The sequence below is a fragment of the Streptomyces sp. NPDC040432 genome, assembly GCF_055595445.1.
Genome location: NZ_JBVIVP010000011.1, coordinates 153,415 through 209,264, shown reverse-complemented (window position 1 = coordinate 209,264; position 55,850 = coordinate 153,415). Strand labels below are relative to the sequence as shown.

Below are 55,850 nucleotides of genomic sequence, written 5' to 3'. Positions count from 1 at the left end.
AGCTCCCCGGATCCCATATGCTTCTCACGTCCCCGACGCGCTGAGAAGTGCCCGGCGGGCCTTTAGCCCTCATCGTCTAGTGGCCCAGGACGCCGCCCTTTCAAGGCGGTAGCACGGGTTCGAATCCCGTTGGGGGTACGCATTAACTGTGTGCGAGACTTGTGCTCGCACATTGCAAGGACCTGTGGAGCAGTTGGTTAGCTCGCCACCCTGTCAAGGTGGAGGTCGCGGGTTCAAGTCCCGTCAGGTTCGCTGAGATCGGAAACGGTCTCGTGGCTGGGTAGCTCAGTTGGTACGAGCGATCGCCTGAAAAGCGATAGGTCGCCGGTTCGACCCCGGCCCCAGCCACAAGAAGAAGGCCCCGTCCTCGGACGGGGCCTTCTGTGCGTCACCCCTCCGGTTCCGGCCGCTCCGCGCGGACCGCGCGCCGCCACCGGGTCAGCCCGACGGCCGCCGCCACCGCCGCGACCAGCCCGAGCAGCACCCCGTCCGGCACGGCGTCGGCGACGGAACCCACCCACTGCTCCACCGCGAACGAGTCGTCCACGTCGAGCAGCCCCGGGAGCGCGCTCGCCCCGTCGTAGACGAGGAACAGCGTCCCCAGGGTCAGGAAGAACAGTCCGGACAGCAGCGACGTGGTGTGCAGTTCCAGACGCCCGACCCGGAAGGCCCGGCCGCGCAGCCAGCGCCGGCCGCCGAGGTCGAAGCGCTCCCAGAGCAGCGCCAACAGGAACAGCGGCACGGCCATGCCCAGCGCGTACACCGCGAGCAGCAGGCCCCCGTAGGCCGGGCTGCCGCTGACCGCCGCCACCGTGAGGACGCTGCCCAGGATCGGTCCGGCGCAGAAGCCGGCCAGCCCGTAGACCGCGCCGAGGGCGTACACCGACAGGGCTGTGGTCGGTCGGATCCGGCCGGACAGCTCGGCGAGGCGCCTCGGGGCGAAGCCGAGGCCGAGGATCTGGGCGAGGCCCAGCGCGATGATCAGCCAGCCTCCGGCGAGGACCAGCCCGTCGCGGTTCTCGTGGAAGAACCGCCCCGCGTACGAACCGGCCGCGCCCAGCGGTACGAGGGTGCTCGCGAGGCCCGCGTAGAAGATCCCGGTGCGCGCGAGGAGCCGGGAGCGGGAGTCGATCGAGTACGCGAAGAAGGCGGGCAGCAGCAGCGCGCTGCAGGGGCTGAGCAGGGCGAGGAGGCCGCCCAGCAGGGCGGCCAGGTATCCGATGCCGGTCACTTGCGCGCCGCCGCCTCGGTCTTCGCCCGCGCGATGGCGGCGGTGAAGGCGTCGAGGGGCTGCGCGCCGGCGATCGGTCGGCCGTTGAGCAGGAAGGACGGGGTGGAGGTGACGCCGATGCGGTAGCCCTCGTCCCGGTCCTTCTTCAGCGCGGCGCCGGCCTCCTCGCCGGCCATGTCCTTCTTGAACCTCTCCAGGTCCGGGACCCCCGCCTGCCGGGCCAGTTCGACGAGGCGTTCCCCGGCGAAGCCCGCTTCCTTGGCGCCGTCGGCGTACGCGGCCGCGTGGAAGGCGGCGAAGCGGTCCTGCTGTCCGGCGGCCCAGGCGGCCTTGGCGGCGGCCTCGGACTCGGCGCCGAAGATCGGGAAGTTGCGCCACTCGATGCGCAGGGTGCCGTCCTCGACGTACTTCCTCACCAATTCGGGTTCGGTGTCGCGGGCGAACTTGCCGCAGTAGCCGCAGCGGAAGTCGGAGTACTCGATGAGGACGACGGGGGCGTCGGCGCGACCGGTCGCGAGCTTGTCGGCGCCGTCGCGGCGGGCCAGGGCCAGGAGTTCCGGGGCGACGTCCGTACGGGGGCCGGCGTGGGAGGAGGCCGCGGGGGAGCCGGCGGAGGTGTCGCGGGGCCTGTCCTCGGGGGCGGTGGCCTGCCAGGACACCAGCCCGAGGGTGATCGCGGCCACGGCCACGCCGGCGGCGGCGAACAGGGGAGTGCGGGAGGGACGGGGGGAACGGGTGGGGGAAGGCATGGCGCTGCTCCTGGAGTGCGGGTGGCGGTGGGACCGGCGGCCCCTCCGATGGCCTGTCGTCGAACGACAGGGCCGAGGACCTGTCGTCAAACTCCCGTCTGCCTCGCGGTGTCCGGCACGCACTCCCGCCGCACCGGGCGAAAGCCCGAGTACGTCCAGTACGCGGGCTTCCGCCCGGCACACCGGGAGCACGCACCGGACACCGCGAGGCCGCCCTCCGGGCGGCGACGGGACTTTGACGACAGGGCCTAGACCCGCAGCACCGAGAGCTCCACCGGGCCGGGCGCCGGCCGGTCGGGCCCGCGTACGGGGCCCCGTACCGGCATCGTGCCGTGCGGCCTGCCCGCCTCGGGCGCGGGCCGGGCCGCCGGGAGCGGCGCGTGGTCCTGCCCGGTGCGCGGCGGGACCGCCGGGGTCCGGCCGCCGTCGGGGACGCCGGGGGCGCAGGAGGGGCCCCGGGGTCCTGCGCGGTCGGCGAAGGCCGCCGGGGTGGGGGCGCGGGTCGCGGCTCCGGGCGCGGCTCCGGCCGAGGTGACCGGGGGAACCTCGGCGACCTGAGCAACCGCAACCGGAACCGGACCCGAGCGCCCCGGGGTCGACGGGGCGGCACCGGACGTCACCGTGCCCAGCAACACCACGAGCACGGCCGCCAGCAGGCAGCACACACGGTGGCGGCGGGACAAGGTGGGCTGCCTCTCACTCGTACGGCTGGGGGACTCGTCCCGAAATGGTACGGGGAGGGCCACAAATGCGTTCGCCACCCGGAGGGCCCAGGTGAGATCCTCGATCAGGTATGTCTACTTCCTTCGCCGCCCTGCAGACGCTTCTCGGTGAGATCCCGCTCCGTGACGCGCACCGCCTCGGCCGCCGCCTCGATGGCGCCCGCCGCATCCGCAAGCCCGAGGCCCAGCAGGCCGTGCTCGACGAGATCGCCGCGGAGGCCGCGAAGGCCGCCGAGCGGCTCGCCGGCCGTGCCTCCCGGATGCCGGAGGTCACGTATCCCGAGAACCTGCCCGTCAGCCAGAAGAAGGACGAGATCGCCGAGGCGATACGCGACCACCAGGTCGTGATCGTCGCCGGCGAGACCGGATCCGGCAAGACCACGCAGATCCCCAAGATCTGCATGGAGCTGGGCCGGGGCGTCCGGGGCATGATCGGGCACACCCAGCCCCGGCGGATCGCCGCCCGCACCGTCGCGGAGCGGATCGCCGAGGAGCTGAAGTCCGAGATCGGTCAGACCGTCGGCTGGAAGGTCCGCTTCACCGACCAGGTGAACCCGGACGCCACCTTCGTGAAGCTGATGACGGACGGCATCCTGCTCGCCGAGATCCAGACCGACCGCGAGCTGCGCGCCTACGACACGATCATCATCGACGAGGCCCACGAGCGGTCCCTGAACATCGACTTCCTGCTGGGCTACCTGGCCCGGCTGCTGCCGAAGCGCCCCGACCTGAAGGTCGTCATCACCTCGGCGACCATCGACCCGGAACGTTTCTCGCGCCACTTCGGCGACGCCCCGATCATCGAGGTCAGCGGCCGGACGTATCCGGTGGAGGTGCGCTACCGCCCGCTCCTCGAAGAGGACTCCGAGGACAGCGACCGCGATCAGATCACCGCGATCTGCGAGGCCGTCGACGAGCTCCAGTCCGAGGGGCCGGGCGACGTCCTCGTCTTCCTCTCCGGCGAGCGGGAGATCCGCGACACCGCGGACGCCCTGGAGAAGCGCAAACTGCGCCTCACCGAGGTGCTCCCCCTCTACGCACGGCTCTCGCACGCGGAGCAGCACCGGGTCTTCCAGCAGCACACCGGACGCCGGATCGTCCTCGCGACGAACGTCGCCGAGACCTCGCTGACCGTCCCCGGCATCAAATACGTGATCGATCCGGGCACCGCCCGCATCTCCCGCTACAGCCACCGCACCAAGGTGCAGCGGCTGCCCATCGAGCGGATCTCCCAGGCGAGCGCCAACCAGCGCAAGGGCCGCTGCGGCCGCACGAGCGACGGCATCTGCATCCGGTTGTACTCGGAGGACGACTTCCTCTCCCGGCCGGAGTTCACGGACGCCGAGATCCTGCGCACCAACCTGGCCTCCGTGATCCTCCAGATGACCGCGGCCGGGCTGGGCGAGATCGAGAAGTTCCCCTTCATCGACCCGCCGGACCACCGCAACATCCGCGACGGCGTGCACCTGCTCCAGGAGCTGGGCGCCTTCGACCCGGCGGAGAAGGACCCGCGCAAGAAGCTGACGCCGATGGGGCGCCAGCTCTCGCAGCTGCCGGTGGACCCGCGGCTGGCCCGCATGGTGGTCGAGGCCGACAAGAACAACTGTGTCCGCGAGGTCATGGTCATCGCGGCGGCCCTGTCGATTCAGGACCCGCGCGAGCGCCCCTCGGACAAGCAGACCCAGGCCGATCAGAACCACGCCCGCTTCAAGGACGAGACCAGCGACTTCCTGTCGTACCTGAACATGTGGCGCTACGTCCGGGAGCAGCAGAAGGAGCGGGGCTCCTCCTCGTTCCGCCGGATGTGCAAGCAGGAGTACCTGAACTTCCTGCGGATCCGCGAGTGGCAGGACATCTACACGCAGCTGCGCACGGTCGCCAAGACGATGGGCATCCACGTCAACGAGGCGGACGCGCCGGAGCAGCACGTCCACATCTCGTTGCTGGCCGGCCTGCTCTCGCACATCGGTCTGAAGGACACCGACAAGAACGAGTACCTGGGCGCCCGGTCCGCGAAGTTCGCGGTCTTCCCCGGCTCCTCGCTGTTCAAGAAGCAGCCGAAGTTCCTCATGTCGGCCGAGCTGGTCGAGACCTCGCGGCTGTGGGCCCGGGTGAACGCGAAGGTGGAGCCCGAGTGGGTGGAGCCGCTCGCGCAGCACCTGATCAAGCGCACGTACAGCGAGCCGCACTGGGAGAAGGACCAGGCAGCCGTGATGGCGTACGAGAAGGTCACGCTGTACGGCGTGCCGATCGTCGCCCAGCGGAAGATCAATTACGGCCGGATCGACGCCGAGGTCTCGCGCGACCTGTTCATCCGCAACGCCCTGGTCGAGGGCGACTGGCGCACGCACCACAAGTTCTACGCCGACAACCGGAAGCTGCTGACCGAGGTCGAGGAGCTGGAGAACCGGGCCCGGCGCCGCGACATCGTGGTGGACGACGAGACCCTCTTCGACTTCTACGACCGGCGCATCCCGGACCACGTGGTGTCCGGGGCGCACTTCGACTCCTGGTGGAAGCACAAGAAGCGCGAGGAGCCCGAACTCCTCGACTTCGAGCGCGAGATGCTGCTGACCGAGAAGGCGGCCGGGGTCACCAAGGCCGACTACCCGGACAGCTGGCGGCAGGGGCCGCTGAAGTTCCGGGTGACCTACCAGTTCGAGCCGGGCGCGGACGCGGACGGCGTGACCGTCCACGTCCCGCTCCAGGTGCTGAACCAGGTGACCGACGAGGGCTTCGACTGGCAGATCCCGGGGCTGCGCGAGGAGGTCGTCACCGAGCTGATCCGCTCGCTGCCGAAGCCGATCCGCCGGCACTACGTACCCGCGCCGAACTTCGCGACGCGTTTCCTGGACACGGTCGTTCCGCTCCAGGAGCCGCTGCCGGTGACGCTGGCGCGCGAGCTGCACCGGATGGTCGGGGTGCCGGTCTCCGCGGACGACTTCGACCTGTCCCGGATCCCGGACCACCTGAAGATCACCTTCCGGATCGTTGACGAGCGACGCAAGAACCTCGCCGAGGACAAGGACCTGGAGGCCCTGCGGCTCCGCCTGAAGCCCAAGGCCCGCCAGGCCCTGTCCAAGGCCGCGGCCGCCACCGCCGAGCGGGCGGGCGGGGAGTCCCTGGAGCGTTCCGGGCTGACCGACTGGACGATCGGCTCCCTGACGAAGGTCTTCGAGACCCGCCGGGCCGGCCAGCCGGTGAAGGCGTACCCGGCGCTGGTGGACGACGGGACGACGGTGTCCGTACGGCTCTTCGACACCGAGGCCGAGCAACGGCGGGCGATGTGGCTCGGCACGCGGCGGCTGATCCTGCTGAACATCCCGGTGAACCCGGCGAAGTTCGCCTCGGACAAGCTCAGCAACCAGCAGAAGCTGGCCCTGTCCCGGAACCCGCACGGCTCCATCCAGGCTCTGTTCGACGACTGCGCGACGGCGGCAGCCGACAAGCTGATCGCGGACCACGGCGGACCGGCCTGGGACGAGGCGGGCTTCCGGAAGCTCTACGACGCCGTACGGGCCGACCTGGTGGACACGACCGTACGGACGGTGGGCCAGGTGCAGCAGGTGCTGGCCGCCTGGCAGGCCTGCGAACGACGCCTGAAGGCGACCAACAGCCTGGCCCTGATGGCCAACGTCGCCGACGTGAAGGCCCAACTGGCCGCGCTCGTGCCGGCCGGCTTCGTGACCCTCACCGGCCTGCGCCGGCTGCCGGACCTGATGCGCTACCTGGTGGCGGCGGACCGGCGGCTCCAGCAAATGCCCACGGGCGCCCAGCGGGACACCACCCGCATGGAGAAGGTCCACGAGATGCGGGACGAGTACCTGTGGCTCCTGGAACAGCTCCCGAAGGGCCGACCGGTGCCCGAGGAGGTCACGGAGATCCGCTGGATGCTGGAGGAACTCCGGGTGTCCTACTTCGCGCACGCGCTCGGGACGGCGTACCCGATCTCGGACAAGAGGATCGTGAAGGCGGTCGACGCACTCGCTCCTTGAGCGGGTTAGACCACACCCCCTGAGCTGCTGTACAGTGGCGTTCGCAGCCGAGAAAAGCGGCCGCGAACGAGGACCTGTGGAGCAGTTGGTTAGCTCGCCACCCTGTCAAGGTGGAGGTCGCGGGTTCAAGTCCCGTCAGGTTCGCAGAAACGTCAGGGCCCGTATCCCCCAGGGGATACGGGCCCTGACGCGTTGTGGTGCCCGCGCGATCGGCGCCCTTGGCCCTCGTCGCCCGTGCGGGCGGCCCCGGAGCGGCCGGTCCGACGCGGCTCGCGCGACCCGTACCTGCCCCACGGCTCCACCCCATGATCATCCGGAGCCCGTCGGGGCCGCTGGAGGCCTCCAGGAGGCGCCGTCACCGGCCCCCGGCCCCCGGACCCCCGACCGCCCCCACGAAGCCCTCAGCGGGCCGCCGGCGCGTCCGGACCCGCGCACCACCCACGCGGGGCAAAATCCCCCGCGCGGACGAGGCGCTCTGCGGCGGACATCCCCTTACGGGCGCAATGCCGGATGTACAAGAGTGATCAACTGTGACGGGAGTCACCATACGAGTTTTTGAGACTCGCACGTTTATCGCACACCTACGCCGGCTCGATTTAATATGTGCAATGGCACCTACCGTGCGGACCCCCGCGCGCTCCGACGGCTCCACCCTCCCGCGGGCATAAAAAAGATCGCGCTGGACCCGGCGGAGTCCAGCGCGATCGAACGGCAATGAGGCTGTTGGGGCAGCCTCAACCGTCTGAAGCGTTGTGGGTTTCATCGGATTGGGGGACCCGATATCGACCCGTTAATGCGGTCGTGCTGCGCGACCTCAGGCCTCGCTGCGCTGCTGCGGAATTCCCGCGAGCAGTGCGCGAACCTCGGCCTCGCGGTAACGGCGGTGTCCACCCAGGGTGCGGATGGACGTGAGCTTGCCAGCCTTGGCCCAGCGGGTGACCGTCTTCGGGTCCACGCGGAACATCGTGGCAACCTCAGCCGGGGTCAGCAGCGGCTCGGCATCAGGGGTGCGAGCGGTCATGAGCGGCCTCCTCGGGAGAACCGAACCATCTCGGTTCTTTCCTCTAAATTCTGCACCTTGGCCCGCGTTGCCCGAAATGGACATACGCAGGCCGAGTCGGTTATAGGACGAACGGCTTGTCCTCGGCACTACAACTACACCATCCGTCCAGCCTCGACGGCCAAACCGATGGAATTGCCCTCCGAGGTGTTCATCAGCGGCGGAAGCCGATGGACCGCCCCATAACGGACAGTCACCCCACTGTGACGATCAGTCACAGAGCGATCAGGAGTCGTCAGACCCCCCATAGAGTGCAATACCGAGCATTCCGCCCTTAGTTGGACGGAAGGAACCCTCCCCGGACTCCTTGTCCTATTTTGGCACGAGGGTAGGGGAAGGGCGCAAGGGTGTAGATAGTGCGGTCCGTCACCCTTGGGCCAATGGCCCGTATCGGGACGTAGGTCCTGGAACTAAGGCCCTAATGTGACGATCAAGCCCCTGATCTGCACCTTATGGCCGATCGGCCGATACGACCGATACGGGTGATACGCCCGCGGCCCGACGAGGGGCCCCGCCGCACCGTGGCGAAGGACACCTTGCCAGGTCCGCTAGTTCGCGAACAGTCTCTCCCGGACCGCCCGCCAACGCTGCGCCAGTTCGCCGTACACCTCCGACGCCCCCTCCCGGTCCCCCGACCGCAGCGACTCCATCCCCGCCGCGAGGTCGCGGGCCGACCGGTCGCCCGCGAGGGCGTCAGCCGGCAGCGCGTGCAGCAGACCCCCGTAATCCAGTTCGACCATCGACCGCGGATGGAACTCCTCCAACCAGCTCCCGACCTCCACCAACCCCTCGGCGAGCGGCGCGTACCCCTCCGCCTGCCGCAGGGTCCGCAGCCCCCTGGCCAGCCGGCGCCGCGCCTGCACCATCGGCGTCCGGTACCGCAGCCGCTCGCCCGGCACGTACTCCCGCTCCTCGTCCCCGACCAGCACGAACCAGCGCAGCGGAACCTGCCACACCCCGGTACGGATCCACGGCCGCGCGTCCGGGTTCCGCTCCCGCCACTCCTCGTACTCCTGCTCCGCCCGCCGGCGCGTCGACGCCGGCAGGGCCGCGTCCAGCACCGGCAACGGGAACGACTCGGTCAGCTCCTGGAGCGCCAGCCAGCCGCGCAGCCGGGTCCGCCACGGGCAGACCAGGACCACCCCGTCCCGCTCCGCCGTGAACGCGTCCGCGCTCTCGTGCGCCGGCACCCCCACCACCGGGACGCGGACCAAGTCCGCCAGCGAGCGGCGCAGTTCGTCCTGCGCCGTCGCGACCACCCCGCGCCGGACGTAGTCCGCCCAGTGCGCCCGTTCCGGTTCCGCGAAGGCCGCCAATGGCTCGTAGACGCGCAGGTAGGAGGCGTACGGGACGGTCGGGACCGGGCGCGCGGACGGCGGCCGCAATTCGGGGGATTCGCTCACGCTGTCGTACCTCCCCGTTTTCGGGGCTCCCTCACCTCCGGGACGTCCGCGGCCCGGAACCCGGCTCCCGAACCGCTCCGCGCGCCACCCGGAACCACCCTCTCCGGCCGGTTTCCACCGGGCCCGCGGGGCCCGTGTGACACGGGAGTGTTCCGATCCCCGGACAGGCCCTTCCCGGGCGGCCCACAGGTCTTACGCTGCTCCCAGCGCGCCCTCCCCCACCCGCAGGGCGGGCGTCTTTCCGCCGCATCTCTTCCATGGGAGTCACCACCGTGACCGAAATGACCGACGGCGTCCTGCACACCCTGTTCCGCACGGAACAGGGCGGCCACGAGCAAGTCGTGCTGTGCCAGGACCGAGCCTCAGGCCTCAAGGCCGTCATCGCGATCCACTCCACCGCCCTGGGCCCCGCCCTCGGCGGCACGCGCTTCCACGCGTACGCCTCCGACGAGGAGGCCGTCCTCGACGCGCTGAACCTCGCGCGCGGCATGTCGTACAAGAACGCCCTCGCCGGCCTCGACCTCGGCGGCGGCAAGGCCGTGATCATCGGCGACCCGGCCGTCCTCAAGACCGAGGAACTGCTGCTGGCCTACGGCCGGTTCGTGGAGTCGCTCGGCGGCCGTTACGTCACCGCCTGCGACGTCGGCACGTACGTCGCCGACATGGACGTCGTCGCCCGCGAGACCCGCTGGGCCACCGGCCGCTCCCCCGAGAACGGCGGCGCCGGCGACTCCTCGGTCCTCACCGCCTTCGGCGTCTTCCAGGGCATGCGCGCCAGCGCCCAGCACCTGTGGGGCGACCCGACGCTGCGCGGTCGCAAGGTCGGCGTCGCCGGTGTCGGCAAGGTCGGCCGCCACCTGGTCGAGCACCTGCTGGAGGACGGCGCCGAGGTCGTGATCACCGACGTCCGCGCGGAGTCGGTCCAGGAGATCCTCGACAAGCACCCCGGCGGCAAGGTCACCTCGGTGGCCGACACGGACGCCCTGATCCGCACCCCGGGTCTGGACATCTACGCCCCGTGCGCCCTCGGCGGCGCGCTGAACGACGAGACCGTCCCGGTGCTCACGGCCGGCGTCGTGTGCGGAGCGGCGAACAACCAGCTCGCCCACCCGGGCGTCGAGAAGGACCTCGCCGACCGCGGGATCCTCTACGCGCCGGACTACGTGGTCAACGCCGGCGGCGTCATCCAGGTCGCCGACGAGCTGCACGGCTTCGACTTCGACCGCTGCAAGGTCAAGGCCTCGAAGATCTTCGACACCACGCTGGCCATATTCGCACGTGCGAAGGCTGACGGGATCCCGCCGGCCGCCGCGGCCGACCGGATCGCCGAGCAGCGGATGTCCGAGGCGCTCGCGGCCCGCGCCGCCGCCCGGGCGGGCGGTGCCCGCACCGCGTAGCCCCGGAAAGGGGGCCCGTCGGGGTGCGGCGAGACGGAACTCACTGCGCTTCGGCGGGTCGCTCGCCAGGAAAGGGTTAAAATCGCAGCTGACCAGCGAGTACGGGGTGTCGCGCTGGTTCTGCACCGGGGCGCGTCATGCGGGCGGCGTACCGTATGGCCGCGGAAGCAGGTACCGTTAAACCCCTACGGACGGTCTCTCCACGGAGAGCCCGCTCCGAACCATGAACGCGTGTCAGACTCTGGGGCCGTCGAGCCCCGTCACCGAGGGGGTCGAGCCATGGGGCGCGGCCGGGCCAAGGCCAAGCAGACAAAGGTCGCCCGCCAGCTGAAGTACAACAGCGGCGGGACTGACCTCTCGCGTCTGGCCAATGAGCTGGGCGCATCGCCGACGGAGCCGCTGCCTATCAGCGCGCCGGTCGAAGTCGATGACGATCAGGACGAGGACGACGACGACCCGTACGCCAAGTACGCGGCTCTGTACAACGGCGATGACGACGAGGACGAGGACGAAGAGTCCGGTCCGTCGGCGCACCGTCGTGGGGCTTGACGCGCAGGACCTCCTGCTCAACGGCGTCCAAGTCGGCTGACATACATCGAAACCCGGTCCGGGGCCTGGCCCCGGACCGGGTTTCAGTGCTGCTCAGACCGCGTAGTCACCGGTGAGGGTCGCGCCCTCGGTGTGGTCGCCGCGGTCCAGGATCTCGCCCGCGACCCAGGCGTCGACGCCCCGGTCGGCGAGGGCGGTCAGGGCCACGTCCACCGACTCCTGCGGAACGACGGCCATCATGCCGACGCCCATGTTCAGGGTCTTCTCCAGTTCCAGCCGCTCGACCTGTCCGGCCTTGCCGACCAGGTCGAAGATCGCGCCCGGGGACCAGGTCGTACGGTCGACCGTGGCGTGCAGGTGGTCCGGGATGACCCGGGCCAGGTTCGCCGCGAGTCCGCCGCCGGTGATGTGCGAGTAGGCGTGGACCTCGGCCGTACGGGTGAGGGCCATGCAGTCCAGCGAGTAGATCTTGGTCGGCTCCAGCAGTTCCTCGCCGAGGGTCCGGCCGAGTTCCTCGACGTGCTGGTCCAGGGACATCCCGGCCCGGTCGAGGAGGACGTGCCGGACCAGCGAGTACCCGTTCGAGTGAAGGCCGGACGATGCCATCGCGATGACGGCGTCCCCCGTACGGATGCGGTCCGCGCCCAGGAGCCGGTCGTACTCGACGACGCCGGTGCCCGCGCCCGCCACGTCGAAGTCGTCGGGGCCGAGCAGGCCCGGGTGTTCGGCGGTCTCCCCGCCCACCAGGGCGCAGCCGGCGAGGACGCAGCCCTCGGCGATGCCCTTCACGATGGCCGCGACACGCTCGGGGTGGACCTTGCCGACGCAGATGTAGTCCGTCATGAAGAGCGGCTCGGCGCCGCACACGACGATGTCGTCCATGACCATCGCGACCAGGTCGTGGCCGATCGTGTCGTACACGCCCAGCCGGCGGGCGATGTCCACCTTGGTGCCCACCCCGTCGGTGGCGGAGGCCAGGAGGGGCCGCTCGTAGCGCTTGAGGGCGGAGGCGTCGAAGAGGCCGGCGAAGCCGCCGAGGCCGCCGAGGACCTCGGGGCGCTGCGTCTTCTTCACCCACTCCTTCATCAGCTCGACTGCGCGGTCGCCCGCTTCGATGTCCACGCCTGCGGCTGCGTAGCTGGCACCGGTGGTCTTCTCTGTCATGACAGGAGAGAGCTTTCGTGTCGTTACTGCGGGTGGTGCAGGGCCCTGGGAGAAGCTTGAAAGACAGGGCCCCGCGCAGGTTGAGCGGGGCGCGCGGGGGATCCGGCTACGGGCGGCGCAGCGCGTCGGCGGCGTCCGTGCCGCCGGCGAGCTCGGTCTCCAGGAGCTGCTTGCCCAGGAGCTGCGGGTCGGGCAGCTCCATCGGGTACTCGCCGTCGAAGCAGGCCCGGCAGAGGTTGGGCTTCTGGATGGTCGTCGCCTCGATCATCGTGTCGAGCGCGATGTACGAGAGCGAGTCCGCGCCCATCGACGTGGCGATCTCGTCGACCGTCATGCCGTTGGCGATCAGCTCGGCCCGGGTGGCGAAGTCGATGCCGAAGAAGCACGGCCACTTCACCGGCGGCGAGGAGATCCGGATGTGGACCTCGGCCGCGCCGGCCTCGCGGAGCATCTTCACGAGGGCGCGCTGGGTGTTGCCGCGGACGATCGAGTCGTCGACGACCACCAGGCGCTTGCCCCGGATGACTTCCTTGAGGGGGTTGAGCTTCAGACGGATGCCGAGCTGGCGGATCGTCTGCGAGGGCTGGATGAAGGTCCGGCCGACGTAGGCGTTCTTGACGAGGCCGACTCCGAACGGGATCCCGCTGGCCTCGGCGTAGCCGACGGCGGCGGGCGTGCCCGATTCCGGTGTGGCTATCACCAGGTCGGCCTCGACGGGGGCCTCCTTGGCGAGGCGCCGGCCCATCTCGACGCGCGAGAGGTAGACGTTCCGGCCCGCGATGTCGGTGTCCGGGCGCGCCAGGTAGACGTACTCGAAGACACAGCCCTTGGGCTTCGCTTCCGCGAAGCGCGAGGTGCGCAGGCCGTTCTCGTCGATCGCGATGAGCTCGCCCGGCTCGACCTCGCGGACGAAGCTGGCGCCGCAGATGTCGAGGGCGGCGGTCTCGCTCGCGACCACCCAGCCGCGCTCCAGGCGGCCGAGGACCAGCGGGCGGATGCCCTGCGGGTCACGGGCGGTGTAGAGGGTTCCCTCGTCCATGAAGACGAGGGAGAAGGCGCCCTTGACCTGGGGGAGGACCTTGGTGGCCGACTCCTCGATGGTCAGCGGCCGGCCGTCCTCGTCGGTCTGCCCCGCGAGCAGGGCGGTGACGAGGTCGGTGTCGTTGGTGGCCGCCACCTGGGTGGCGCGGCCGTCCTGACGGGGAAGGTCGGCGACCATCTCGGCAAGCTCGGCGGTGTTCACCAGGTTGCCGTTGTGACCCAGGGCGATGGAGCCGTGGGCGGTCGCGCGGAAGGTCGGCTGGGCGTTCTCCCAGACGGAGGCTCCGGTGGTCGAGTAGCGGGCGTGACCGACCGCGATATGACCTTGGAGCGAGCCGAGAGAGGTTTCGTCGAAGACTTGGGAAACGAGGCCCATGTCCTTGAAGACGAGGATCTGGGAACCGTTGCTCACAGCGATTCCCGCGGACTCTTGTCCGCGGTGCTGCAGTGCATACAGTCCGAAGTAGGTGAGCTTGGCGACCTCTTCACCCGGAGCCCAGACACCGAAGACGCCGCAAGCGTCCTGGGGGCCCTTCTCACCGGGGAGCAGGTCGTGGTTGAGTCGTCCATCACCACGAGGCACGGCTCCGAGTGTAGGCGAGATCGACCACCGGTCCGAATTGAGGACCTCCCGGAAAAGTCACAGTGCGGACAGTCGGGTAACCCCTGCGGAGGGTGACCGCGAAACGGGCCTCGGCGGGGGCCGCGGGGGCCGTCTCGGCATCCGGAATGCCCTGGTTGACAGGTGCCTGTGGGTTCGTACAAAGTTCCGACCCATGCAGCCTTTCGGTGACCGCTCCGTCACCCTCGTCGAGCGCCGGCACGTGGACCTGGTCCGTGTCGCGAGCGCCATCTGTCCCCGCTGCGCGTAGGCACCCCCGCGCGCCGCGTGGCGCGCGTTCCTTCCTTCCGGCTCTTTCCGTCGCACCGAACGGTGTTGTGACGTTCCGCGCCGGCCCCTCCCGCTCTTCCCCTCGCTCCGATCGAGCCCGCCCCGTCGTGCCGTGCGCCGTCCCGCGCCGCCCCGGGTGGGTCGGTCAGCCCTGCCTTGGAGTACTTGTGAGTTCCTACGAATCGAAGCTGTCCCGACGTGCCTTCGGAGGCGCGGTCGGGGTGACCGCCGCCGTCGCCGCGGTGGGGCTGGGCGCCGGCTCGGCGGCGGCCGCCGGGGCCCAGCACGCCGGGCCCGAGGAGCAGGAGTTCCGGGCCGCCCGGGGGCGGCATTCGAAGCGTCCGAACGTCCTGTTCATCCTGGGTGACGACCTCGGCTGGTCGGACCTGTCCTCGTACGGTTCGCCGCACATCAGGACCCCGAACCTGGACCGCCTCGCCCGCCAGGGCGTCCGTTTCACGGACGCCTACTCGGGCTCCGCGACCTGCTCGCCGACCCGCTTCAGCCTGTACACCGGGCGCTACCCGGCCCGTACGAAGGGCGGTCTGGCGGAGCCGATCGCCGACAAGTCGGTGGGCCTGGAGCCGACGCACCCGACGCTGGCCTCGCTGCTGAAGGACGCGGGCTACGCCACCGCGCTGATCGGCAAGTGGCACGCGGGTTACCTGCCGGACCACAGCCCGACCCGGTCCGGCTGGGACGAGTTCTTCGGGAACTTCGGCGGGGCCCTGGAGTACTACTCGAAGCTGGGCCTGGGCGGCGAGTACGACCTGTACGAGGGCGACGCCGAGTACAAGGACCTGCGGTACTACACGAAGGTCCTCACCGAGCGGGCGAGCGAGTACGTCTCCCGCGACCACCACGGCAAGCCGTGGCTGCTGAACCTCAACTTCACCACCCCGCACTGGCCGTGGATCGCCGAGGGGGACACGAAGGAGAGCGCCGAGATCGTCCGGCGGATCAAGGCGGGCGACGGCCGGGCGCTGTGGCACCAGGACGGCGGCTCGGTCGAGAAGTACAAGCAGCTGGTGGAGGACCTGGACCGGTCGATCGGTGAGGTGCTCAAGGCGCTGAGGCGTTCGGGGCAGGAGGACAACACGGTGGTCGTGTTCTCCAGTGACAACGGTGGGGAGCGGTTCTCCTACAACTGGCCGCTGTCGGGCAACAAGGCCTCGCTCCAGGAGGGCGGGATCCGGGTGCCGAACATCCTGCGCTGGCCGGCCCGGGTGGACGGCGGCCAGGTCAGCCATGTCCCGGTGTTCAGCCCGGACTGGACGGCGACGCTGCTGGAGCTGGCCGGAACGCGTCCGCACCGCGCGTACCCGTTGGACGGGGTGAGCCTGGCCGGGTACCTGCTGCGCGGCGAGAAGCCGGCCGAGCGGGACATCTTCTGGCGGGTGCGCGGGGAGCGGGCGCTGCGGCGCGGCGACTGGAAGTACTACCGGGGCAAGTCGGGCCGGGACCAGCTGTTCAACCTGGCCGGGGACATCAGGGAGCAGGCCGACAAGGCGGCCGTGGACCCGGCTCGGCTGGCCGAGCTGCGGGCCGCCTGGGAGCGGACGGACGCGGGCCTGCTGCCCTACCCGGCCTGAGCCGTCGGGCGGGGCGACCGGCCGTCACTCGACGGCCGTGACCGCCTTGGCGCCGAGGCCCTTGCCGTCCGGGGCGGTCAGCGTCAGGGACGTGCCCTGGACCTTCCACGAGAGCGGGCCGCTGCCGAACAGCGCGGTCAGGGCCCGCTCGACCTCTCCGGTCGGTCCCTCGCAGGCCATCCGGGTCGCGGTGAGCGGCCCGAAGGTGAGCGCGGGGCCGGCGACGGTGGTGGGCGCGCTGAACCGGTTGCAGCCGAGGTTGCCGCTCGCGGCGCCGTCGGCGGCGAGGGTGAACCGGGCCCGGCCCGCCGCCTCGGGGGCGAGGGAGGACACGCTCTCCCCGTCGATCAGGGAGTCGACGGTCCAGTGGGTCGCGACGAGCGGGGCGTCGGGGACCGGTGGCTTGGAGCTCATGGCGATGGTGCTCCCGTCGGTGGTCCTCAGGGTCAGCCGTTCGGGGCCGCGGTCGAGGGTGAGGCGGCCCGTGAGCAGTTTCGCGAAGGCCGTCTCGAACTCCATGTTCTCGCAGGCCATCGTGGTGCTGACGCCGGGCGTCAGGACCAGGGTGGTGGCGCCCTCGCGGGCGACCCGGGCGGTGAAGCCGTTGCAGCCGTAGTTGCCGGTGGCCTCGTCGGGGCCGAGGTCGACGCGGGCGGCGGCGGGGGCGTGGAGGGTCCGGCCGCCGGTGGTCAGGGACTCGACGGCCCAGGAGCCCGTGGGATCGGGGAGCGGGTCGGACCCGCTCCGCGTGGACTGGCCGCAGGCGGCGAGGCCGAGGAGGGCCAGACCGGTCGTGAGGTGCCTGAGGGTACGCATGCTGCTGTGACGGGCCGGGTGGCCGGACGGTTCCCCCGGCTCCTCCGTCAGCGCATCAGCGGCAGCAGGGCCGACAGGTCGGCGCGTTCCCCGCTCGCGGTGACCCGGGCGGAGTCCAGGGCCTCGGCCCAGCCGGTGCGTCCCGTGGCGAGCCGGATCCAGGTGAGCGGGTCGGTCTCGACCACGTTGGGCGGGGTGCCGCGGGTGTGGCGGGGGCCCTCGACGCACTGGACCACGGCGAACGGCGGGATCCGTACCTCCACCGACCCGCCGGGCGCCTTGACCGCGAGGGCGTCGGCGAGCAGCCGGGTGCAGGCGGCCAGCGCCTGCCGGTCGAGGGGCACGTCCAGCCCGGTGGCCCGGTTCAGGTCGTCGGTGTGCACGACCAGTTCGACGGTCCGGGTGACGAGGAAGTCGGCGAGGGTCATGTCGCCGATCCACAGGTCGAGCACCCTGCTGCCCGCGTTGCGTTCGAGCTCCGCGGCCAGCCGGGCGGCGGCCCGCTCGTACAGCTCGGGCAGCGGGGCGCCGTCCAGGGTCTCGCGGGCGGCCTCGGAGATCTTCCCGGCGAGCGAGGCGGTGGCGAAGGGCCATTCGACGGCCGGGAGTTCGGCGACGGCGGCGGGCGGGCGGGCCAGGCCGGCCGCGAGCGAGTCGGCGATCCACGCGACGTGGGCGGCGAGGTCCGCCACGGTCCAGGCGCCGAGCGCGGTGGGGCGTGCGAGCTGCTCCGGTGTGAGGCCCCGTACGGCCTCGGCGACGTGCCCGAACTGCGTGGTGACGGCCGTACGGATCCTCGCGGGGTCGTACGTGCGCGGCTTCTTCTTCCCAGGCGGCATGGGCCGACCCTACTCGGGGGCCCGGTCCCCGGGCCGGGAGGCGACCGCCGGACGTCAGTCGCCGCCGCAGCCCCCGCCGCAGCTGCTGCCGCAACTGCTCCCGCAGCCGCCGGAGGAGCCGCAGCTCCCCGAGGACGAGGACGCCGAGGACGAGCGCTCCTCCCGGCGGCGTTCGGCCAGGTCCTCCCGCCGCTGGGCCCAGGAGGTGCCGGCCGGGGTCCACGGGCGCAGGGCGGGGCGGCGGAACGGCATGAGGGGGGCGGCGGTGAACCTGGTGACGATGTGGCCGTCGTGGGTGTTGACCGCGAACTCCAGGACCACTTCGGCGCCTTCGCGGGGCACGCCGTACATGAGCGCCTCGTACGGTTCGGCGAACGGGTCGATGTCGTGGTGGTCGGCGCGCAGCCGCTCCTGGGGCCCGCCCACGAGGATCCGGCCGGGGCGGGAGGAGTAGCTGTCGTCGAAGCGGTTGCGGAAGGCGACCAGCGGCGGGGCGGCGGGGGTCCGGGCGTCCGCGAGGATCCAGGCGCTGTCCATGGAGCGGCGGACGCCGACGCGCAGTACGGGCTGCCCGCCGTAGTGGAGCCGACGGGCGGCGCCGCCGGCCGTGATGCCGCGGCCGAGCAACGGGGTGCCGGGGACGAGCAGCAGCAGGGCGAGGACCTGCTGGCCGGTGGCGTCGTACGGGTGGCCCGCGGGCGCGTTCAGGTCCTGGGCGAGGCCCGTCAGGAGCAGGGCCGCGGCGAGCGCGCAGAGCGGGGCGCCGGTCAGGAGCAGCGTACGGCCGCGGACGCGGTGCGTGTGGGGAAGGGCGTCCGGGAGGGGGATGCGGGCCTCCCCGGCCGCTTCCAGGATCAGGGCCCGCTGGATCCTGCGGGAGCGAAGGCGCAGGACGGCGCCGGTGAGCGCCAGGAGCGCGATGCCGATGATCAGTCCGGCCCCGACCCGGCCGGCTGTGTCGTCCGCGGCGAGTTCACCGAGGACGAGGCACGCGTCCAGGGCGACCAGGGGCGCGGCGACGGCGGTCGCGACCGGCAGGAACCGGTACCAGGCGGGGAGCGCCAGCAGCAGGACGGCCGCCGGGTAGCCGCCCCATTCGGTGCCGACGGAGGTGTCCTCGGGAGTGTTCCAGGCGAGCAGGACGACCGCGCACAGCACGAGGGGCAGGAGGATCCAGCCTCCCGCGACGGGACCGAGGACGGCGGGGACGCGGGCCGCGCGCCAGCGTTCGGCGTCGGCGGCCTTCCATTCGGGGGCGCCGCCCGCGGGTATCGCCGCGGGCGGCAGGTACTTGACGATGTCACTCACGGCGTCAGTATGCGGAAGCCGCCCGTGGGCGGTGGTGCCCGTCGTGCCACGGAATCGCTACGGCCGGATCGCGCGTCCGGTTCCGGCGTCGAAGGTCTCGCCGCCGGCCGGGACGCCGACGCCGCGCCAGGTGAAGGGCAGGCCCCGGGCGGTGTCCGGGTCGGGGCCGTCCATCAGCTGGAAGTGCAGGTGCGGTTCCGTGGAGTTGCCGGAGTTGCCGCACTCCGCGAGGAAGTCGCCGGCGGTGACGCGGTCCCCCGCGCGGACGGCGGGGGTGCCCCGGCGCAGGTGGGCGTAGACGGCGTACCGGCCCTCCCCTAGGTCGAGGACCACGTGGTTGCCGAAGACGCAGCCGGCGCCGGCCAGGTCGCGGACGCCCCCGGCGATCAGCATCTGGTGGAGCGCGGCGGGCCAGGAGTTGCGGCTCGCGTGGTCGCGCCAGCGGTCGCTCACCCGCACGACGGTCGCGTCGGCCACGGCGAACAACGGGGCGCCGAAGGCCGGGAAGTCGGCGGCGGGCCGGACCAGCGGCCAGAACGCGGCGAACGCGGGCCGCGCACGGCCCGAACCGGGCTCCGGTTCGGCGACGACGTCGATCGCGCAGGCCTGGCCCATGCGGTGCGTGCCGTGGCTGGGGACCTTGTCGGCCGGGCTGTTGAGGGCGCTCCACCGGCCGCGCACCGGCGGGTCGAGCTCGATCGGCGGCTCGGCGGTGCGGGGGTTGCGGGCCGCCAGCACTCCGGTCGCGAGCTGGAGGACCACTCCGCCCGCCACGCAGGCCAGGAACCAGGCCGTTCCGAAGGGCAGTCCGACCGTGAGGTCCAGCGCGATCATGGCGAACGCGAGGACCAGTAGCAGTCGGTAGAGCACGTACAACACCTTGGCCATCATGGGTGTGGTCACCTCAACCGATCGCGGCGGACAGCAGGACGAGGAGCGGGACCACCCGGCCGGCGGGGACCTCGTGGCGGCCCCGGCCGGTGGGGTGCAGCCAGCCGGCCGCGGTCAGCTGGCGCAGGTGGTGGTAGACCTGCCCGCTGGTGCCGACCCCGTCGAGGGCGGTCAGTTCGGCCGCCGTGCGCCGCCCGGCGAGGATCTCGCGGAGCAGGCGCAACCGGACCGGGTTGCCGAGGGCGGCGAGGGAGTCGGCGGTGCGTCCGGCGTCGGCCCCGGGGTCGAGGACCTCCTCGGTGACGGCGGCCTGCTGCCATTCGTAGCGTTCCCCGGTGGGCAGGGTGACGGCTCCCGTGAAGAGCACCCCGCCCGCCGCGGCGGCGTCCCCGGCCTCGGCGAGGCGGGTCTTCCAGCCCTCCAGCGCCCAGAAGTCCCCGCCGGTGGGGGCGGGTTCGGGGCGGGCGTCACCCCGCGCCTCCAGAGTGGCCAGCCGGCGTTCCAGTGCGGCGACGCGGTCTTCGAGCTCCATGCTCCGAAATTACGTGATTACGTAACTCCATACAAGAGGGTGGCGTCGACGGCCGCCGAACACGCGCGAGCCCCCGCCCGGAAAGCGTCCGGACGGGGGCTCGTACGTGGAGCGGGCGGGCGGGATCAGGCGAGCAGCGCCGGGATCGTCGCCTCGTGGGCCTCGCGAAGCTCGGCCAGGGGGAGCGTGAACTCGCCCTGCACCTCGATCGCGTCGCCGTCGACCACGCCGATGCGGGCGGCCGGCAGGCCCCGCGCGCCGCACATGTCGGTGAACCGGAGCTCCTCGCTGCGCGGGACCGCCACGATGGCACGGCCCGCGGACTCGGAGAACAGGAAGGTGAACGCGTCCAGGTCTTCGGGGACCACGATCCGCGCACCGTTGCCGCCGCGCAGGCAGGACTCGGTGAGCGCCTGGATGACGCCGCCGTCGGACAGGTCGTGAGCGGCGTCGACCATGCCGTCGCGCGAGGCGGAGATCAGGATCTCGCCGAGCAGCTTCTCGCGACCCAGGTCCACCTTGGGCGGCAGGCCGCCGAGGTGGTCGTGGACGACCTGCGACCAGGCCGAGCCGCCGAACTCCTCGGCGGTGTCACCGAGCAGGTACAGCAGCTGACCGGCCTCCGCGAACGCCATCGGCGTCCGGCGGTTGACGTCGTCGATCACACCGAGGACCGCCACGACCGGGGTCGGGTGGATCGCGGTCTCACCCGTCTGGTTGTAGAGGGAGACGTTGCCGCCGGTCACCGGGGTGCCCAACTCCAGGCAACCGTCCGCGAGACCGCGGGTGGCCTCGGCGAACTGCCACATGACGTCCGGGTCCTCGGGCGAACCGAAGTTCAGGCAGTCGGAGATCGCGAGGGGCTTCGCGCCGGTCGCGGCGACGTTGCGGTACGCCTCGGCCAGCGCCAACTGCGCACCCGTGTAGGGGTCGAGCTTGGCGAAGCGGCCGTTGCCGTCGGTGGCCATGGCCACGCCGAGGTTGGTCTCCTCGTCGATGCGGACCATGCCCGCGTCCTCGGGCTGCGAGAGCACCGTGTTGCCCTGCACGAACCGGTCGTACTGGTCGGTGATCCAGGACTTCGAGGCCTGGTTCGGGGACGACACCAGCGCCAGGACCTGCGCGCGGAGCTCCTCGGAGGTCTGCGGACGGGGCAGCTTGCCCGCGTCGTCGGCCTGGAGGGCGTCCTGCCAGGAGGGGCGCGCGTACGGGCGGTGGTACGTCGGGCCCTCGTGGGCGACGGTGCCCGGGGGCACGTCCACGATGAGCTCGCCGTGCCAGTAGATCTCCAGCTGCTCGCCCTCGGTCACCTCACCGATGACGGTGGCGATGACGTCCCACTTCTCGCAGATCTCCATGAAGCGGTCGACGTGCTGCGGCTCGACGATCGCGCACATGCGCTCCTGCGACTCGCTCATGAGGATTTCCTCGGGCGAGAGCGTCGCGTCGCGCAGCGGGACGGTGTCCAGCTCGACCCGCATGCCGCCGGAACCGGCGGAGGCGAGCTCGGACGTGGCGCAGGATAGCCCGGCGCCGCCGAGGTCCTGGATGCCCGCGACCAGCTTCTCCTTGAAGATCTCCAGGGTGCACTCGATGAGGAGCTTCTCCTGGAAGGGGTCGCCGACCTGGACGGCGGGGCGCTTGGTCGGCTTGGTGTCGTCGAAGGTCTCGGACGCGAGGACCGAGACGCCGCCGATGCCGTCGCCGCCCGTGCGGGCGCCGTAGAGGATGACCTTGTTGCCCGGGCCGGAGGCCTTGGCGAGGTGGATGTCCTCGTGCTTCATCACGCCGATGCAGCCGGCGTTGACCAGCGGGTTGCCCTGGTAGCAGGCGTCGAAGACGACCTCGCCGCCGATGTTCGGCAGGCCCAGGCAGTTGCCGTAGCCGCCGATGCCGGCGACGACGCCCGGCAGGACGCGCTTGGTGTCGGGGTGGTCGGCCGCGCCGAAGCGCAGCGGGTCCACGACCGCGACCGGGCGGGCGCCCATCGCGAGGATGTCGCGGACGATGCCGCCGATGCCGGTGGCCGCGCCCTGGTAGGGCTCGATGTACGAGGGGTGGTTGTGCGACTCGACCTTGAAGGTGACCGCGTAGCCCTGGCCGACGTCGACGACGCCCGCGTTCTCGCCGATGCCGACGAGCATGGCGTCGTTCTGCGGGACCTTCTCGCCGAACTGCTTCAGGTGGACCTTGCTGCTCTTGTACGAGCAGTGCTCGGACCACATGACGGAGTACATGGCGAGCTCGGCGCCCGTGGGGCGGCGGCCGAGGATCTCGCGGATGCGCGCGTACTCGTCCTCCTTGAGGCCGAGCTCCTTCCAGGGCTGCGCGGCGTCCGGGGTGCCGGTGGCGTTCTTGACGGTATCGAGGCTCATGCGCTGACCAGCTTCTTCAGGACCGACGTGAAGAACGGGAGGCCGTCGGTGCGGCCCGTCCCGATCAGCGGCTCCACCGCGTGCTCGGGGTGCGGCATGAGGCCGACGACGTTGCCCGCGGCGTTGGTGATGCCCGCGATGTCGCGCAGCGAGCCGTTCGGGTTCACGTCGACGTACCGGAAGGCCACGCGACCTTCGGCCTCCAGTTCGTCGAGCGTGCGCTCGTCGGCGGTGTAGCGGCCGTCCATGTTCTTGAGCGGGACGGAGATCTCCTGGCCGGCGGTGTAGTCGCCGGTCCACGCGGTCCCCGTGTTCTCCACCCGCAGCTTCTGGTCGCGGCAGATGAAGTGGAGGTGGTTGTTGCGGAGCATCGCCCCCGGCAGCAGGTGGGCCTCGGTGAGGACCTGGAAGCCGTTGCAGATGCCGAGGACGGGCATGCCGCCCCTGGCCTGCTCGATGATGGTCTCCATGACCGGCGAGAAGCGGGAGATGGCCCCGGCGCGCAGGTAGTCCCCGTAGGAGAAGCCGCCCGCGAGGACGACCGCGTCGACCTGGTGCAGGTCCTTGTCGCGGTGCCAGAGCGAGACCGGCTCGGCCCCCGCGAGGCGGACGGCGCGCAGCGAGTCACGGTCGTCGAGCGTTCCGGGGAACGTGACGACTCCGATGCGAGTGGTCACCGTCAGGCCTCGACCTTCACGGTCTCGACGCGGACGGTGAAGTCTTCGATGACGGTGTTGGCGAGGAAGGTTTCGGCCATCTTGTGGATGCGGTCGAGGGCGGCCCGGTCGACCGGTCCCTCCACCTCCAGTTCGAAGCGCTTCCCCTGGCGGACGTCGGCGATCCCGTCGAAGCCCAGACGCGGCAGTGCACGCTGCACCGCCTGGCCCTGGGGGTCGAGGATCTCCGGCTTGAGCATGACGTCGACTACGACGCGTGCCACTGGCACTCCCGTGTGGTGGTTGGTGCGAAGGCGGTTCCATCAGCGTACCCGGCCAAAATTTCTACGCGGGTAGATATCGGATGCCCCCGATGATCACGCCGTTTCGGCTTCACCAACGCTTCGCAAAATCCACCGGAAAACCACGCCCCCGGCATTGCGGCGGGACACGCGGGGAGAATTAACTGGGCTTCGCTATTCAATGAGAATCACGGTACAAAGGAATCAGCCGGGATTCCGGCGGTTTGATGCATTCCACCGAAACATCCACACACGCGACATCGCCGCACGTCAGCGGGGAATGACCGCGCACGAAGGGACCGATATCCGTGGCGCAGCGCGTAGTAGTCACGCTCTCCGACGACCTCGACGGCGGGGAAGCGGCGGAAACGGTCGTGTTCGCTCTGGACGGTAAGTCGTACGAGATCGACCTCAATGCGGCCAACGCAAAGAAACTGCGGAAGGGCCTGGCCCCCTTCGTGGCCGCCGGCCGCCGCCAGTCGCGTTCCGGGAAGGTGTTCCGTCACACGGCCGTCGCCCCGGATCCGGCGGTCGTCCGGGCCTGGGCCCGCGCGAACCAGCACGACGTGCCGCCCCGCGGACGCATCCCCAAGCGCGTCTACGAGGCGTACAACGCAGCCCACTGAGGGCTGATTTGCCAAGCACCCCCATCGATCGGCTAGTGTGTGGATCACGCCGAGGGGCCAGCCGAAAGGCCGGAACCCGAAGTCGTGCGGGTGTAGTTCAGTAGCAGAACACCCCCCTTCCAGGGGGGAGGCGCAGTGTGCGATCCCTGTCACCCGCTCTGCACGCTTTACCGACCACGGTTGTGGATCAGGTAGAGTGATGCTCGCAGCCCACGGCATTCATGTCGTGCAAGCATGCGGACGTAGCTCAGTTGGTAGAGCACCACCTTGCCAAGGTGGATGTCGCGCGTTCGAGTCGCGTCGTCCGCTCAGCGAACGAAGGCCCCGATCATCGATCGGGGCCTTCGTCGTGTGCGCGCCGCGTTCTCCCCCGGCCTCGTCCCGTGCCGGTGCCCCGTGGTGCGGATCACTCCCGATGACAAATGTCATCGGGAGCCGTGACAGCCCGCACTGACCGGCCCGGCCGACCGCCGCGAGGCTGGGTACATGACCGACACAGTGATCCAGGCAGAGGGACTGCGCCGCGGCTACGCCGGCGGGTTCGAGGCGGTACGGGGCGTCTCCTTCTCGGTGGCCCGCGGCGAGATCTTCGCGCTGCTCGGCACCAACGGGGCCGGCAAGACCTCCACGGTGGAACTGCTGGAGGGGCTGGCCGCGCCGACCGGCGGGCAGGTCCGCGTCTTCGGCCTGGACCCGTACACCCGGCGCGGCGAGGTCCGCCCGCGGACCGGCGTCATGCTCCAGGAGGGCGGCTTCCCCTCGGACCTCTCGGTCGCCGAGACCGTCCGGATGTGGAGCGGGGTCACCTCGGGCGCCCGGCCCGCGGCGGAGGTGCTGGAGCTGGTCGGGATGGGCGCGCGGGCCTCCGTACGGGTCAAGCAGTTGTCCGGCGGCGAGCGGCGGCGGCTCGACCTGGCGCTGGCCCTGCTCGGGCGGCCCGAGGTGCTGTTCCTGGACGAGCCCACCACCGGCATGGACCCCGAGGGGCGCCGGGACACCTGGGCCCTCGTACGGGAACTGCGGGCGCGGGGCACCACGGTGCTGCTGACCACGCACTACCTGGAGGAGGCCGAGGCCCTCGCGGACCGGCTGGCGATCCTGCACGAGGGGGAACTCGTCCTGACCGGGACCCCCGCCGAGGTGACCGCGACCCGGCCCTCCCGGATCCGCTTCACCCTGCCGGACGGCGTGCCCGCCGGGCGGCTCCCGCTCGGGCTGCGGGCGGCGGCGGACGGCCGGCACGTGGAGATCCGCACCGACCGGCTCCAAGGGGCGCTCGGCGAACTGCTGCGCTGGGCGCACGACTCCGAGGTGGAACTGATCGGGCTCGACGCCCGCTCCGCCTCCCTGGAGGAGGCCTTCCTGGACATCGCGCGGGACCGGCGCGGAGCCGGTGCGGAGACCACCGGCACCAACGGCAGCGGTAACAGCGACGACGACGTGATGGCGGGGACCCGATGAACGCGCTCACCCTGAACCCCGGCCGGCTGACGGCGCTCGGTCGATCCGAACTGACGCTGCTCGTGCGCAACCGGGCAGCCCTCAGCATGGCCCTGCTCATGCCGGTGATGATGGTGTTCGTCCTGCGGACGACACTGAGCGCGGACACCGTGGGCCAGGTCGCCGAGGCCACGCTGACGGGCGGCATCGGCATGGTGCTCGTGCTCGTCGTCTACATGAACCTGGTCTCCGCCTACGTCGCCCGCCGCGAGGAACTGGTCCTGAAGCGGCTGCGCACCGGTGAGGCCCGCGACCTGGAGATCCTCACCGGGACCGCGCTGCCCGCCGCCGTCATCGCCCTCGTGCAGGTCACCGCCCTCGCCCTGGCCGGGGCGGCGCTGCTCGACGCACCCGCGCCGGAGAACCCGCTGCTGCTGGTCGCCGCCGTCCTCGCCGCGCTGCCGCTGCTCGCCGGGATGGCGGCCGCCACCAGCGCCTTCACCCGCAACGTCGAGACCGCGGGCATCACCACCCTGCCGCTGCTCCTGCTGACGGCGCTCGGCTCCGGACTGTTCATCCCGCTGGACTCCCTGCCCGACGCCGTGGCCTCGGTCTGCGAACTCCTCCCGCTCAGCGGGGTGATGGCCCTCGTGCGGGCCGGTTGGGGCGGTGGCGCGGCGGGCGGGGAGCTCCTGACCGCCACGGCCGTCACGGTGGCCTGGATCATGGTGACGGTGTTTGCTGTCCAGCGGTGGTTCCGCTGGGAACCGCGCCGCTGACGCGGAGGACCGGGGGACGTGGGAACGACGTGTCGAAACTGACCGGATGGTGGAAGAACCGCAGCAGCGCGGCGAAGGTCGAGCTGTACACGCGCTGGTCGTTCCACTTCTTCATGGTGATCCAGGCCTTCGCGGTGATCATGGGGATCGCCCCGCAGGGCGGAGGAAGCGTCACCGCGGCGCTGGTGGTACCCCTGGCGGCGCAGGTCGCCCTGTGCGGACTGCTGTCCTCGCGCTCGCTGGACTGGGCGCTGGGCCGCCGGGAGCGCCCCGTGCGGGTCGCGGTGGGGCTGGTGGCGGTCACGGCCGCGATCTGCGTGGCCCTGATGGTCCTGCGGTCCGCCGGGATGGTCACCCACGAGAACGTCACCCCCACCATCGTGATCAACACCATGGCCTTCGCCTCGGGTGCGCTGACGTTGATGCTGGACAAGGTCCGCCACATGCTGCTCCCCGCTCCGATCGGCGCGGTCGCCGTGGCCGGCATGGCCCTCGCGACCGGGCAGCCCGCGCTGGACTCCTTCGGGTTCGCGGTCGGCTTCCTGATCGTCAGCCTGTTGCTGACCTTCACCTGCGGGTTCTCCCGGTGGTTGCTGAAGACCGTCTACGAGCTGGACCACGCCCGGGAGCTCCAGGCCCAGCTGGCGGTCGCCGAGGAGCGGCTGCGGTTCGGGCGGGACCTGCACGACGTGATGGGCCGGAACCTGGCGGTGATCGCCCTGAAGAGCGAGCTCGCGGTGCAGTTGGCGCGGCGCGAGCGGCCGGAGGCGGTGGACCAGATGATCGAGGTGCAGCGGATCGCCCGCGAATCCCAGCGCGAGGTCCGCGACGTCGTGCGCGGCTACCGGGAGGCGGACCTGGCGGTGGAGCTGGAGGGGGCCCGCGGGGTGCTGAGCGCGGCCGGCATGGACTGCCGCGTCGAGTTGGAGGCGCGGGGGCGGACGCTGCCGGGCGAGGTGCAGTCGGCGCTGGGCTGGGTCGTCCGCGAGGCGACCACGAACGTGCTGCGGCACGGGGACGCGCGCAGCTGCCTGATCCGGCTGACGGTGCCCGAGGGCTCCGGCCCGGTGACCCTGTTGGTGGAGAACGACGGGGCTCCCGACGCCCCGGCCGGGCCGCCCGGCTCCGGCCTCGCCGGGCTGCGGGAGCGGCTCGCGGCGGTGGACGGGACCCTACTGGCGGGACCGGCCGGCGGCGGCCTGTTCCGGCTGCTGGCCGAGGTTCCCGGTCGGCGGACGCAACGAGTGGAGGCGCGGGCGTGAACCCCGTACGAGTACTGCTGGCGGACGACGAGCACCTGATCCGGGGCGCGCTGGCCGCGCTGCTGGGCCTGGAGGACGACCTGGTGGTCGTCGCGGAGGCGGCCTCGGGACCGGAGGCGCTCGCCATGGCGCGGGCGCACCGGCCCGACGTGGCGGTCCTGGACCTCCAGATGCCGGGGGCGGACGGTGTGAGCGTGGCCACAACGCTGCGGGCCGAACTCCCCGACTGCAAGACCATGATCGTGACCAGTCACGGGCGGCCCGGGCACCTCAAGCGGGCCCTGGCCGCCGGCGTGCGGGCCTTCGCGCCGAAGACGGTGTCGGCGCAGCGGCTGGCCGAGCTGATCCGGACCGTGCACGGCGGAGGGCGTTACGTGGACCCGGAGTTGGCCGCGGACGCGATCAGCGCGGGGGATTCCCCGCTGACCGCCCGGGAGGCAGAGGTGCTGGAGTTCGCGGCGGACGGGGCGCCGATCGCGGAGATCGCGGAGCGTGCCTCGCTGTCGCAGGGGACGGTTCGGAACTACCTGTCCTCGGCGGCGACGAAGCTGGGGGCCGAGAACCGGCACACGGCAGTGCGTCTCGCGCGCGAGCGGGGTTGGGTATAGTTGTCCTCGCGCCACGGCGCACAGGCGGACATAGCTCAGTTGGTAGAGCACCACCTTGCCAAGGTGGATGTCGCGCGTTCGAGTCGCGTTGTCCGCTCAGCCGGCGAAGGCCCCGATCACCGATCGGGGCCTTCGTCGTTCCTCAGGTCCAGCTCTGGCCGGTGAGCCGCTCGTAGGCCTCGATGTACTTGGCGCGGGTCCGGTCGATGACGTCCTGCGGCAGTGCGGGCGGCGGGAGTTCGCCCTTGTGGTCCCAGCCGGAGGCCGGGGACTTCAGCCAGTCGCGGACGAACTGCTTGTCGAAGGACGGCTGCGCGCGGCCCGGCTCCCACTGGTCGGCGGGCCAGAAGCGGGAGGAGTCCGGGGTGAGGACCTCGTCGGCCGCCACCAGGGTGCCGTCGGCGTCGAAGCCGAACTCGAACTTGGTGTCCGCGAGGAGGATGCCGCGCTCGCGGGCGATGTCCCGGGCGCGCCCGTAGACGTCCAGGGTGGTCCGGCGCAGCAGCGCTGCGGTCTCGGGGCCGGTGGTGCGGGCGACCTCCTCGTAGGAGACGTTCTCGTCGTGCTCGCCGACCGCGGCCTTGGCGGCCGGGGTGAAGATCGGGGCGGGCAGCTCGGAGCCGTCGACGAGGCCCTCGGGGAGCGCGAGGCCGCAGACGGTGCGGGTCTGCTCGTACTCGACCAGGCCGGATCCGGTGAGGTAGCCGCGGGCCACGCACTCGACGGGGACCATGTCCAGGTTCTTGCAGATCAGGGTGCGGCCGGCCCAGTCGGCGGGGGCGCCCGCGGGCAGCTCGGTGCTGAGGACGTGGTTCGGGACGATGTCCGCGAGCCGGTCGAACCACCAGAGGGAGAGCCGGGTCAGGACGCGGCCCTTGTCCGGGATCTCGGTGGGCAGCACCCAGTCGAAGGCGGACATGCGGTCGCTGGCGACCATGACGAGCCGACCGTCCTCGTCGCGGTAGAGGTCGCGGACCTTGCCGGTGTGGAGGTGGACGAGGCCGGGCACCTGGACCGGCTCGGGCTTTTCGACGAATCCGGACACGGGGTCTCCCTGTGGTTCTGTACGAGCGCGTGGCCATTCTCCCGTACGGAGCCCCGTGCCCGGCCCCTGGGGGTGCGGCGGCCGGGTCAGTCGCGCTTGCAGATCCGGTCGAGGAGGTTGGCGGTGGCCCGCTGGACGCGCTCGTCGACGTGGCCGGGACGGTCCAGGGCCGGTGACCAGGCGAAGGTGCCGGAGGCGAAGACCAGGGCCCCGCTGGGCGCCCGGTAGAGGGAGGTCTCCTGATGGCGCTTGGCGCCTTCGGTGTCGAGGTAGGGGGAGTGCGCGAGCAGGATGCGGTCCCGGTGCTCGGGCAGTTGCGTGCGCGGGAAGTACCGGTCGGCCTCGCCCGCGACGAGGCCGTCGAGCTCGTCGTTCTCGGCGGCTCCCGTGGAGTCCCACAGCCAGTGCGTGGAGTTGCGGACGATCAGCGGCGCCGGCTCGGGCACGCGGCCCGCGTACTGGATGCCGAGCAGTTGCTGTTCGGGGCGGTCCACCTCGCGCCAGAGGCTGGGCCTGCCGGGACCCCGGCGCTTTCGGCAGGTGAGGAGCCGGTCGGCCACGCCGGAGGGGGAGGGGCCCAGCTCGACCTGCCAGTACATGGTGTTGGCGGAGAGGAAGACGAGGGAGGTGCCGTGGTCGCGGGCCCGCTCGACGGTGCGGCGCATGGGGGCCGACCAGTACTCGTCGTGGCCGGGGAAGACCAGGCCGCGGTAGCGGGTCGGGTCGATGCGGCCGGCGTGCAGGTCGCGGGTGTCGGCGTAGGCGAGGTCGTAGCCGTAGCGCTCGGCCCAGCGGATGAAGTCGTAGGCGTGGCCCACGTGCAGGGGCAGGCCGGCGCCCGCGTAGGGGCGGTCGAAGGAGACGGTGACGGCGGCGTCGCGCTCGCCGAGGAGCCTGCCCTCCTCGTCCCAGGCGTGGTAGAGGCTGGCGCCGGTGTGGCCGTCCTCGGGATAGAGGTTGTAGGCCTGCCAGGTGATGTCGGGCAGCAGGAGCAGGAGGTCGGCGGGGTGGTCGTCGCGGACCGTGAAGGGGATGTGCGAGCGGTAGCCGTCGGCGGTGGTGAGGACGGCGACGTAGGCCCCGACGGTCCAGTAGGACGGGACCTGCAGCCGCCACGACAGCCACCAGTGGTGGCAGGAGACCGTGCGGTCGGCGGTGAGCGGGGCCGGCTGGACGATGCCGGACAACCGCGGGCTCGTGGTGATCTTGAAGGCGCCGTCGCCGCCGTAGTGGCCGATCCGGTAGACGTCGACCGAGAACTGCTGGGGCGGGTCGACGGTGATGTGGAAGTCGATCGCCTCGCCGGGGGAGACGGCTCCGGTGGAGGCGAAGCCCTTGATCTGGCGGTGGACGTCATCGGCGGTACGGGGGCCGCCGGTGCGGGCGCGCGGGATCTGACCGGCGGCGACCGCCGGGTCGACGTACCAGGGGACGACCTGGCCGGTGTCGTCGTAGTAGAGCTCGCTGCCCCGGAACCAGGGCAGGGGGCCCTGTCCGAAGGGGTCGTTCACCGCGTGCGCGAGCGCACCTGACTCCCAACGCCGGATCTGGTCCGCACCCATTCCGCTCCCCTCCCTCGCTCCCCCGAACGCGTCTTCCTTCGCTTCGGTGCACGACAGCTTTCGGACACCTACCGCCACCGATCCCAGCACATCACATTACGCACGCACTCCGTCACCGTTCGTCGCGAATTGACGTGCCCGGAGCGGGAGTGGAAGGCCGGCCCCCGCTTCGGCCGGTCGGATTGCGGTGGTCGGGGCCACTTTCGGGGGGCCGTGGGGAGGGCCCCGGTCCAGTGGCGCGCGGCCCGTCGTGGCGGGATCCGGCCCGTGGCTGGAGGCGCGGGTCGGGTGTCGTCCCCCGGGCTTCAGACCAGGCGGACCGGCTTGTCCGGGCGGACGCCGAGTTCGGCGAGCCAATCCCGCAGGGGGCCGGGGTCGCCGTCCTCCACGAGGGACAGCACCCGGGGGGCGAGGTCGGAGCGGCGTTCACCGCCGACAAGCAGGACCGGGCCGTCCAGCCAGTCCATGCCCGGGCCGGCGCCGGCCGAGTCCACCGCGGCGCAGCACACCAATGCCGTGACGTGGTCGGCCAGCAGGTCCCGGCCGCTGCGCGGCGGCTGGAGCGGGAACAGCGGCACCGTGTCCGCGCCCCTGGCCTTGGCGGAGCCCTCGCGGCTGCCCGCCGCGTGCTCCTCGCGCGCGAGGTCGCCGCTGAGTCGCCCGGCGAGGGCTTCCGCGGCCAGGCAGTCGCCGCCGGGATCGGTCAGGTGCCCCAGGACCCGTTCGAGGGTGGGGCCGTCGAAGGCGTCCCCGGTCGGGGGCGGGGCGGCGGACGTGGTGGTGGGCCCCGACGGGACCGGGCCCTGCGCGCCGGGCGCCTGGGCGGATCCGGCCTGGGCCGAGGCCGAGGCGTACGCGGGCGGGGCTGCCGCCCCCGCGGCCACGCCCACGGAGCCGGTGGGGCTCATGGGGGCGCGGGAGACGTTCGGGCCGCGTGCCGGCAGCGGTTCGGCGGGCAGCGGTTCGGCGGAGTCCGGCGAGGGCGTGGCCGTCGGCGGGCCCGCGGGGACGGCCACGGCGTCCAGAGCGGTGTGCAGCCGCGCCGCCTCGGTACGCCACTTGCGGTCCACGACCTCCTCCGGGTACGCCGTCCAGTCCACCGGTGACCAGTCCGGACCGGCTTCGGCGGGGCCGCCGTGGAACAGTCGGGCGGCCAGCAGCGAGGTGGCCTCGTCGATCGCGCCGGGCTGCTCCAGCAGGTCGCACGCCGGCCGCTCGCCGAGGCGCGAGGTGAAGCCGTCGGCCAGCCGGTCCCGGCGGGACAGCTCGGTCAGGGCGGAGACCACCCCGGCGTCGAGGTGCGCCGGCCAGCGGCCCATCCGCCAGGCGGGCAGGGCGACACGGGTCAGCAGCCGGTCCCAGCCCGCGTAGGCGAGGCCGACCTGCTCCTGGGCGACGATGCGCAGCCCGTAGTCCACACCCTGGGCACGGTCGGAGGCGGCCGCGGCCACGCCGCGTTCCATCTCGGCGGCGTCCGTGCCGCACAGCCGCAGCAGCAGCCGGGCCGGAGCGGCGATCCAGCCCAGGCCGCGCCGACCGCCCACGTCCACGGCGGCGTCGAGCCCGCGGACGAAGCCGCGCGCGTCGGCTATGTCCGGGTGCGCGGAGGGACCCGTACCGGCGACGACCGGGGCGAGGACGGCGCGGAGTTCGGCAACGCGCATCCACCACAGGAACGGGGAGCCGATCACCAGCACGGGGGCCGCGCCCGGCTCCGACTCGGGCCCGGCGGATATGGCGCTCCGGCGGTGGGCCGGGTGCGTCCGGTCCTCCAGCCAGCTGTCGCAGTCCGGGGTGAGGGCTATGGCCGAGGGTGCGGGAACGTCCATCCGGTCGGCCAGATCGCGCACGAGCCGGTAGAGGTCGGGTGCGGCGGCCTCCGACAGGGGCACCGTCGGCGTCACGGCGGGGCCGGCGCGCAGCACCACCGCGGCGAAGGCCCCGCCCGCCAGCAGCACCAGCGCGGCGACCGCGCAGACGACCAGGGTCACCACGGGCCAGGGATCCCCGGCCAGCCGGCCCGTCATCCGGGCGCTCACCAGCACCACCGCGAGGGCGGCGGGCAGCAGCACGGCGGCCAGCGCCCTGCTGCGGACCCGCAGCACGGCGAGGGCCCGTGAACGCGCGGAGGGCGCGCCCACTTCTGCGATCGAACCGGTTCCGGACACGGCCGGACCTCACCCCCTTTGCCCTGCGGCGGCGTAGCTCACTCCCCCACTGTGACACCCGCCACCGACATCGCAATGCCGGTGGGCCATGTGCCGGAATGCTTGCGCCGCACCCTAGTTGGGGCACGGGCGAACGTCAGGCGGTCCGGGTGACGATCACCCGATGGAATGGCTTTGGGTAAAGGTGGGTGCGTTCGAACGCGGCTGGATGCAGTCGTACGCGGACATGCGCGCGGGCCCGCTGCGCACCACCTGCGCACCGGGCCCGCCTTGCCGCTCTCGTGCTGGTCAGCGGCCTTCGGCCGCCTTCGCGGCGATGTCCGTGCGGTGCTGTGATCCGTCGAGCCGGATGCGGGCGACGGCCTTATACGCCTTCTCCCGGGCCTGCGCCAGATCCGATCCGGTCGCCGTCACCGAGAGCACGCGACCGCCCGCGCTGACGACCGCGTCGCCCTGGCTCCGGGTACCGGCGTGCAGCACGTAGGCGTCGGGGCCGTCCTGCTCCGCCACCTCGGCCAGGCCCTCGATCGGGTCGCCGGTGCGCGGCGTCTCCGGGTAGTTGTGCGAGGCGATGACGACCGTGACGGCCGCCTCGTCGCTCCAGCTGAGGGGTTCCCCGGCGGCCAGGGTGCCGTTGGCGGCGTTCAGCAGGACGCCCGCCAGCGGGGTGCGGAGCCGGGCGAGCACCACCTGGGTCTCCGGGTCGCCGAAGCGCGCGTTGAACTCGATGACACGGGTGCCGCGGCCGGTGAGGGCGAGACCCGCGTAGAGCAGTCCGGAGAAGGGGGTGCCGCGGCGGCGGAGTTCGTCGACGGTGGGCTGGAGCACCAGCTCCATGACCTCGTCGACGAGCTTCGGGTCGGCCCACGGGAGCGGCGAGTACGCGCCCATGCCGCCGGTGTTGGGGCCCTCGTCGCCGTCGAGCGCGCGCTTGAAGTCCTGCGCGGGCTGGAGCGGCAGCACGGTGACGCCGTCGGTGATGGCGAACAGGGACACCTCGGGGCCGTCGAGGTACTCCTCGATGACGACGCGGTCGCAGGCCAGCGCGTGGGCGCGGGCGGCGGCCAGGTCGTCGGTGACGACGACGCCCTTGCCGGCGGCGAGGCCGTCGTCCTTGACGACGTACGGGGGACCGAAGGCGTCGAGGGCCTCGTCCACCTCCTCGGGGGTGGCGCAGACGTAGCTGCGCGCGGTCGGGACCCCGGCGGCGGCCATGACGTCCTTGGCGAAGGCCTTGGACCCCTCCAGCCGGGCCGCTGCCGCGGACGGGCCGAAGACGGGGATGCCGGCCCCGCGGACTGCGTCGCCGACGCCGGCGACCAGGGGGGCCTCCGGGCCGACGACGACCAGGTCGGCGCCGAGTTCGGTGGCGAGGAGGGCGACGGCGTCGCCGTCGAGGGCGTCGACCGGGCGCAGCTCCGCCACCTCGGCGATGCCGGCGTTGCCGGGAGCGCAGTACAGCGCGTTGACGTCGGGGTCGAGGGACAGAGAGCGGCACAGGGCATGTTCGCGGGCGCCGCCGCCGATGACGAGGACCTTCACGCCGCCCAGGGTAGCCCGGACGGCGCGGCCGGTTTCGTGCGGCCACCCAACTACGGGGCGCTACTCATTCGTGTATTCCTCCACAACGGTGGCCCCGAGCTCGCGCACGATCAGGTCGTGCCCGGACAGCGCGCTCTCCACGAGGTCGGGATCGTCGGCCTCCGCGACGTCGTCCTCGGGGGCCACCGGCGGCGGGGCCTGCTGCACGGGGGGCTGCTGCGCGGGAGCCGGCCGCTGGGCCTGCTCGTAGGACTGCTGCGGCGCGGCGGGGGCCTGCGGCTGCTGGTACTGCGCGGGCGGCGGGTTGTGGGCGGGGGCGGGCGGCGCGTACGAACCCTGGGCCACGGGGGCGGGGCCGCCACCCTGGCCGACGACCGCCTCGATCCTCCAATTGACCTGGAACTGCTCGGCCAGGACCGCCTTCAGGACTTCCTCGCTGCCACTGCTCGCGAAGTTGTCGCGGGCTCCGGGGTTGGGGAAACCGAGCTGGAGGGTCGTCCCGTCGAAGCCGGTGACCTGGGCGTTCTGGCTGAGCAGGATCCAGGTGAAGCGACGCCGGTTCTTGACGGCCTCCAGGACCCCGGGCCACATCGCCTGGACCTGGCCCGCCCCGGCGGCCATGCCGGGGGAGGGCGCGGCCGCGGCGGGCGCGGCGGCGGACGGGGACGAGGGTGCCGACGGGGCCGGGGCGGGCGCCGGGGCCCCGCTTCCGGGGGCGGCGGCGCTGGGCCAGGCACCGGCGGCGGGGGCCGCCGCAGGGGGCGCGGCCGGGGCGGAGGCCGCTCCGGGCCAGGCACCGGGAGCCCCGCTGCCGGGCTGGGCGGCGCCGGGCCAGGCACCGGGCGCCGGGGCGGCCGGGGCCGGTGCCGCCGGTGCGGGGGCCGCGACGGGCGGTGCGGCAGCAGGGGCAGCGACGGGCGCCGCGGGGGCGGGCTGCGCGGGCGCCGGGGCGGGCGCCTCCTCGGCGCGCACGGCGGCGCGCGCGGCGGCCGCGCCGCCGCCCGGGCCGGCCGGGGCCATCCCGTGGGCCTCGGGGGACGGTACGTAGGCCATCGCGGGCGGAGCCGCGAAGGCGGCGGCCGCGGCCGGGGGTCCGCTGCGCTCCAGCCGGTCGAGGCGGGCCTGGAAGGAGCGTTCGTCGTCGAAGGCGGCGGGCAGCAGCACCCGGGCGCAGATCAGCTCCAGCTGGAGTCGGGGGGAGGTCGCCCCGCGCATCTCGGTGAGGCCGGTGTTGACCAGATCGGCGGCGCGCGACAGCTCGGCGGCCCCGAACACGGAGGCCTGGGCCTGCATCCGCTCCACGACATCGGCCGGGGCGTCGATGAGCCCCTTCTCCCCGGCGTCGGGCACGGCGGCCAGGATCACCAGGTCGCGCAGGCGCTCCAGCAGGTCGGCGACGAATCGCCGCGGGTCGTTCCCGCCCTCGACGACGCGGTCCACGACCTCGAAGGCGGCGGCCCCGTCCCCGGCTGCGAAGGCGTCGATGACGGAGTCGAGCAGTGAGGCCTCGGTGTAACCCAGCAGGGAGGTCGCCATGGCGTACGTCACACCGTCATCGGCGGCGCCGGCGAGGAGTTGGTCCATCACGGACATCGAGTCGCGCACCGATCCGGCGCCGGCGCGCACCACGAGCGGCAGCACGCCGTCCTCGACGGTGGCGCCCTCCCGACCGCAGACCTCGCCGAGGTAGTCCCGCAGGGTGCCGGGCGGGACGAGACGGAAGGGGTAGTGGTGCGTGCGCGACCGGATGGTGCCGATGACCTTCTCGGGCTCGGTCGTGGCGAAGATGAACTTGAGGTGCTCCGGCGGCTCCTCGACCACCTTCAGCAGGGCGTTGAAGCCCGCCGAGGTAACCATGTGCGCCTCATCGATGATGTAGATCTTGTAGCGACTCGACGCGGGGCCGAAGAAGGCCTTCTCGCGCAGGTCACGGGCATCGTCCACACCACCGTGCGAGGCGGCGTCGATCTCGATGACGTCGATCGAACCCGGGCCGTTCCTGGCGAGGTCGCGGCAGGACTGGCACTCCCCGCACGGGTCGGGGGTGGGGCCCTTCTCGCAGTTGAGGCAGCGGGCCAGGATGCGCGCGCTGGTCGTCTTCCCGCAGCCGCGCGGACCGCTGAACAGGTACGCGTGATTGACCCGGTTGTTGCGCAGGGCCTGCATCAGCGGGGCAGTGACATGCTCCTGCCCGATGACCTCGGCGAACGACTCGGGGCGGTAGCGGCGGTACAGCGCAAGGGACGACACGTCTACGAGGTTATCCGGGCCCGCCGACAACGGCGGCCCGCCGACGCCCCCGGACCCGCCGCGGCGACCCCGCCCGGAACGCAAAGCGCCCCCCACGCACCCGCCAGAGCCCACTTACCCTTGCTGCCTTCCGGCCCTGGGGGAGTTGGGTGAGATAGCGCCACGTGAGGGGCTGGGCCCCACAGTAGCGGATACCCCCCCCACAATCGACCCGGACCCCCACCACCCGGATCCCACCACCCCGACCGGCCCCGCGGGGCCCCACCGCAGAGCGATCCCACCACCCGAGCCCGGCGCCGAGCGGGTCACCCCTCGCCCCTCGCCCTCGCTCCTCACCCCTCCCTCCTCGCCCCGACCGCGATCACGACCCCGGTTCGGGATCCGCTTCGGACCCCGCCGGAGCGGATCAAGGACCGATCAGGGAGGACTCCGGGACCCGTGATCCGGATCGTGTTCGCGAGCACCCCTCAACGTCTTGTATTGTTTGCGGCGGAGGATTCGCCTAGTGGCCTAGGGCGCACGCTTGGAAAGCGTGTTGGGGGCAACCCCTCACGAGTTCGAATCTCGTATCCTCCGCCAGTGCCTCACCGGGCACTTGAAGGCCCCGACCGGGAAACCGGCCGGGGCCTTCTGCGTTGTCCCACCACCGCGCACCCGCCGGATCCCGCCCGCGCGGGGACGGCGGGGCCGCCGCGTCGGGCCCCGGCCGACCCGGACCATCCCCAGGAGGCCTCAGGTGGGGTTCGCGCGGAGGCGGCAGAGGTCTATCAGGCGTTCCCACGCCGGGACCGGTCTGCCCGTTCGGGACGCCATGAGGGTGACGGCGACCAGGGCGTCGAGGGGGAGCACCGGCTCGGGGCCGTCAGGGTCCGGCGGGGTGAGGCCGCCGAAGGCGTTCACGGTGTCCGCGAGGGCCTCCAGTCGGGGGTCGTCGCGGTCCCAGGCGGCTGCCCGGTCGCAGGTCAGGTAGAGGCGCTGGAAGGCGGGGTCCTCGAACAGGGTGTGCTTCTGTCGTGCCCACTGCGGGACCCGGTCGGGGTACTGCGCCACCAGCAGGATCCACGTGTCGCGTTCGGTCCTGACGGTCTCGGGGGAGAGGCCGACCTCCCGGAGCCGGTCCAGCAGGAGCACGACGTCGGGCGGGAGGAAGAGGGCGTCGCCCGCGGACAGTTCGGCGATCCGGCCGCGGCGCCGCTTCAGGTCCCGCACCTGGGTTCTGAGCTCGTCGTCGATCTCCTTCACGGCCGCGGCGAACTGTCGGGGCGTGGCGGCCATCAGTTCCTCGATCCGGGCGAGCGGCACGCCGGCGTCCGACAGGGTCCTGATCCGGACCAGGGCCACGACCGCGTCGGCCCCGTAGCGCCGGTAACCGGAGACGTCGCGCTCCGGCTCGGGCAGCAGGCCCCGTTGGTGGTAGTGGCGGATGGCGCGCACGGTCACGCCCAGATGGGTCGCGACCTGGCCGATCGTCAGCATGAGGGTCCCCCGGGAGTCGCGGGCCTGAACGCCGGCCCCGAACCGCCCCTGCGACGGGGTCCGACGCTCTGACCATGAACACGACGACAACGTCGCGACAGGCTACCGAAGCCGTCCGCGCCCGGCGCGGTTCAAGGTGGGTCGCTTGCCGGCCGAAGGAGCGGGTAGCCGATCCTTGGGAAACGGAGTTCCGCATGCGCCCGACCACCCGCCCGATCACGCGCCCGATCCTGCGTCCCGCCCTGCTCGCCGCCTCCCTGCTCGTCGCCCCGCTCGGGGTGGCGCCCGTCGCGTACGCGGCCGGGGCGGTGGGGTCGGTGAGGCCGGCCGACGACAGCCGGACCGAGCCCTACATCGTCACCCTCGCCCCCGACGCCGACCCGGAGCGGGTGATGGACGAGACCGGCGTGACCGAGGTCCGGTACGTGTACCGCAGCGTCGTACGGGGCTTCGCGGCCGATCTGAACGAGGCACAGCTGGCCGCCCTGCGGGCACACCCCGCGGTGGTCGCCGTCGAGCAGGACGGCGAGGCCGTCGGTTCGCCGGCGGAGGAGGGCGGGGCGGCGAGCGGTTGGTGAGCGGCGGCCCGTACCGGTGGAGCCCGTGAGCGCCCGTCCGTGCCCGTGGAGCCCGTGAGCGCCGGCCCGTACCCGTGGAGCCCGTGAGCGCCCGTCCGTACCCGGTGGGCCCGTCGCCGGCCCGGAGCGCGCAGGAGCGGCGGGGGTTTCCCCCGCCGCTCCTGCGTTCCCCCGCCGTTCCTCGCGTTCCCGCCCCCGTGCCGTGCGCCTACGCGGCCACCCGTCCGGCCGGGGTCGGGTCCGACGGTCGGGGTTCGGATCCGGTCGGCGCCGGGGTCGCGGGGGACTTCCGGTCCCGCATCAGGATCAGGGCGAGGCCGGCCGCGGCCAGGACGCCCGCCGCGGCGGCGGTGAAGGTGGCCGACATGGCGGCGGTGAAGGCGTCGCGGGCGGCGGCGGCGAGCGCCGGGTCGGTGAGGGCGACGGTCACGGAGTGCCGGGCGGCGTCCGGCGTGCCGGCCGGCATGGCGCCGGAGTGGACGGAGGTGAGCAGGGCGCCCAGGACGGCCACGCCGAGGGCGGCGCCGGCCTGCTGGACGGTGTCGTTGAGGGCGGAACCGACTCCCGCGTGCTCCGCGGGGACGGCGCCCATGAGGGCCGCGGTGGCCGCCGGCATGGCCAGGCCGCCGCCGATGCCCATGACCGTCATGGCGGCGGCGAGGGGGACGAAGCCGTCGCCGGCCTCCAGCGTGGCGAGGACCGCGAAGCCGGCGGCGATCACGGCGAGGCCGACGGCGGTCATGATCCGGTTGCCGACGCGGTTGCCGAGGGTGGCGCCGAGGCCGTTGAAGAGCAGGGTGGCCACGGCGAGCGGGGTGAACGCGAGGCCGGTTTCGGTGGGGCTGTGGCCGGCGACGAACTGGAGGTACTGGGTCAGTACCAGCATCAGACCGCCGTTGGCGAAGGTCAGCAGGACGAGCGAGAAACTGGCGCCGCTGAACATCCGGTCGCGGAAGAGGGCCATCGGGACCATCGGGTGTTCGGTGCGGACCTCGTGGACGACGAAGGCGGTGAGCGCGCCGACGGCGACGGTGAGACCGACCAGTGTCGAGGGGGCGGTGAGGCCGTCCTTCGGGAGGGCGATGATCGTCCCGATCAGGGCGGTCATTCCGGTGACGGACAGGCCCATGCCGGCGAAGTCGGGCTTGCGCCACGGCCCCTTGGACTCGGGCATCAGGATCAGCGCGGCGGCGATGGCGATCAGCACGATCGGCACGTTCATCAGGAAGACGGCGCCCCACCAGAAGTGGGCGATCAGGATCCCGCCGACCGCCGGGCCCCCGACGAGGCCGACGACGGCGGCGGCGCCCCAGGCGGAGATGGCCTTGCGGCGCTCCTCCTCGTCGAAGACGGTGATCAGGATCGAGAGGGTGCTCGGCATGACGAGGGCGCCGCCGATGCCCATGACCACGCGTCCCGCGATGAGTTGGGCGGGGGATTCGGCGTGGGCGGCGAGGAGGGAGGCGATCCCGAAGAGCGCGAGGCCGATGATCATCACCCGTCGGCGGCCGAACCGGTCGGAGAGGCTGCCCGCGGTGAGCAGGAGGCCGGCGAAGACCAGGATGTACGACTCGATGATCCACTGAATGGCTTCGGCGTCGGCGCCGAGGTCCTGGGCGATCGGCGGGATCGACACGGTGAGCACCATGTTGTCGACGACCAGTACGAGGGTGCTGAGGCAGAGCACGATCAGGATGAGCCAGCGGCGCGGGTCGCGCGCGGCTCCCTCCCCCGTGACGCCCGTTCGGATGTTCCCCGCGGTACCGCTCATGGTGGTCCCTCCCCTTGCCCCGCCTGATGCGTACACCGTTCGCTCGGTGACATGAACAACGTACGCCCATGCGTACAGTGTTCGCAACCGACCAAATGGAAGCCCGCCGCTCCCCGAGCCGGCGGGCTTCGTACGGCTAGCCGCAGCGCAGCGCCGCGTACAGGTCGAGCTTGTGGTCGAGGCGGGACAGGTCCCGGTCGGTCAGCACCTCCACCCGCTCGATCCGGTAGTGCACGGTGTTCACGTGCAGGTGGAGGGCCTCCGCCGTACGGGCCCACGAGCAGTTGTTGGCCAGGAAGACCTCCAGCGTCTCGCGCAGCATCCCGTCGCCCAACGCACCCAACGTCCGCGTCCCGAACACCCCGCGCACCTCCGGCGGCACCCCCGGACAGCAGGTCCGCCAGGGTGTCCAACTGCTCGACCCCGCGCACGGGACCCGCCTCGTCGGCCGCCGTGAGGGCGAAGCGGGCCTGGGTCAGCGAGGAACGCAGCTCCTCGGGGCCCGCGGCCCGGGCGCCCGCGCCCAGGCGCAGGTCCGCGTCGGGGCCGGCGCAGGCCTGGATCAGAGGCCACAGGGCGCGCAGCGCCGCCACGTGGTCCGCCGACGCGCGCGCCTCCTCGGACAGCACCGCGACCGGGCCGCCCACCGCCCACGGAACGCCGTCCAGGTGCTCCAACGCCTCGGCCAGGGCCTCGCCGGAGGTGGCGACGAGCACCCGGTACGGGCCGGTCGGCGGGAGCCCGGCGGCGGTCAACGCCTCCTCCAGCGCGGCCGGTTCCGCCTCGCCCGACAGCACCCGGACCAGCTCGCGGCCCGCCGGACGAGCGGCGACCCCGGCACGGATGAGTCCGTCCCGGTACTGGGCGATGACCTCGGCGATCTCGTGGAGCACGCGGGGCGGCGCCGCGTCCGCGTCGGGCACGTGGAGCTGCCAGGCGTCGTACGGGGAGCTGTCGGCCTCGATCCGCAGCGACAGCCCGCCGCGCGTGGCGACGGCCCGCCGGGCGGACATCGGCGGCGCGGACGGCGTACGGGCCACCGTGCGGCCGCTCGCGGTCAGCAGGTAGCACGCGACCTTGCCCAGGTGCGCGCAGGCCCGGTCCAGGAGCTCGGCGGGCCCCGCGCCGCCCTCCAGCAGCCGACTGAGTTCGGCGCGCACGTTCTCGGGGAGGGCGAAGATGCGGTGGGGGCGGCGGCTGAGGTCGCCCCACTGGCGCAGGTACACGGCCTCGGTGACGGCCCGGAAGCTGGTCCGCGCCGGGACGGCCACGATCGGCACCCGGTGCGTCCGGCAGGACGCCACCAGTTCGTCGGGAACCCGGCCGTGGGTCTCCTCGCCCGCGAACAGGGCGGTGGCCCCCGCCCGGGCGAGGGCCGAGACGAAGTGGTCGGCCTTCGCCAGGTCGCCCTCCGCCCACCACACCAGTCCGCTCAGCACGAGTTCCCCGGGGCCCAGGAACCGGCCCGGGTCCTCCAGGTCGGTGGCGGTGACCCCGCTGACCTCCTGGCCGAGAAGGGACGCCTCGCCCCAGAGCAGGGTGAGGCCGAGATCGTCGGACTGGAGCAGGTCGAGGACGTGCATGGCAGGGACTCCTTGCGGTGGGGTGAGCCACATTCGCCAGGTGAATACGGTGATTCCCATCGTAAATGCAAGGGCAATGGGCACCTAGAGCTCTTGGTTGATCATCCAGGAGGAACCCCCGGAACCCCGTACGTTTCCGTGGCCGGGACCAGTCGTATCGCCCCCGCCCCCCTTGTTTCACTGGCCGGAAGACATTGCCGGAGGACGTTGCCGCAGGGCATGCGGACGGCATGCGGACGACGCGCCGGACGGCTGCCGGAAGACATGCCGGCAGATGTGAACGGCGCGCGGCGGAGAAAGGCTGGTGGCGCGGGATGGACCTCAACACGGTGATCGACGTGCGCGACGCTCGCCGCCGGGAGCCCTGGCGGCCCGGTGACGCCTGGCTCGGCGGCGGGACGTACCTCTTCTCCGAACCCCAGCCGCACATCCGTCGCCTGATCGACCTGTCGCGGATGGGCTGGCCGCCCCTGTCCTGGCAGCCGGACGGCTCGCTCGACATCTCCGCGACCTGCACGATCACCGAGCTGTCCCGCTTCGGCCGGAGCCTGCCGGCCACCGCGGCCCCGCTGATCGAGCAGTGCTGCCGGGCCTTCCTGGCGAGCTTCAAGATCTGGAACATGGCCACCGTCGGCGGGAACCTCTGCAACGGCCTCCCGGCCGGGCCGATCATCTCGCTGGGCGCGGGCCTCGACGCCACCGTCCTCCTCCAGGGCCAGGACGGCGCCACCCGCCGGCTGCCCGTCACCGATTTCATCCGCGGCGCCGGGGTCAAGGACCTGCGCGACGGGGAACTGCTGCGTTCCCTCCGTGTCCCGGCCCGCGCCCTCGGCTCCCGTACGGCCTTCCGACAGGCCTCCCTCTACGGGCTCGGCCGCTCCGGCGTCCTCGTGATCGGCACCTCGGACCCGCAGGACGGCTCGCTCGCCGTGACCGTGTCCGCCGCCACCACCCGCCCCTTCCGCTTCTGGTTCGCGCTGCCGCCCACGGCGGCCGAGCTGCGGGCGGCCGTCGACGACGCCGTCCGTCCCGAGGAGTGGTTCGACGACATCCACGGACTGCCCGACTGGCGGCGGCACATGGCGCTGCTCCTGGCGGAGGAGATCCGCCGCGAACTCACGGCCGAGGAGGTTTCCCGATGAGCTACGGCATCGAGATCAACGAGCAGCGCTTCGAGGAGGAGCCCCGCTCCGGCCAGTGCCTGCGCACCTACCTGCGCGAGCGCGGCTGGTTCGGCGTGAAGAAGGGCTGCGACCAGGGCGACTGCGGGGCCTGCACCGTCCACGTCGACGGGCAGCCCGTGCACAGCTGCCTCTACCCGGCCGTCCGCGCCGAGGGCCGCTCCGTCACCACCGTCGAGGGCCTCGCCAAGCCCGGCGGTGAACTCCACCCGGTCCAGCAGCAGTTCCTCGACGCGCAGGGGTTCCAGTGCGGCTTCTGCACCGCCGGGTTCCTGATGACCACGGCGGCCCTCCGGACCGAGGAGGGCTCCGCCCACGACGACGGCAAGCTCCAGGACCTGCCGCGCGCCCTCAAGGGCAACATCTGCCGCTGTACGGGCTACCGGGCCATCGAGGACGCCGTCCGCGGGGTGAAGCACACCGAGGAACCGGAGGCCGGCCAGGCCGTCGGGAAGTCGCTGGGCGCCCCCGCGGGCCCGCTCGTCGTCACCGGCACCGCCCGCTACACCTTCGACGTGGAGGTGCCCGGCCTGCTCCACATGAAGCTGCTGCGCTCCCCGCACCCGCACGCCCGCATCGTCGACATCGACACCCGCGACGCCCTCCAGGTACCCGGCGTCCACGCCGTCCTCACCCACCACGACGCCCCCGACCGGCTGTACTCGTCCGCCCGGCACGAGCACCCGACCGAGGACCCGATGGACACCCGCGTCCTGGACGACGTGGTGCGCTTCGTCGGCCAGCGCGTGGCGGCCGTCGTCGCCGACAGCGAGCAGGCCGCCGAGGAGGGCTGCCGCCGGGTGGTGGTCACGTACGAGGAACTCCCCTACGTCATCGACCCGGAGGAGGCCATGCTGCCGGGCGCGCCCGTGCTGCACCCCAAGGGGCCCGAGTCGGGGATCTTCCGGGCCGAGAACAACGTGTGCGGCGAGGTCCACAACACGCTCGGCGACATGGAGCGGGGCTACGCGGAGGCGGACGTCGTCCTGGAGGAGACCTTCCGGACGCAGCGCGTGCAACACGCCAGCCTGGAGACCCACGGCAGCGTCGCGTACTTCGAACCCAAGGAGGACGGCGACGGCGAGCGCATCACCGTCCGCTCCTCCACCCAGGCCCCGTTCCTGACCCGACGGGCGCTGTGCGCGCTCTACGACCTCGGCGAGGACGAGGTCCGCGTCGTCGCGGGCCGCGTGGGCGGCGGGTTCGGTGGCAAGCAGGAGATGTTGACCGAGGACATCGTGGTCCTCGCCGCCCTGCGGCTGCGCCGCCCGGTGAAGCTCGAATTCACCCGGGCCGAGCAGTTCTACGGCGCCACCACCCGGCACCCCTTCAAGATCACCATCAAGGTGGGCGCCAAGGCCGACGGCACCCTCACCGCGCTGCGCATCCGCGTCGTCTCCAACACCGGCGCCTACGGCAACCACGGCCCGGCCGTCATGTTCCACAGCGTCGGCGAGTCCTTCGCGGTCTACAAGGCGCCGAACAAGGAGGTGGAGGCCTACTCCGTCTACACCAACGGCGTGCCGGCGGGCGCCTTCCGGGGCTACGGCCTCGGGCAGGTCCTCTTCGCCGTCGAGTCGATGATGGACGAGCTCGCGATCCGGCTCGGCATGGATCCGCTGGTCCTGCGCGAGAAGAACGTCATCGGCCCCGGCGACCACCTGGTGACGCCGATCGGCCACGAGGAGGACCTGTTCATCGCCTCGTACGGGATGAAGCAGTGCATGGACGTGGTGCGCCGGGCCATCGCCGAGGACCGCAGCCACGAGGACGTCCCCGAAGGCTGGCTCACCGGCCAGGGCGCGGCGGTCGCGATGATCGCGACCGGCCCGCCGGGCGGCCACTTCGCCGACGCGCGGATCAGCCTGATGCGCGACGGGACGTACGACATCGCGGTCGGCACGGCCGAGTTCGGCAACGGCACGACCACCGTCCACAAGCAGATCACCGCCGGAGCGCTGAACACGACCGTCGACCGGATCACGGTGCGCCAGTCCGACACCGACGTCGTCCGGCACGACACCGGCGCGTTCGGCTCGGCCGGCACGGTGGTGGCGGGCAAGGCGGTCATGTTGGCGGCCGATTCGCTCGCCGAGCGCCTGCGGACCTTCGCGGCCCGGCACACGGGCGTGGCCCGGCACCTGTGCGAGCCGGGCAGGGAGGCCTTCGACTGCGCGGGCCGCGTCGTCACCCTGAAGGAGTTGTACGAGGCCGCGCACGTCACGGGCAGGACGGACGAGATCGCGGCGGACGGCCACTGGAGCGGTTCGCCCCGGTCGGTGGCCTTCAACGCCCAGTGGTTCCGGCTGGCGGTGGACCCGAACACCGGCGAGATGAGGATCCTGCGGAGCGTGCACGCGGCGGACGCGGGCAAGGTCATGAACCCGATGCAGTGCCGGGGGCAGGTCGAGGGCGGCGTGGCCCAGGCCCTGGGCGCCACCCTCTTCGAGACGGTGCGGGTCGACGAGCGCGGGGAGGTCACCACGGCCGCCTTCCGCCGCTACCGGCTGCCGCAGTACGCGGACGTCCCGCGCACGGAGGTCCACTTCATGGAGACCTCGGACGCGATTGGACCGCTCGGCGCCAAGTCCATGTCCGAGAGCCCGTTCAACCCGGTGGGCCCGGCCTTCGCCAACGCGCTGCGGGACGCGACGGGCATCCGGTTCACCGAGATGCCTGTGACACGTGATGTGGTCTGGCAGAAAATCAACCGGAATCTGCAAGGTGGAAAGCACCAATGACATCCGGTCTGCGGCTCATACGGACCTCCGAACCTCGCAGATGAGGTTCCGCGTCGGGCCGTGGCGGGCATCATGCCCGCATGTCCGGACTCACGCTGCACGGAGACCTTGACCATCCGGCGACCCTCACCGTCGCCGATCTGCGGCAATGGCCCGGCCACCGGGCCGAGGTCACCTTCGACTGCGCGACGAACGGCCCGCAGCACCACGTCTTCGAGGGCGCGCTGCTGCGGGACGTCGTCACCCGCGCCTGTCCCGCACTCGACGGCCGCCGCCGCAAGGACCGCAGTCGGTTCCTGCTGGCGGTGAGCGGCGGGGACGGCCACCACACAGTGCTGTCCTGGGCGGAGTTGGACACCGACTTCTGCGGCAGTCCCGTCCTGCTGGCCACCCGCCTGGACGGTGAGGACCTCGACGAGGCGGGCTGCCAGCTGGTCGTCCCGTCCGACCGCTGCGGTGCGCGGTACGTCAGCGCCGTCACCCACATCTGGTTCGGCGCCCTGTCGGCGCCGCCCCCGGCCGTGGCGCTCGCGCCACTGGCCGTGGGGGTCTGACGGCGGCTCCGGGGCCCTACGCGGACTGGAGGGAGACCTCGGTCGCCTTGATCAGCGCGACGACGGAGGTGCCGGCGGCCAGGCCGAGCGCCTCGACGGCGTCGGCGGTGATGGCGGCGGTCAGGCCGCCACCGTTCACGTCGACCTTCACGGAGGCCATGGCCGGACCCGTGGCGACGTCGACGACGGTCCCGGGGATCCGGTTGCGGGTGGACAGGCCCTCGACGGGCCCGGTGGCGAGCGCCACCTCGGTGGCCTTGACCAGGGCCTTCACGGCGGAGCCCGCGGTCAGGCCGAGGTCCTTGACGGCGTCGGCGGTGATGGCGGCGGTGATGTCCTGGCCGCCGTCGAGGCGCACCTTCACCGTCGCCATGGCCTCGCCGATGGTGACGGCGGTGACGGTTCCGGCGATCTGGTTGCGGATGCTCAGGCTCATGGTGCTTCGACCTCTACGTCTTCGGTTTCTTCGTCCGCGCGGATCGGGGGATCCGCACGGGATCGACCGTACGAGCCGGCGCCCCGCCCCGCTCGCCGCCCCTCGCATCCGCGACCCGGAACCACCCGCCCGGCTCGCCGCTGCGCGAAAGGTCGCACGACGGGCCGACGCGCACGCACCGAACCCGCCCCGCGCGCCGCACCGGGGGACCGGCGGACCGGCTCCGAGCAGGGCGGTGCGTTACGGTGCGGTGCGTTGCGGTGCGTTGCGGGCCCAACTGCCCTTACGCGCGCGACAGATCGGCCCTGACCCCGGCTCGGGGGCACCTCAGGGGCGGGCCGGGGGTTTCCCCGGCGCGGCCGACCGGCGCCCGGCGGCACCGTGGGGGCCATGAAGACCACCACCGCCGGGCTCGCCCTCGCCGCCGCACTCGCCCTCACGATCACCGGCACGGCCGGCGCCTCGGCGGCCACCGGACCCGCCTCTCCCGCCTCCCCCACCTACGACTTCTCCGATTGCCCCGCCCTCCCCGCCGGGGTCGACGCGGCGCGCTGGAAGTGCGAGCTGCACACCGCCTCCGGCTCGCTCCGCCTCGGCAACCGCGACATCCCCGCACTGGCCCCGATGACCCTCACGTTCGCCGAGGGGCCGATGCCCGACGGCAGCAACGGCCAGGCCTGGGGATCCCTGCGCGGCGGGCCCTCCACCGTCCCCGGTGGACTGCTCGGCATCGACGGCGCCTCCGCCGACCGGTCACCGCTGCTCGGCCTGTCACTGCGGCCGGAGTACGGCGGCCGTTCCGACTTCTACTCCGTGGGCGACAGCATGGGCTTCTTCACCCTGCGCTACCGCGCCGTGAGCCCGCTCCTGCCCGACGGTTGCACCATCGGCGCCGGCGACACCCCGATCGAGATCCGCCTGAAGCGGGTGGGCGATTCCGAGCGGGTGTCCAAGAACCCCCCGGTGATCAAGTACGCGGCGACCGACACCGCGTTCGCCGTGCCGGCCGCCACCGGCTGCGGCCCGATGACCCGGCTCGTGAACGACCGTCTCGGCCTCCCGGCGACCACCGGGAACAGGATCACCCTGTCCGGCGAGTACACCTACAAGACGTACGACCAACTCACCGTCCGCTGAGGTGGGACCGGGTCCCGGTCGGGCAGGTCCCGGGTTCGCGGTACGTTTCTTGCTTCGCAAAAACCGGGGAAAGAACCCCTTCCCAACCCCACCAGCCTCCCCCGGCGGTGCCATCACTCACACGGGTGAACAAGTCCAACTCGGTTGGATTTCGGACCGGTTGCGGGGCATATGCTCGGCCCGACCGCTTCACCGACGAAGACGGCCCCCGCCGGGACGGCAATCCCGGGCGAGGGCCTGACCAAGCAGGAAGTCACTAGCTTCCCCCTGGCTCCTCAGCAGGCTATCGCGCCCTCCCCTGCGCCGTACGGCGTTCGCCACGTGAACGTCCGACACACGACCCGGTTCACCGTGATCGGGAACCACCTCATCCAGCACCCGAAGCTGACGCTGACCGCCCGCGGCCTCGGCGCGTACATCCAGTCCCTCCCGCCCGGCACCGCCATCGGCATCAAAGACCTGGTCAGGCAGGTCCCCGAGGGGACGACCCGGATCGCGACGGCCCTGCGCGAGCTGGAGGCCCACGGCTACCTCAAGCGGACCGTGGAACAGCTGCCCGACGGGCGGTTCGTCACCCGGACGGTGTCCTACAACCACCCCGCGGCGATGACGCGGCCGACACCCGTGCCGCCACCCGCACCCGTGCCGGCACCACCACCGCCACCGGCACCGGAAGGCCCCGAACCGACGCCGGTACCGCGGGACTTGACCCCCGAGCCGGAGCCCGAGCCGGAACCCGGGCCGCAGCCGGAGCCGGAGCCCGCGCCGGAACCCGACCCCGGGCCCGACCCGCGTCCCGTCCCCGGGCCGCCCTCGCCCCACCGCCCGGCGGCCATGGCCGTGCTCGCGAAGCTGCGCCACGTCGACCACCGGCTGCTCCTCGGAGGGCGCGACATCGAGCGCCTCGCGGAATGGGCCCAGGTCTGGGTCGAACGCGGCGGGAGCGCGGACGCGATCATCACCGTGCTGACCGCCGACCTCCCCGACGTACTGACCAACCCGGCCGGGCTCATCGCCCACCGGCTCAGGGACCAGGTCCCGCCCGCCCTGGAGGCCGAGTTCAGAAGACCCGCACGCGTCGCGCCGGCCCCCTTGCAGAACTGCCCGAGCTGCGACCGCGCCTTCCGCAGCCATGAACCCGGCCGGTGTCGGGGCTGCGCGGACCCCCCGTAGGATTCGGGCCGCACGTCCGGTTCTGACATGGCGCGGGCAAACAGACGGTCGGGTCTCGGGATCGCGAGGGTCTCCCACACCGCCGGCGCGACCACGCTGACCCTCAACGGTGAACCGCTCGTCGAGCCCTACCTGCGGGAGGCCGGCCGACCGTCGGCCTTCGCGTTCGACGTGACCGTGCCGGAGGGCCGGATCTTCGTGATGGGCGACCACCGGCTCAACTCCCGCGACTCGGCGATGGATCCCGTGGGCGAACAGCAGGGCACCGTCCCCGCGGCGAGCGTCCGCGCCAAGGTCGCCGACTCCTCCGACGGCTTCCTCCTGGTCTCCGCCGCCGGCCTGCTCGGCGTCCTCGGACTCGTCGCGTCGCTCGGGCTCGGATGCGCGGCCCTCGTGGCGCGCGGCGAGGCCCGCCGCGCGGAGCTCCCCCTGCCACGCGCGGCCTGACCGCACGGACCGGGTCGAGCCGAGGTTCGGCGACCCCCGACGGCTCCGGCCGGCCCCGGGGGTCGGCCCGTACCCGCCGCTACCCGAACGAGGGCATCTCCCCGACCGTCGTCGTGACGTCGATCACCGCGAACGCCGCGCCCTGCGGGTCCGCGACCGCCGCGAAGCGGCCGAAGGGGCTGTCCATCGGCCCGAAGTGCAGCTTCCCGCCGTGCTTCTTCGTCTTCGCCACGGCCTCGTCGCAGTCGGGGACCGCGAAGTAGACCTGGATGTACGACGGGACCTCGGGCGGGAACTCGTCGCCCATGGCCATCCGGCCGAGGACCGGGTTGCTCCTGCCGCCCAGGCTGAAGACCTTGAAGTCCATCCCGGCCATCTCGGGATCGTCGCCCGTCTCCATCTGCTCGGCCTCGTAGGGGAACACCGCCGGCAGGAACGCGTCCGGTCGGGCGACGTCCCGGCTGAAGACCTCCGCCCAGCAGTACGCGCCGGCCTCGCCCATCTTCTCGAAGCCCTTGTGCTCGCCGGGCTGCCAGACGCCGAAGATCGCGCCGCTCGGCTCCTTCGCGATCAGCATCGTGCCGAAGGTGCCGACCTGCATCGGCTCCATGACCAGTTCGCCACCGGCCGCCCTGATCTTCTCCGCCGTCGCCGCCGCGTCCGGCGAGGCGAAGTACAGACACCACTGCGAGGGAGCGTCCGCGCCCGGCATCGGCGGGACCACGGCCGCGACGGCCTTCCCGTCGGAGTAGGCCTGGGTGTAGTTGCCGTACTCGCTGCTGGACTCCCCGAAGGTCCAGCCGAGGACGTCCGCGTAGAACGCCTTGGCGCCCTCCACATCGGTGAACATCGCGTCCACCCAGCAGGGCGCGCCTTCCTGGAACTCAGCCATGGTCGATCTACTCCCGTGTCCGCGTGCGGGTGTTTCGTTCCCACGCTAGGCGGGGGGTGCGGCAACCGCGCGCCGACCGCGCGCCGAGCCCGCGCGCGGGGGAGGCTGGAGCCATGGACATCACCATCCGGCTGGCCCAGCAGCCCGAGGCCGACGCCCTGCTCGGCCGCAGCCCGCTCGCCGCGCTCACCGGCATGCTGCTCGACCAGCAGGTACCGATGGAGTGGGCGTTCTCCGGCCCGTGGACGATCGCGCAGCGGCTCGGCACCGACGACCTCGACGCGCACGCCATCGCCGCCCACGACCCGGACGCCTTCGCGGCGCTGCTCTCGCAGAAGCCCGCCGTGCACCGCTACCCCGGATCCATGGCGAAGCGGATCCAGCAGCTGTGCGCGTACCTGGTCGAGCACTACGACGGTGACGCCGCCGCCGTCTGGGCCGACGCCACGACGGGCCCGGAACTGTTGGAGCGGCTCAAGGCACTGCCCGGGTTCGGGGAGCAGAAGGCGCAGATCTTCCTGGCGCTGCTCGGCAAGCGGTACGGGGTGCGCCCCAAGGGCTGGCGGGAGGCCGCGGGGGGCTACGGCCCGGCGAACATCCACCGCTCCGCCGCCGACATCACCGGCCCGGAGTCCCTGGCCAAGGTCCGGGCGTACAAGCAGGAGATGAAGGCCGCGGCGAAGGCGAAGGGGTAGGGGTAGGGGGCGGGCCCGGTCCGGGTCGCGGACCGAGGCGGCCTCAGCCCCGCCGCCAACCGGACCTGAGGATTCCTGCGGTCACGGCACTAGGGTCGGATTCATGATCGAAAATCTCACGCGCGGCGCGACCGCCGAGCGCGTCAGCGACGGCCCCGGCAGCGTCATCACCCTGCTCACCGACACCGACGAGCTGACCTGCAACACCGCGAGCTTCGAGGTGGGAGCGGCCGGCGCCCCCGTGCACTTCCACACGAAGGCGACCGAGTTCTTCCACGTCACCGACGGCCGCCTCGACGTCCTGGTCGGCGACGAGGTCCACACCCTCGGCAAGGGCGACTTCATCACCGTCCCGCCCGGTGTGAAGCACGCCTTCGCCCCGGCCGCGGGCCACACGGCCGAGGTCCTCGTCGGCTTCACGCCGGGCATGGCCCGCTTCGACTACTACCGGCTCCTCGGCCGCGTCCGCGCCGGCGAGGCGACCGTCCAGGACATCAAGGACAGCTCACCGGTGTACGACAACCACTACGCGGAGAGCGAGGCCTGGGCGGATCGGCCGCGCAGCGCCGAGGCGTAGACGACGTCGGCGTCCAGGCGCCGCAGTTCCTCCGCGAGCAGCTCCGCCGTGCTGCGGATCTTGAGGGCCACCTTGCGGTCGGGCCAGCCGGGCAGCAACAGGGTGGCCAGCACCCCTGCGGGCCGGTCCACCCGTATCTCCCCGGCGCTGGTCTCCAGCCGGACCCGGGTGATGACCGGTCCGTCGGTGGCCACCCGGTCCACGCGCACCTCCAGCCGGTGCTCCAGCCAGCGCGCCAGCAGCTCGGCGCTCGCGTTGTCCGGCTCGCTCTCCACCGCCGCGCCCGTGACCGGAAGCGGCTTGTGGTCGAAGGCGGCGGCCAGCAGGGAGCGCCACGGCGTCAGCCGGGTCCAGGCCAGATCGGTGTCACCGGGGGCGTACGAGGCCGCCCGCCGGTCCAGCACGCCGACCGGGTCGGGCGCCGCCTGCGAGTCGGTGATGCGGCGCTGGGCCAACGCGCCCAGCTGGTCACGGGCCGGATCCGCCGGGGCCTCGGACGGCCACCAGGCCACCACCGGCGCGTCGGGCACCAGCAGCGGGAGCACGACGGAGCCCGCCTGGTCGGTGAGTTCGCCGTGCAGGCGCAGCAGCACGATCTCGCCGGAGCCGGCGTCCGTGCCGACCCGCAGTTCGGCGTCGAGCCGGGTCTGGCGGAGCCGCTGCGGACCCCGCGCCGTCCGCTTGATCACGGCGATGATGCGGCACGGATGCTCGCGGGAGGCCTCGGAGGCGGCGCGTACGGCGTCGTAGGCGTTCTCCTCGTCGGTGACCACGACGAGGGTCAGCACCAGCCCCATGGCCGGGCTGCCGACTGCTCGGCGCGCTTCGAGCAAGGCCCGGACGACCTTGCTGGACGTGGTGTCGGTGAGTTCGGTCCGCATACCCCCGAGTCTGTCAGCGTCGACGGGGCCGGCGGCACCCGGTGCACTTGATTCCGGCTGGACCTGCAGGCCCGGGGCGTGCGGGATCGACCGACGCCCCGTCAGGTCATCTTCTGCGACGGGCCGTTCCGAAGAGGGAGCGGGAGATCTCCCGGCCCAGGGAGGTGCCGACCGAGCGGGCCAACGAGCGGAAGATGCCGCTGCCCACCACCTGTTCGGCCAACGAGGGCTCCGGCTTCGGCGCCCTCCGGGCGGCCTTCTCCGCCTCCTTGGCCTCCTTCTCCGCCCGCTTCTCCGCCTCCGCGGCCGCCGCCGCCTCCTCCGCGGCGGCCTCGGCCGCCGCCTGTTCGGCGCTGATCCTCTCGTACGCCGACTCGCGGTCCACGGGCTCGGCATAGCGCGAGTACAGCAGCGACGCCTTCACCGCCCGGTCCAGTTCCGCCGCGTCGACCGGTCCCATCAGCGACTGCGGGGCCCGCAGCCGGGTCGCGGCCACTGGCGTCGGGGCGCCCTTCTCGCTGAGCACCGTGATCACCGCCTCGCCCGTGCCGAGACCGGTGAGCAACTCCTCCAGGTCGTAAGCGGAATTGGGGAAGGTCTTCACGGTGGCCTTCAGGGCCTTCGCGTCGTCCGGGGTGAAGGCGCGCAGCGCGTGCTGCACGCGGTTGCCGAGCTGCGCCAGCACGTCCGCCGGGACGTCCTTCGGGGTCTGGGTCACGAAGAAGACGCCGATTCCCTTGGAACGGATCAGCCGGACCGTCTGGGTGATGGAATCCAGGAAGGCCTTCGACGCCCCGTTGAACAGCAGGTGCGCCTCGTCGAAGAAGAAGACCAGCTTCGGCCGGTCCGGATCGCCGACTTCCGGGAGATCGGCGTAGAGATCGGCGAGCAGCCACATCAGGAAAGTGGAGAAGAGTTGGGGTTTGTCCTGAACCGCCGGGAGTTCCAGCACGGATACCGTTCCGCGGCCGTCCGCTGCCGTCCTGAGGAATTCGCTCGTGTCGAATTCGGGCTCCCCGAAGAATTCCGACGCGCCCTGCTGCTCGAATGCGGTGAGGGCCCGCAGGATCACCCCGGCGGTGACCGTCGAGAGCCCGCCGATCCCCTTGAGTTCCGCCTTGCCCCGGTCCGAGACGAGGAAGGCCACGACCGCGCGCAGGTCCTTGAGGTCGAACAGCTCCAGGCCCTTGGAGTCGGCGTAGTGGAAGATCAGCCCGAGGGACTGCTCCTGGGTCTGGTTCAGCTGGAGCACCTTCGACAGCAGCACCGGACCGAACGAGGTCACCGTCGCCCGCAGCGGAATGCCCGGGCCGATCCCGCCCAGGGAGTAGAACTCGCTGGGGCAGCCGGTGGCCCGCCACTCCTGGCCGACCTCCGCGGCCCGTTCCCGCACCTTCTCGTTGTCCGCGCCGGGTGCCGAGATCCCCGAGACGTCCCCCTTGATGTCGGCGAGGAAGACGGGCACGCCGTTCGCGGACAGTTGCTCGGCGATGAGCTGGAGGGTCTTCGTCTTCCCCGTGCCGGTCGCGCCCGCGACGAGCCCGTGCCGGTTGAGCATCCCCAGCGGGATGCGGATCTGCCGGTCCGGCAGGCAGGCGCCGTCCCAGATCAAGGCCCCCAGATCGAGCGCGGGTCCGGTGAAGGCGTACCCCGCGGCAATCGCTCCGGCCGGGTCCGCGGGGTCCGCAGGAACGGCCTGGTCGGTGCTCTGGCTCATGCATCACTCCCGGAATAGCCCTGTCCGTCACCTTTGCACCCATGACACGAGGCTGCGCCCGGAGGCGCGGGCCCGGTAGGCTTTCCGTGTGATCTTCAAGCGCATCGGAAGCGGGCGGCCGTACCCCGACCACGGCAGGGAAACCACCCGGCAGTGGGCGGACGTAGCCCCGCGCCCGGTCCGGCTCGACCAGCTCGTCACCACCAAAGGACAGCTGGACCTCGAAACGCTGCTCGCCGAGGACTCCACCTTCTACGGCGATCTCTTCGCGCACGTCGTGAAGTGGCAGGGCGATCTGTACCTGGAGGACGGGCTGCACCGCGCGGTGCGCGCCGCGCTCCAGCAGCGACAGGTGCTGCACGCACGCGTCCTGGAAATGGACTGATTGCGCCTTTCGGGTCAGCCTTGCCCGATCAATAGATCATTTAGTAGGCATCGTCACGGCGCGGCATTACGCTGCGCCCATGAGCATGCTCACTCCCCCCGGCATGGGCGGAAAGTACCGCGTCACGGGAGCTGCCTACCCCCGCATGAGCCGCCGGCCCCGACGCCGGAAGGTCGTCCTCGCCCTGCTCGGCTCGCTCCTCGCGCTGTCCCTGCTCGGCTACGGGGCGCTCCAGCTCATCGGGGTGTTCCGGGGCGACGGCGGCGGTAAGCGGAACGCGGCGGCGGCCGGCAAGGACTGCCCCACGGCGTCCGCCACACCCGCCAAGGCCGCGAAACCCGCCTCCGCTCCCCAACCGGGACCCGCCACCTCCGCATCACCCGCGGTCGTGCTTCCCCAGCCCGGACAGATCACGGTCAACGTCTACAACGCGACCCCGCGCGCGGGGCTCGCCAAGGCGGTCCGCGACGAGCTGGAGAAACGCGGCTTCGTCATCGGTCAGGTGGGCAACGCCCCGCCCACCTTCGACAAGAAGGTCCCGGGCGCCGGGATACTGCTCGGCGCGCCCACCACGGACAAGGCGGCCTACGCCGTCCTCGGCACCCAGGTCGACGGGCTCACCCAGCAGCACGACACGCGCGAGGGCGCCGACATCGACCTGATCATCGGCGACGCCTTCAAGGAACTGAAGCCCAAGGAGGAGGCCGACCGGGCCGTGGCGCTCCTCGCCAATCCCGCGCCCGCACCCGCCGGAAAGTGCTGATCCCGGTCCCGTCCCGGTCCCCCGGACCGGGACCGGGACCGGTCACGGCTGATACCGATCGGCTCCC

At 72.2% G+C, this 55,850-nt stretch carries 48 protein-coding genes, 8 tRNA genes and 1 other RNA gene; 29 read left to right on the top strand and 28 right to left on the bottom strand.

Features of this window, described 5'->3' with window-relative positions; translation table 11 throughout:
- Positions 1 to 65: 65 nt before the first annotated feature.
- From ACZ58N_RS23385 to ACZ58N_RS23375, 3 genes are all read left to right on the top strand, one after another.
- Positions 66 to 138: transfer RNA gene (locus tag ACZ58N_RS23385), tRNA-Glu, on the top strand.
- Positions 139 to 178: 40 nt separating this feature from the next.
- A tRNA-Asp gene (locus ACZ58N_RS23380) sits at positions 179 to 252 on the top strand.
- Between the two features lie 22 nt (positions 253 to 274).
- Positions 275 to 348: transfer RNA gene (locus ACZ58N_RS23375), tRNA-Phe, on the top strand.
- A 40-nt stretch (positions 349 to 388) separates the two neighbouring features.
- Here the strand turns inward: ACZ58N_RS23375 and ACZ58N_RS23370 are convergent.
- The 3 genes from ACZ58N_RS23370 to ACZ58N_RS23360 all read right to left on the bottom strand — a co-directional run bounded on the left by ACZ58N_RS23370 (position 389) and on the right by ACZ58N_RS23360 (position 2,663).
- Positions 389 to 1,231 carry a cytochrome c biogenesis CcdA family protein gene (locus tag ACZ58N_RS23370; protein WP_471163047.1) on the bottom strand — a complete coding sequence of 281 codons (843 nt, stop codon included), beginning with the start codon at positions 1,229 to 1,231 and terminating at the stop codon, positions 389 to 391.
- The gene (locus ACZ58N_RS23365) at positions 1,228 to 1,980 is read right to left on the bottom strand and encodes a DsbA family protein (protein WP_471163044.1); all 753 of its coding nucleotides are present in this window, start codon (positions 1,978 to 1,980) and stop codon (positions 1,228 to 1,230) included. Before ACZ58N_RS23365 ends, ACZ58N_RS23370 begins: the two co-directional genes overlap by 4 nt.
- 248 nt (positions 1,981 to 2,228) lie before the next feature.
- Positions 2,229 to 2,663 carry a hypothetical protein gene (locus ACZ58N_RS23360; protein ID WP_471163041.1) on the bottom strand — a complete coding sequence of 145 codons (435 nt, stop codon included), beginning with the start codon at positions 2,661 to 2,663 and terminating at the stop codon, positions 2,229 to 2,231.
- Between the two features lie 110 nt (positions 2,664 to 2,773).
- On the opposite strand from ACZ58N_RS23360, the gene hrpA reads away from it, so the two are divergent.
- Both hrpA and ACZ58N_RS23350 read left to right on the top strand, forming a co-directional pair.
- The gene (gene hrpA / locus ACZ58N_RS23355; protein ID WP_471163038.1) at positions 2,774 to 6,697 is read left to right on the top strand and encodes an ATP-dependent RNA helicase HrpA; all 3,924 of its coding nucleotides are present in this window, start codon (positions 2,774 to 2,776) and stop codon (positions 6,695 to 6,697) included.
- Positions 6,698 to 6,767: 70 nt separating this feature from the next.
- A tRNA-Asp gene (locus ACZ58N_RS23350) sits at positions 6,768 to 6,841 on the top strand.
- A 670-nt stretch (positions 6,842 to 7,511) separates the two neighbouring features.
- Here the strand turns inward: ACZ58N_RS23350 and bldC are convergent.
- Together bldC and ACZ58N_RS23340 are read right to left on the bottom strand one after the other, a co-directional pair.
- Entirely contained in the window at positions 7,512 to 7,718 is a 207-nt protein-coding gene (bldC, locus tag ACZ58N_RS23345; RefSeq protein ID WP_003949541.1) for a developmental transcriptional regulator BldC, read from the bottom strand.
- Between the two features lie 587 nt (positions 7,719 to 8,305).
- Entirely contained in the window at positions 8,306 to 9,160 is an 855-nt protein-coding gene (locus ACZ58N_RS23340; protein WP_471163036.1) for a DUF8083 family protein, read from the bottom strand.
- 257 nt (positions 9,161 to 9,417) lie between these two features.
- Here ACZ58N_RS23340 and ACZ58N_RS23335 point away from each other — a divergent pair, with 257 nt between their 5' ends.
- Together ACZ58N_RS23335 and ACZ58N_RS23330 are read left to right on the top strand one after the other, a co-directional pair.
- Complete coding sequence (locus ACZ58N_RS23335) at positions 9,418 to 10,557, top strand: Leu/Phe/Val dehydrogenase (protein ID WP_471163033.1); 1,140 nt, start codon at positions 9,418 to 9,420, stop codon at positions 10,555 to 10,557.
- Between the two features lie 279 nt (positions 10,558 to 10,836).
- Positions 10,837 to 11,106 carry a DUF3073 domain-containing protein gene (locus ACZ58N_RS23330; RefSeq protein WP_471163031.1) on the top strand — a complete coding sequence of 90 codons (270 nt, stop codon included), beginning with the start codon at positions 10,837 to 10,839 and terminating at the stop codon, positions 11,104 to 11,106.
- Positions 11,107 to 11,199: 93 nt separating this feature from the next.
- On the opposite strand, the gene purM is transcribed toward ACZ58N_RS23330, so the two are convergent.
- Positions 11,200 to 12,270 (bottom strand): phosphoribosylformylglycinamidine cyclo-ligase, encoded by a 1,071-nt coding sequence (purM, locus tag ACZ58N_RS23325; RefSeq protein ID WP_471163028.1) that lies wholly within the window; start codon positions 12,268 to 12,270, stop codon positions 11,200 to 11,202.
- A 106-nt stretch (positions 12,271 to 12,376) separates the two neighbouring features.
- The gene (gene purF, locus ACZ58N_RS23320; RefSeq protein ID WP_319189761.1) at positions 12,377 to 13,894 is read right to left on the bottom strand and encodes an amidophosphoribosyltransferase; all 1,518 of its coding nucleotides are present in this window, start codon (positions 13,892 to 13,894) and stop codon (positions 12,377 to 12,379) included.
- 193 nt (positions 13,895 to 14,087) lie between these two features.
- On the opposite strand from purF, the gene ACZ58N_RS23315 reads away from it, so the two are divergent.
- Positions 14,088 to 14,183: a putative leader peptide gene (locus tag ACZ58N_RS23315; protein ID WP_471163025.1), complete on the top strand. Its 96-nt coding sequence runs from the start codon at positions 14,088 to 14,090 to the stop codon at positions 14,181 to 14,183.
- A gap of 187 nt (positions 14,184 to 14,370) precedes the next feature.
- Positions 14,371 to 15,795: a sulfatase-like hydrolase/transferase gene (locus ACZ58N_RS23310; protein WP_471163022.1), complete on the top strand. Its 1,425-nt coding sequence runs from the start codon at positions 14,371 to 14,373 to the stop codon at positions 15,793 to 15,795.
- Between the two features lie 24 nt (positions 15,796 to 15,819).
- On the opposite strand, the gene ACZ58N_RS23305 is transcribed toward ACZ58N_RS23310, so the two are convergent.
- The 8 genes from ACZ58N_RS23305 to purS form a co-directional block, all read right to left on the bottom strand.
- Positions 15,820 to 16,611 (bottom strand): META domain-containing protein, encoded by a 792-nt coding sequence (locus tag ACZ58N_RS23305; protein ID WP_471163020.1) that lies wholly within the window; start codon positions 16,609 to 16,611, stop codon positions 15,820 to 15,822.
- A gap of 47 nt (positions 16,612 to 16,658) precedes the next feature.
- Positions 16,659 to 17,450: a maleylpyruvate isomerase family mycothiol-dependent enzyme gene (locus tag ACZ58N_RS23300; RefSeq protein WP_471163017.1), complete on the bottom strand. Its 792-nt coding sequence runs from the start codon at positions 17,448 to 17,450 to the stop codon at positions 16,659 to 16,661.
- A gap of 54 nt (positions 17,451 to 17,504) precedes the next feature.
- Positions 17,505 to 18,758, bottom strand: coding sequence for a hypothetical protein (locus tag ACZ58N_RS23295; protein WP_471163015.1), 1,254 nt, complete (start codon positions 18,756 to 18,758; stop codon positions 17,505 to 17,507).
- Positions 18,759 to 18,815: 57 nt separating this feature from the next.
- Positions 18,816 to 19,649: a M23 family metallopeptidase gene (locus tag ACZ58N_RS23290; protein ID WP_471163117.1), complete on the bottom strand. Its 834-nt coding sequence runs from the start codon at positions 19,647 to 19,649 to the stop codon at positions 18,816 to 18,818.
- A 13-nt stretch (positions 19,650 to 19,662) separates the two neighbouring features.
- Positions 19,663 to 20,181: an ArsR/SmtB family transcription factor gene (locus ACZ58N_RS23285; protein ID WP_471163012.1), complete on the bottom strand. Its 519-nt coding sequence runs from the start codon at positions 20,179 to 20,181 to the stop codon at positions 19,663 to 19,665.
- Positions 20,182 to 20,306: 125 nt separating this feature from the next.
- Positions 20,307 to 22,556: a phosphoribosylformylglycinamidine synthase subunit PurL gene (gene purL, locus ACZ58N_RS23280; protein ID WP_471163009.1), complete on the bottom strand. Its 2,250-nt coding sequence runs from the start codon at positions 22,554 to 22,556 to the stop codon at positions 20,307 to 20,309.
- A complete protein-coding gene (gene purQ / locus ACZ58N_RS23275) occupies positions 22,553 to 23,233 on the bottom strand; it encodes a phosphoribosylformylglycinamidine synthase subunit PurQ (protein WP_471163006.1) in 681 nt (226 codons plus the stop codon). Before purQ ends, purL begins: the two co-directional genes overlap by 4 nt.
- A 2-nt stretch (positions 23,234 to 23,235) precedes the next feature.
- The gene (gene purS, locus ACZ58N_RS23270; RefSeq protein WP_281208689.1) at positions 23,236 to 23,496 is read right to left on the bottom strand and encodes a phosphoribosylformylglycinamidine synthase subunit PurS; all 261 of its coding nucleotides are present in this window, start codon (positions 23,494 to 23,496) and stop codon (positions 23,236 to 23,238) included.
- A 326-nt stretch (positions 23,497 to 23,822) separates the two neighbouring features.
- Between purS and ACZ58N_RS23265 the strand changes: the two genes are divergently transcribed.
- The 8 genes from ACZ58N_RS23265 to ACZ58N_RS23230 all read left to right on the top strand — a co-directional run bounded on the left by ACZ58N_RS23265 (position 23,823) and on the right by ACZ58N_RS23230 (position 28,326).
- Complete coding sequence (locus ACZ58N_RS23265; protein ID WP_388891686.1) at positions 23,823 to 24,140, top strand: histone-like nucleoid-structuring protein Lsr2; 318 nt, start codon at positions 23,823 to 23,825, stop codon at positions 24,138 to 24,140.
- A gap of 86 nt (positions 24,141 to 24,226) precedes the next feature.
- Positions 24,227 to 24,298, top strand: a tRNA-Gly gene (locus tag ACZ58N_RS23260).
- Between the two features lie 78 nt (positions 24,299 to 24,376).
- Positions 24,377 to 24,449, top strand: a tRNA-Gly gene (locus ACZ58N_RS23255).
- Between the two features lie 177 nt (positions 24,450 to 24,626).
- A complete protein-coding gene (locus tag ACZ58N_RS23250; protein WP_471163001.1) occupies positions 24,627 to 25,601 on the top strand; it encodes an ABC transporter ATP-binding protein in 975 nt (324 codons plus the stop codon).
- Positions 25,598 to 26,359 carry an ABC transporter permease gene (locus ACZ58N_RS23245; protein WP_471162998.1) on the top strand — a complete coding sequence of 254 codons (762 nt, stop codon included), beginning with the start codon at positions 25,598 to 25,600 and terminating at the stop codon, positions 26,357 to 26,359. The genes ACZ58N_RS23250 and ACZ58N_RS23245 overlap by 4 nt, the downstream gene beginning before the upstream one ends.
- 29 nt (positions 26,360 to 26,388) lie before the next feature.
- Positions 26,389 to 27,621, top strand: a complete 1,233-nt coding sequence (locus ACZ58N_RS23240) for a sensor histidine kinase (protein ID WP_471162995.1) — start codon at positions 26,389 to 26,391, stop codon at positions 27,619 to 27,621.
- Positions 27,618 to 28,229 (top strand): response regulator, encoded by a 612-nt coding sequence (locus ACZ58N_RS23235; protein ID WP_471162992.1) that lies wholly within the window; start codon positions 27,618 to 27,620, stop codon positions 28,227 to 28,229. The genes ACZ58N_RS23240 and ACZ58N_RS23235 overlap by 4 nt, the downstream gene beginning before the upstream one ends.
- A 24-nt stretch (positions 28,230 to 28,253) precedes the next feature.
- A tRNA-Gly gene (locus ACZ58N_RS23230) sits at positions 28,254 to 28,326 on the top strand.
- 45 nt (positions 28,327 to 28,371) lie between these two features.
- On the opposite strand, the gene ACZ58N_RS23225 is transcribed toward ACZ58N_RS23230, so the two are convergent.
- From ACZ58N_RS23225 to ffs, 6 genes are all read right to left on the bottom strand, one after another.
- Positions 28,372 to 29,274 carry a phosphoribosylaminoimidazolesuccinocarboxamide synthase gene (locus tag ACZ58N_RS23225; RefSeq protein WP_471162989.1) on the bottom strand — a complete coding sequence of 301 codons (903 nt, stop codon included), beginning with the start codon at positions 29,272 to 29,274 and terminating at the stop codon, positions 28,372 to 28,374.
- An 86-nt stretch (positions 29,275 to 29,360) separates the two neighbouring features.
- The gene (locus ACZ58N_RS23220) at positions 29,361 to 30,836 is read right to left on the bottom strand and encodes a N,N-dimethylformamidase beta subunit family domain-containing protein (RefSeq protein WP_471162986.1); all 1,476 of its coding nucleotides are present in this window, start codon (positions 30,834 to 30,836) and stop codon (positions 29,361 to 29,363) included.
- Positions 30,837 to 31,141: 305 nt separating this feature from the next.
- A complete protein-coding gene (locus ACZ58N_RS23215) occupies positions 31,142 to 33,004 on the bottom strand; it encodes a M48 family metalloprotease (RefSeq protein WP_471162983.1) in 1,863 nt (620 codons plus the stop codon).
- 288 nt (positions 33,005 to 33,292) lie between these two features.
- Complete coding sequence (purD, locus tag ACZ58N_RS23210) at positions 33,293 to 34,546, bottom strand: phosphoribosylamine--glycine ligase (protein WP_471162980.1); 1,254 nt, start codon at positions 34,544 to 34,546, stop codon at positions 33,293 to 33,295.
- A 60-nt stretch (positions 34,547 to 34,606) separates the two neighbouring features.
- Positions 34,607 to 36,796, bottom strand: coding sequence for a DNA polymerase III subunit gamma and tau (locus tag ACZ58N_RS23205; RefSeq protein WP_471162978.1), 2,190 nt, complete (start codon positions 36,794 to 36,796; stop codon positions 34,607 to 34,609).
- Positions 36,797 to 36,874: 78 nt separating this feature from the next.
- An RNA gene (gene ffs / locus ACZ58N_RS23200) (signal recognition particle sRNA small type) lies at positions 36,875 to 36,973 on the bottom strand.
- A 314-nt stretch (positions 36,974 to 37,287) separates the two neighbouring features.
- Between ffs and ACZ58N_RS23195 the strand changes: the two genes are divergently transcribed.
- Positions 37,288 to 37,375 (top strand) — tRNA-Ser (locus ACZ58N_RS23195).
- A 153-nt stretch (positions 37,376 to 37,528) separates the two neighbouring features.
- On the opposite strand, the gene ACZ58N_RS23190 is transcribed toward ACZ58N_RS23195, so the two are convergent.
- On the bottom strand, positions 37,529 to 38,272 hold the full coding sequence (locus tag ACZ58N_RS23190; RefSeq protein WP_471162976.1) for a MerR family transcriptional regulator: 744 nt from the start codon (positions 38,270 to 38,272) through the stop codon (positions 37,529 to 37,531).
- A gap of 194 nt (positions 38,273 to 38,466) precedes the next feature.
- Here ACZ58N_RS23190 and ACZ58N_RS23185 point away from each other — a divergent pair, with 194 nt between their 5' ends.
- Entirely contained in the window at positions 38,467 to 38,850 is a 384-nt protein-coding gene (locus ACZ58N_RS23185) for a protease inhibitor I9 family protein (RefSeq protein WP_471162974.1), read from the top strand.
- A gap of 208 nt (positions 38,851 to 39,058) precedes the next feature.
- Here the strand turns inward: ACZ58N_RS23185 and ACZ58N_RS23180 are convergent, their stop codons facing one another.
- Positions 39,059 to 40,621 (bottom strand): MFS transporter, encoded by a 1,563-nt coding sequence (locus ACZ58N_RS23180; protein WP_471162971.1) that lies wholly within the window; start codon positions 40,619 to 40,621, stop codon positions 39,059 to 39,061.
- Positions 40,618 to 42,204: a PucR family transcriptional regulator ligand-binding domain-containing protein gene (locus ACZ58N_RS23175; protein ID WP_471162969.1), complete on the bottom strand. Its 1,587-nt coding sequence runs from the start codon at positions 42,202 to 42,204 to the stop codon at positions 40,618 to 40,620. The genes ACZ58N_RS23180 and ACZ58N_RS23175 overlap by 4 nt, the downstream gene beginning before the upstream one ends.
- 314 nt (positions 42,205 to 42,518) lie before the next feature.
- Between ACZ58N_RS23175 and ACZ58N_RS23170 the strand changes: the two genes are divergently transcribed.
- The 3 genes from ACZ58N_RS23170 (at position 42,519) to ACZ58N_RS23160 (ending at position 46,680) form a co-directional block, all read left to right on the top strand.
- Positions 42,519 to 43,346 carry an FAD binding domain-containing protein gene (locus tag ACZ58N_RS23170; RefSeq protein ID WP_471162966.1) on the top strand — a complete coding sequence of 276 codons (828 nt, stop codon included), beginning with the start codon at positions 42,519 to 42,521 and terminating at the stop codon, positions 43,344 to 43,346.
- Positions 43,343 to 46,126: a molybdopterin-dependent oxidoreductase gene (locus tag ACZ58N_RS23165; protein WP_471162963.1), complete on the top strand. Its 2,784-nt coding sequence runs from the start codon at positions 43,343 to 43,345 to the stop codon at positions 46,124 to 46,126. The genes ACZ58N_RS23170 and ACZ58N_RS23165 overlap by 4 nt, the downstream gene beginning before the upstream one ends.
- A gap of 80 nt (positions 46,127 to 46,206) precedes the next feature.
- Positions 46,207 to 46,680, top strand: a complete 474-nt coding sequence (locus tag ACZ58N_RS23160) for a molybdopterin-dependent oxidoreductase (RefSeq protein WP_471162960.1) — start codon at positions 46,207 to 46,209, stop codon at positions 46,678 to 46,680.
- Between the two features lie 16 nt (positions 46,681 to 46,696).
- On the opposite strand, the gene ACZ58N_RS23155 is transcribed toward ACZ58N_RS23160, so the two are convergent.
- A complete protein-coding gene (locus tag ACZ58N_RS23155) occupies positions 46,697 to 47,116 on the bottom strand; it encodes a TOBE domain-containing protein (RefSeq protein WP_471162958.1) in 420 nt (139 codons plus the stop codon).
- 390 nt (positions 47,117 to 47,506) lie between these two features.
- Here ACZ58N_RS23155 and ACZ58N_RS23150 point away from each other — a divergent pair, with 390 nt between their 5' ends.
- The 3 genes from ACZ58N_RS23150 to ACZ58N_RS23140 all read left to right on the top strand — a co-directional run bounded on the left by ACZ58N_RS23150 (position 47,507) and on the right by ACZ58N_RS23140 (position 49,873).
- On the top strand, positions 47,507 to 48,253 hold the full coding sequence (locus tag ACZ58N_RS23150) for a hypothetical protein (RefSeq protein ID WP_471162955.1): 747 nt from the start codon (positions 47,507 to 47,509) through the stop codon (positions 48,251 to 48,253).
- Between the two features lie 321 nt (positions 48,254 to 48,574).
- Positions 48,575 to 49,426, top strand: a complete 852-nt coding sequence (locus ACZ58N_RS23145; RefSeq protein ID WP_471162953.1) for a helix-turn-helix domain-containing protein — start codon at positions 48,575 to 48,577, stop codon at positions 49,424 to 49,426.
- A 27-nt stretch (positions 49,427 to 49,453) separates the two neighbouring features.
- A complete protein-coding gene (locus ACZ58N_RS23140) occupies positions 49,454 to 49,873 on the top strand; it encodes a S26 family signal peptidase (RefSeq protein ID WP_471162951.1) in 420 nt (139 codons plus the stop codon).
- A gap of 79 nt (positions 49,874 to 49,952) precedes the next feature.
- Here the strand turns inward: ACZ58N_RS23140 and ACZ58N_RS23135 are convergent, their stop codons facing one another.
- Positions 49,953 to 50,765, bottom strand: coding sequence for a VOC family protein (locus ACZ58N_RS23135; protein WP_471162948.1), 813 nt, complete (start codon positions 50,763 to 50,765; stop codon positions 49,953 to 49,955).
- A 113-nt stretch (positions 50,766 to 50,878) separates the two neighbouring features.
- Here ACZ58N_RS23135 and ACZ58N_RS23130 point away from each other — a divergent pair, with 113 nt between their 5' ends.
- Complete coding sequence (locus tag ACZ58N_RS23130; protein ID WP_471162945.1) at positions 50,879 to 51,460, top strand: HhH-GPD-type base excision DNA repair protein; 582 nt, start codon at positions 50,879 to 50,881, stop codon at positions 51,458 to 51,460.
- A gap of 103 nt (positions 51,461 to 51,563) precedes the next feature.
- Complete coding sequence (locus ACZ58N_RS23125) at positions 51,564 to 52,037, top strand: cupin domain-containing protein (protein WP_471162942.1); 474 nt, start codon at positions 51,564 to 51,566, stop codon at positions 52,035 to 52,037.
- On the opposite strand, the gene opcA is transcribed toward ACZ58N_RS23125, so the two are convergent.
- Both opcA and ACZ58N_RS23115 read right to left on the bottom strand, forming a co-directional pair.
- A complete protein-coding gene (gene opcA / locus ACZ58N_RS23120) occupies positions 51,986 to 52,918 on the bottom strand; it encodes a glucose-6-phosphate dehydrogenase assembly protein OpcA (protein ID WP_471162939.1) in 933 nt (310 codons plus the stop codon). The genes ACZ58N_RS23125 and opcA overlap by 52 nt on opposite strands.
- A 106-nt stretch (positions 52,919 to 53,024) precedes the next feature.
- Complete coding sequence (locus tag ACZ58N_RS23115) at positions 53,025 to 54,635, bottom strand: helicase HerA-like domain-containing protein (RefSeq protein WP_471162937.1); 1,611 nt, start codon at positions 54,633 to 54,635, stop codon at positions 53,025 to 53,027.
- Positions 54,636 to 54,723: 88 nt separating this feature from the next.
- On the opposite strand from ACZ58N_RS23115, the gene ACZ58N_RS23110 reads away from it, so the two are divergent.
- The gene (locus tag ACZ58N_RS23110) at positions 54,724 to 55,020 is read left to right on the top strand and encodes a type II toxin-antitoxin system VapB family antitoxin (protein WP_008740979.1); all 297 of its coding nucleotides are present in this window, start codon (positions 54,724 to 54,726) and stop codon (positions 55,018 to 55,020) included.
- A gap of 79 nt (positions 55,021 to 55,099) precedes the next feature.
- The gene (locus ACZ58N_RS23105; RefSeq protein WP_471162934.1) at positions 55,100 to 55,783 is read left to right on the top strand and encodes a LytR C-terminal domain-containing protein; all 684 of its coding nucleotides are present in this window, start codon (positions 55,100 to 55,102) and stop codon (positions 55,781 to 55,783) included.
- Positions 55,784 to 55,850: the final 67 nt, after the last annotated feature.

Bases quoted from the DNA above. Each gene is read 5' to 3' on its own strand.
- ACZ58N_RS23365 (WP_471163044.1), bottom strand. From the start codon at position 1,980: ATGCCTTCCCCCACCCGTTCCCCCCGTCCCTCCCGCACTCCCCTGTTC.
- hrpA (WP_471163038.1), top strand. From the start codon at position 2,774: ATGTCTACTTCCTTCGCCGCCCTGCAGACGCTTCTCGGTGAGATCCCG.
- bldC (WP_003949541.1), bottom strand. From the start codon at position 7,718: ATGACCGCTCGCACCCCTGATGCCGAGCCGCTGCTGACCCCGGCTGAG.
- ACZ58N_RS23335 (WP_471163033.1), top strand. From the start codon at position 9,418: ATGGGAGTCACCACCGTGACCGAAATGACCGACGGCGTCCTGCACACC.
- ACZ58N_RS23330 (WP_471163031.1), top strand. From the start codon at position 10,837: ATGGGGCGCGGCCGGGCCAAGGCCAAGCAGACAAAGGTCGCCCGCCAG.
- purM (WP_471163028.1), bottom strand. From the start codon at position 12,270: ATGACAGAGAAGACCACCGGTGCCAGCTACGCAGCCGCAGGCGTGGAC.
- ACZ58N_RS23315 (WP_471163025.1), top strand. From the start codon at position 14,088: ATGCAGCCTTTCGGTGACCGCTCCGTCACCCTCGTCGAGCGCCGGCAC.
- ACZ58N_RS23305 (WP_471163020.1), bottom strand. From the start codon at position 16,611: ATGCGTACCCTCAGGCACCTCACGACCGGTCTGGCCCTCCTCGGCCTC.
- ACZ58N_RS23300 (WP_471163017.1), bottom strand. From the start codon at position 17,450: ATGCCGCCTGGGAAGAAGAAGCCGCGCACGTACGACCCCGCGAGGATC.
- ACZ58N_RS23290 (WP_471163117.1), bottom strand. From the start codon at position 19,649: ATGATGGCCAAGGTGTTGTACGTGCTCTACCGACTGCTACTGGTCCTC.
- ACZ58N_RS23285 (WP_471163012.1), bottom strand. From the start codon at position 20,181: ATGGAGCTCGAAGACCGCGTCGCCGCACTGGAACGCCGGCTGGCCACT.
- purL (WP_471163009.1), bottom strand. From the start codon at position 22,556: ATGAGCCTCGATACCGTCAAGAACGCCACCGGCACCCCGGACGCCGCG.
- ACZ58N_RS23250 (WP_471163001.1), top strand. From the start codon at position 24,627: ATGACCGACACAGTGATCCAGGCAGAGGGACTGCGCCGCGGCTACGCC.
- ACZ58N_RS23245 (WP_471162998.1), top strand. From the start codon at position 25,598: ATGAACGCGCTCACCCTGAACCCCGGCCGGCTGACGGCGCTCGGTCGA.
- ACZ58N_RS23220 (WP_471162986.1), bottom strand. From the start codon at position 30,836: ATGGGTGCGGACCAGATCCGGCGTTGGGAGTCAGGTGCGCTCGCGCAC.
- ACZ58N_RS23190 (WP_471162976.1), bottom strand. From the start codon at position 38,272: ATGCTGACGATCGGCCAGGTCGCGACCCATCTGGGCGTGACCGTGCGC.
- ACZ58N_RS23185 (WP_471162974.1), top strand. From the start codon at position 38,467: ATGCGCCCGACCACCCGCCCGATCACGCGCCCGATCCTGCGTCCCGCC.
- ACZ58N_RS23180 (WP_471162971.1), bottom strand. From the start codon at position 40,621: ATGAGCGGTACCGCGGGGAACATCCGAACGGGCGTCACGGGGGAGGGA.
- ACZ58N_RS23175 (WP_471162969.1), bottom strand. From the start codon at position 42,204: ATGCACGTCCTCGACCTGCTCCAGTCCGACGATCTCGGCCTCACCCTG.
- ACZ58N_RS23170 (WP_471162966.1), top strand. From the start codon at position 42,519: ATGGACCTCAACACGGTGATCGACGTGCGCGACGCTCGCCGCCGGGAG.
- ACZ58N_RS23165 (WP_471162963.1), top strand. From the start codon at position 43,343: ATGAGCTACGGCATCGAGATCAACGAGCAGCGCTTCGAGGAGGAGCCC.
- ACZ58N_RS23160 (WP_471162960.1), top strand. From the start codon at position 46,207: ATGTCCGGACTCACGCTGCACGGAGACCTTGACCATCCGGCGACCCTC.
- ACZ58N_RS23155 (WP_471162958.1), bottom strand. From the start codon at position 47,116: ATGAGCCTGAGCATCCGCAACCAGATCGCCGGAACCGTCACCGCCGTC.
- ACZ58N_RS23150 (WP_471162955.1), top strand. From the start codon at position 47,507: ATGAAGACCACCACCGCCGGGCTCGCCCTCGCCGCCGCACTCGCCCTC.
- ACZ58N_RS23140 (WP_471162951.1), top strand. From the start codon at position 49,454: ATGGCGCGGGCAAACAGACGGTCGGGTCTCGGGATCGCGAGGGTCTCC.
- ACZ58N_RS23135 (WP_471162948.1), bottom strand. From the start codon at position 50,765: ATGGCTGAGTTCCAGGAAGGCGCGCCCTGCTGGGTGGACGCGATGTTC.
- ACZ58N_RS23130 (WP_471162945.1), top strand. From the start codon at position 50,879: ATGGACATCACCATCCGGCTGGCCCAGCAGCCCGAGGCCGACGCCCTG.
- ACZ58N_RS23125 (WP_471162942.1), top strand. From the start codon at position 51,564: ATGATCGAAAATCTCACGCGCGGCGCGACCGCCGAGCGCGTCAGCGAC.
- opcA (WP_471162939.1), bottom strand. From the start codon at position 52,918: ATGCGGACCGAACTCACCGACACCACGTCCAGCAAGGTCGTCCGGGCC.
- ACZ58N_RS23115 (WP_471162937.1), bottom strand. From the start codon at position 54,635: ATGAGCCAGAGCACCGACCAGGCCGTTCCTGCGGACCCCGCGGACCCG.
- ACZ58N_RS23105 (WP_471162934.1), top strand. From the start codon at position 55,100: ATGAGCATGCTCACTCCCCCCGGCATGGGCGGAAAGTACCGCGTCACG.